This window comes from Ruegeria meonggei (assembly GCF_900172215.1).
In the GTDB taxonomy this organism is placed as follows: Bacteria; Pseudomonadota; Alphaproteobacteria; order Rhodobacterales; family Rhodobacteraceae; genus Ruegeria; species Ruegeria meonggei.
In genome coordinates, this window is sequence record NZ_FWFP01000011.1 from 1 (window position 1) to 57411 (window position 57411).

Sequence of the window (57411 nt, forward strand, 5' to 3'; positions counted from 1 at the left end):
ACCACTGCCAGACAGTTGTTTGTGAAGTAAACAACGAGAGAGCGCTTGCCCAAACCGACGACCAAGAATATGAAAACCAGACCCGCAGACTCTCGTTATGAATGAGGGAGCCTCGGGGCGCAGGTCAGTTGCAATGATCCTGAGACTCGACCACTTTCACAAACGCCAACACTGGCGCTGTCATCACGTACACCGATGTCGATCTAGCCGGCGGATATTTCAGCCAATTTGTTAAATTCACCGGAAATAATACCGATGACGGCGTAAGTGGCTAAGTTGGCCTGAATGTCCAGTTTCAATCAAACCAATCCAACAACCGCAATAGTGCGTTTGTGTAGTTTCGTAGATGAACCAGGTGAATTGCTATTCAGATACATGAGCAAGCTTTCCATCCCAGTCTTCTGTCAAAATTTTGGGTTCCGGCGGATCAGCTATGTAAGACGGAGTCATAATTTGTGTCCCATTTTCATTGAACACGTCTACAATGTTCTCCCGAAGATCCGACAATATCTTTGGCAAGCTTGATCCACGAGAAGTGTAGGCATTGATTTCATAGTTGATAGCGTAGTCTGCCAACTGGGTCCAAAGCACAAATGGCTCCGGACTTTTTCTCAGCCCTTGAGTTCGATGTGCCGCCTCTATGAGCATCGCTTTGATTTTCCGTGGAGGCTCCTCGTACCCAATTCCTACGGTTGTATGAACCAACAGTCCGCGGCCATCCACTTTTCGGGAATAATTCACAACTTCGGAATTGAGCAGTTGAGCATTTGGAATGCTGATCATCTCGTTCTTGATCGATTTGATGAGCGTTTCCATCAGTTTGATCTCAGTTACGTCGCCAATCTTGTCACCGACCTGAATTCGATCACCTACATTGGTACTGCGCCTGTAGATGACAAACAGACCGGCCATCATATTCGAGACGACCGTGTTCGACCCCAACGATACCATGATACCGGCAAGTATAGTCAGGCCCTGAAAAGCACGAGAGTCAGATGCGGGAATATAAGGGTAGGCAAACACCAGCGCGATAACAATCAGCAAAGCCCTGCACAGCATTTTTGTTGGTGCAATCCAATGATCTTCAAAGTCTTTCAGTTGGAAAGCGCCGCTCTCGACGTTGTCGAAAAAAAGATCGAGGCCTCGAATTCCTAACCGTGTCACAGCTGCGATGATTGCGAGCATGATCAAGTTGGGGATATATCCAACAATTGCCAAAACGACAGATACGAGCGGCTCGCTGACGTATTTCAAAAGGATTTGGGCAATGCCTTGTGTTTCTGCAAAGGAGAGCAGCACCAATGAGAGGTAATAGTAGAAAAAGAACAAAAACAGGACCCACATCAATATGTGGATTGTATAGACGATAATCGAGGCGATTGCCCTGCTTCTTAAGATCGACTTCGTGGCCTCCTCTACGCCTTCAGCTCTCTTTTCCAAATTCCGTCTTATGTAGTTTAAAAGTTTTCGCCGCTTCGCAAAAAACGCGTATGAAGCGAGGGCGAAGACTGCCGTCCAAGCAAATGCAGCCATCGCACTATCTACTCTGCCCTCATTGGACCGAGCATCTCGGTATTGAAGGATTGCAGTCTCAATCGCTTCTGCCTGTAGCCCAGCAAGAACTTCAATAGCCATTTGTTCGTGCTCAGCATCAGCTTGGGTGGTTATCGTAACCATCTGCCCGTCAACGCGTATCATTTTCCCAAATTCGGCGTCCGAAATCTCAAGCTGAACTGAAACTTTCGTGGATGAATCGGCGACCTGAGCAATACGTTCCTCAATCTTTCTCGCTCGTTCGGTTGCGGGCAACGCACTCGAGCCGCGAACCAAGAATAACTCTTCGCCATCCACAATCACCGGCGCAATATACTCGGGATCATCTCTCTCTTCAGTCGGTGTTAGAATTTCTTCTGTCTGAGCAAACGCGACACCGCAGACGAACAGAAGTGGCAGTAACCAAAGTGTAAGAGCCCTCATGATTTTGCTCCTTCTACGGGGATTATGTGCACATCGCGTTGCGGGAACGGTATGGATATACCTTCCGTGTCAAACCGCTCTTTTGCGTGACCAGTAAGGTCCCAATAGACGGTCCACTAGTCATCTGACTTGGACCAAGGGCGGCAGAAGATGTTGACGGAGTTGTCTCCCAACTCACCCACGAAAATTTCTGGTTGTGGTGTCTTCAGACAAAGCTGGTGACGCGCAACCAAGTCCTTGAGGACCTCAATTGATTGGGCAGCGTTGTCCGAATAGGCGATACCAAAGACCAGATCGACCCGACGTTCTTCGGATGCACTTACATTAGTAATCACATCCCCCCAAATCTTACTATTTGGAACTATAATAATCTGATTGTCGAAAGTTCTGATCTTGGTCGAAACCACCGACATCTCATCCACAAACCCAGATGAGCCGCCTACTTGAATATAGTCGCCAGTGTCGAATGGCTTGAGAACCATGATCATCAGACCGCTTGCGAGGTTTCCCAGCGTTTCCTGCAATGCAAAACCTAGGATGAACGACAAACCGCCGAGCACGGCAAAAAGCGGTGTAACGTTAACTCCGAACAAAGCTAAAACGACGAGTATGCCAAGGACGAAAACAGCCCAGTACACGGCGGTGGCAATGAAGCGTTTCAGCATTCTGGAGATAGTTGGAATTTTATTCAGACCCTTTTCGGTGACCCGGCGCACCATTCGAGCAATGAACATCATGGCCCAAACTGCCAACAAAACACCCAGACCGGCCATCAGCAGACCGACGCCCCCATCCCACGAGAACAACCACGCCCAAGCGTTCTGAAAAAGTGTTTGAAGATCGGTCGTTTTTAGGGCTCCCGTTTTCAACGCGAGAATATAGTCAGTATGCGGCTCCAGATCTTCCGCCTTTGCGCCTTTCAGGGTCCATGCTTCGAGCACCAGGCGATACTTGTCGAGAATGTCTGATCCAGAGTCGTTCAAGGAGGACAACTGAGACCGCAAGCTGTCTTCCCGAGTTCCGCTCGCCGAACGAAGTTGCAAGTTTACTTGCGCGACTTCTTCGAGCCGAGAGCGCACATAGTTCTGCCAAGTACCAGCAACCTGGGAAAGTTCATCCGCAGTTAAGGGAACAAGTAGGATCTCGAGATCGTCGGCCGCAATCATCTCATCAGCGACTGCATTGATGAGATCGTCATTCTCGACTTCCAAAGCCTCTTGGTCGGCCTCAGTCTCTTGCGCGCCGGCAGGAAAAGCACTCGCTAGTGCCGTGAACCAAATGAATGACCAAATCGTCAACGTTCTCAGTGCTCGTCTCATCTGTCTGTCCCCTAATTCTTTAACGGTCGAAAAGAGCACACACAGACGCAACAAATCCAGACTTATGTTTATGTTTGAATATTTCCCTGTGACGAACCCCACGGATTTTTGGGTCGCAGTCGATATAGAGAACCTCTCAAATTGGCGGAACCACAGATCTGCGAACGAAACTGAAATTTCCGCAGAGGGGTCATAAGCTTGCCGTGCACGTAGAATTGAGAGCCTTTTCCATTAGACCCATTAAACCAAGATAACGACCTCCTGGCGACACCACTCACTTGCGTCTCCAGGAGGCAACCAGACAAGTCTGGCGAATGCGCGAGCAACAGAGGTAATACAAATTCGCCACGCATTCGATTACTTGAATCTAAAACACAACAAATCAAGTAATTTTACGCGCGCCAAAAGTTTGCTCTCGCGTGCTTGAGAATTTCTTGTTTATTCCAGCTTACACGTCCGCTCCAGAAAACGTGGCGGCGCTGTGCAAATGGCAGGTTACGAACTTGGACTATAGCGAACAGAATTTGCGCTCATGCCAACTTGGTTGACTAACCGCGGCCAAGTGCTCATTCTACATAGTCTGGCTAGTCCCATCGTCAGGCTAGTACCCCGCGTTGCCCATCATCCCAGATAAAGGTGACGCGGGGAACTTTGATCCATCTTTCGATCAGTACCGTAGCACCAACACCCCAAAACTACCGCCCGCGTTATTCACTTGGTTTCCCTCCGAATGATGCGGGTTCTTTTGGGGGGGATGGACGAACTACTTCTGATTAAGGACTGGGTGATGTCTGGCTGGCTTAAACTTCGGCCAACTGTTCGGGTGCGCCACGGAAATGTCGGCACTGGGCTCTAAGCGGACTTTCCAGAAAATACTCCAAGTACCGGACCAATCACCTTGGTCGCCAAGGGGATCAACACAAACCCCCAGGCTAGGCCAAACACACCGTCCATCGTCGCTTTGGCAATCCACTCAACAGCGCCTACATACTGCGCCGACACCATGTGCCCAACAACGTAAGCCCAGTCATGAATATGGTGCCCCAGCCAGCCAAAGCCCAAAACCTCGAGCCCGTGAATGATGATCGAACCACCGACCCACAGCATCGCCGCAGTGCCTACGATAGACAGTACTTTCATCACCACCGGCATCGCTTTGACCAAACCCCTACCCGCTCCGCGGCCAATCGGTGTTGGCGCGTTTTTCGCCAGGAAAAGCCCGACATCGTCCATTTTGACGATCAACGCGACCGAGCCATAGACCGCCAGCGTTACGCCAAGGCCAACAACCGCAAGCGTCGCGGCCTGCATCCAGATGTTCGGTGCCTCAATCGCGGCAAGTGCAATGGTCATGATCTCAGCCGACAGGATGAAATCGGTCTTGATCGCGCCCTTGACCTTCTGCTCCTCAAGATGACCCGGATCTGGATTTTTCATATCTTCGTCAATGACGTGGCTGCCATGCGGAAACAGGACATGAAAGATCTTTTCAGCGCCCTCGAAACATAAATAGGACCCGCCCAACATCAACAGTGGCGTGATCAGCCAGGGCGCAAAATTGGCAAGCAACAAAGCCACCGGAAGCAACAAAACGATCTTGTTGAAAACAGATCCGCGTGCAATTCGCCAGATGATCGGCAATTCGCGCGCTGGTGCGAAACCCTGAACGTATTTCGGCGTCACCGCAGCATCGTCGATTATGACACCAGCGGTCTTGGCCCCGGCCTTACCCGCCGCAGCCACGACGTCATCCACCGAAGACGCCGCAACTTTTGCGATCCCTGCTACATCATCCAACAGGGCCAACAGACCGCTCATGCTGCTTCCTTTCTTATCATCTGCCGCTTCCGGACCCTACCTGATCGGGCGGCTAGCGCAAGCGTTAGCGCAACCGGCGCAGGTTTGCGCTAACACGTTAAAAATATGTCACTTTTGCTCTTTTGAGAACGCCAAATGACCGTTATATGGCCCAGAAAGCAAGCGCATCTGGAGGCTTCATATGACCATCAAGGTCGGTATCAATGGTTTTGGCCGTATTGGCCGCTGCACCCTGTCGCACATCGCCGCTTCGGGCCGGAACGACATTGAAGTGATCAAGGTCAACGCAACAGGCCCGCTGGAAACAACCGCGCATCTGCTGAAATACGACAGTGTCCACGGACGCTTTCCCCGTGACGTCGCCATCACCCAAAACTCGATGGACCTGGGCCGTGGCCCGATGGAGATGTTCTCGACCTATAACATGAACGAACTGGACTGGGATGGCTGCGACGTCGTACTTGAATGCACCGGCAAGTTCAACGATGGCCTGAAAGCCAACACCCATCTGGAACGCGGCGCCCAAAAGGTTCTGCTGTCGGCCCCCGGCACAAATGTGGACAAAACCATCGTCTATGGCGTCAACCACAACAGCCTGACCGTTCAGGACAAGATGATTTCGAACGGCTCGTGCACCACGAACTGCCTTGCGCCGCTTGCCAAGGTTTTGGACGAAGGCATCGGGATTGAGCACGGCATTATGACCACGATCCACGCCTATACCGGCGATCAGCCGACGCTGGACCGCCGTCATGGCGACCTTTACCGCGCGCGGGCCGCATCCATGTCGATGATCCCGACCTCGACCGGCGCGGCCAAGGCGTTGGGTGAGGTTCTGCCCAACCTCAAAGGTCGTTTGGACGGGTCTGCCATCCGCGTGCCAACACCGAACGTATCAGCCGTTGACCTGACTTTCCGCGCTGGGCGCGATGTCACGGTCGACGAAGTGAACGCTGTCGTTCGCGAAGCCGCGCAAGGACCGATGCAGCGTGTTCTGGGCTATGAGCCCGCACCGCTGGTGTCGACCGACTTCAACCACACCGAAGAAAGCTCGATCTTTGCGCCAGACCAGACGCGCGTGGTGAACAATCGCATGGTGCGTGTGTTGGCTTGGTACGACAATGAATGGGCCTTTTCTGTACGCATGGCTGACGTTGCAGTTGCGATGGGCCGGCTTAACTAAGACCACTTTGAATTCTTGAACCTTTTTGCCCGCTCAGGTTATCTGGGCGGGCATTGTCGTTCGGGGCCACTATGACCAATCAAATCGCAATTTGGCTAGGCCTGCTGATTCTAGGCGGGTGTGTGGTCGACTATGCCCTGTTTGGACCCGAGCATTTTGTGTTTTTGGGCAAAAAGCTTTATGCCTTTCTGGACTGGCTCGCTTTCTGGCGCTGACAGAGGTTTTGCTTGACTTTCGTGTCAACTTAGCTTTGTTAGCGCTAACTTAATATTGGCCGACATTCGGACGGAGCAGAACATGACACTCAAGCTGGCAATAAACGGATTTGGACGGATCGGACGCGGTGTTCTGCGTGCGGTAATGGAATCGGGCCGCACGGATGTCGAGATTGTTGCGATCAACGATCTGGCCAAGCCGGAGATAAACGCGCATCTGTTTGAGTTCGACAGCGTGCATGGACGCTACACAAAACCCGTAACCCTGACGGATGCCGGTCTGGACGTCGGCGCCGGCCCTATCCGCCTGACCAGTGAGCGTGAGCCGGAAAAGCTGGATTGGTCCGATGTAGATGTTGTTCTGGAATGCACCGGTGTTTTCCGGACCCGCGAAGCCGCCTCTCGCCACTTTGAGAACGGTGCGACCAAGGTTCTAATTTCGGCTCCCGCGCGTGGTGATGGCGGCGTTAAGACTATTGTCTTTGGCGTCAATGATGACGAACTGACTGCCGAGGACAGGATCGTGTCCAACGCATCCTGCACCACCAACTGCTTGTCTCCGGTCGCAGCCGCGCTGGATGCGGGTCTTGGTATCGTGCACGGAAACATGACCACCGTTCACGCCTATACTGCCAGCCAGCCGGTTCACGATACAGCCGGCAAAGACCCTTACCTGTCGCGCGCCGCAGCGTTGTCGATGATCCCCACCACCACCGGCGCGGCATCCGCTGTCGGCTTGGTTCTGCCGCAGCTGGCGGGAAAACTGACCGGCCAGGCAATCCGCGTTCCAACGCCCAACGTCTCGGTTGTGGATCTGGTTGCCGAAGTCTCGCGCCCAACCACGGAAGAGGAAGTAAACGCGCTGTTCACTGAAGCAGCCGCTAAGATTCCGGGTGTTCTGGCTGCTGAAGACCGACCGCTGATCTCAGTGGATTTCAACCATGATGCGCACAGTTCGACCGTTTCTCTGCCAGAAACCAAAGTCACCGACGGCACGCTGGTCCGCGTGCTGGCCTGGTATGACAACGAATGGGGTTTCTCGAATCGGATGCTGGACACAGCGGCGGCGATGGGTGCCCTAACCTAACCTTTCACGCAAAGCGGCATTGACGCGAGGCGTGACGAAATTCGACACGTCCCCGTCAAGCCGAGCGATCTCTTTGACCAGTTTCGACGCGATCGCCTGATGCCTTGCTTCGGCCATCAGGAACACGGTTTCGATGGAATCGTCGAGAACCCGGTTCATGCCGACCATCTGGAATTCGTACTCGAAATCTGCCACCGCCCTTAGTCCGCGGACGATGATCTGTGCGCCGACGTCGCTGGCACAATCGATCAGAAGATTTTCAAACGGATGCGCGACAATTTCAGTGGCAGTCTGTGCGGATAAAAACGCACATTCTGCCTCGATCATTGCCACGCGTTCTTCCAGCGAAAACAATGGTCCCTTGTCGCGGTTGATCGCAACGCCAATGACCAACTTGTCAACCAAAGCAGACGCGCGGCGAATAATGTCGATATGACCCAAAGTGATTGGATCGAATGTTCCGGGATATAATCCAACCCTCATAGGGGCCTCCTGCGCAACAATATTTCCGCGCTAGCAAACATAACTTCACCAAAGGTGCAAGAGGGTACGGGGCAGTCAGGACCTAATGCCCCATGATCATGCCTTCCAATGCGTCTTTTTCCATCGCCAGCTCGGACAGCTGTGCTTTGACGACATCGCCCAGGGTCACAATACCTATCAGTTTGCCGTCTTCCAGAACGGGCATGTGCCGAAAACGGCCTTCGGTCATGCGTGACAAAACATCCTGTACTGAGTCCTGTTGTGATGCTGTCTCCAGCTCACTTGTCATGTAGGTACTGACCGGCTCGGTCAGGCAACCGCTACCGCTAGAGCCCAGTTCCCGCACGATGTCACGTTCTGAAAGGATACCCGCCGCCGTCTCACCACCATCCTCAGACACGACCACCGTCCCGATGCGCTTTGCCGCCAGAATTTTAGCGGCCTCGGAAACGGTAAGCGACGGGCTGACGGTTTCAACCGCCCCGGAGCCTTTGGATTTCAGAATGGCCTGAACAAGCATACGCGGAACCTCCGAAATAACTTCCTGTTTTCCAAAGCGTTGCCGGAATGCCTGAACCTGTCAAGGTGAAGCTTCGGCTTCAAGTCGCTCAACCTCTTCGCGAATACCCTGGCTTAGTGCCTGCGCAAAGCGATTCAGCCTCTCGTTACGTTGGTCGCCTTCGTGACGGACCAGATGAAAACTCCGGGTCAGACTGACCTGATCTGTCAGAATTTTCTGCAGACCGGGGTGGAACGGCAGCGTGAAATCATGAGCCACACAGATCCCAGATCCCAACGCAACCTGCCGCAATTGCACCGAAACCGAGTTTGAGGCCAGAGCGACACGGTCAATGCCAATGTCCACCAAATAGTCCAGCTCGCGGTCAAATATCATGTCAGGGATATAGCCAATCATCCGGTGCCCTCTGAGATCCTCCAGAGATTGGACCGGTAAGTGATCCGCCAGATATGCCTGCGTTGCGACCAAATGCAGCTTATAGTCGCATATCCTCTGAACCAGAAGTTTCCCGGCGGTCGGCGCGCTGACCGTTACGGCCATGTCAGCTTCGCGGCGGGACAGGTTGATGATGCGCGGCAGAGCGAGAATCTGGATGTCCAGATCCGGGTTGGCATCACAAATCTTGGCGCAGACCTGCGGCAACAGGTAATTTGCGCTTCCGTCCGGGGCCCCTATTCTGATCTGGCCACTCAGCGTTTTGGACGAACCAGCAAGCGCTCCCGCCGCCGCGCGCATGGCCTCTTCGGCCTGCAACCCATGTGCCATCAGCCTCTCACCCGCAGAAGTCAGAACATACCCTTGCTGCGATTTTGTGAACAGCGGCGCGTCCAGAGACACTTCCAGCCGCGCAATCCGCCGACCAACTGTGGCCGGATCGATCTTTAACAGCCGTCCGGCGGCGGAAAGGCTTTCCTCGCGTGCGACGGCCAGGAAGACGCGCATATCGTCCCAATTTGGAGCCATTGGCCAACCTTTGCATTTTTGCAAAACACCTTTGAAACATTGCCTCTGTTCAACCTATTTCTGCAAGCCTATTCTGCGCAAAATCATCCGAGGAGATTGCAATGTCCGAACTGTCCCATTTCATCAACGGTGAAAGCGTTGCCGGTACGTCTGGCCGTTTTGACGATGTGTTCAACCCGGCCACGGGCGAAGTGCAATACAAATGCCCGATGGCGAGCGTCGCAGAAACTAATGCAGCCATTGAAAGTGCCGCAGCCGCGCAGCTTGTATGGGGTGCAACCAATCCACAAAAACGCGGGCGAGTGATGATGGCCATGGTTGGCCTGATGAACCGCGACATGGATAAGCTGGCCGAGGCGCTCAGCCGCGAGCACGGCAAAACCATTCCCGATGCCAAAGGCGATTTGCAGCGCGGGCTGGAGGTCATTGAGTACTGCATCGGCGCACCTCAGATGCTGAAGGGCGAGTATACCGACAGCGCGGGTCCGGGCATCGACATGTATTCGATGCGTCAGCCTTTGGGGGTCGTCGCCTCGATCATGCCGTTCAACTTCCCGGCGATGATGCCATTGTGGCATGTCGGCCCTGCGTTGGCGTGTGGAAACGCGGTGGTTCTGAAGCCGTCTGAACGTGACCCTTCGGTGCCACTGATGTTGGCCGAACTGTTTGTTGAGGCAGGCTTGCCCAAAGGTGTCTTCCAGGTTGTTAATGGCGACAAAGAAGCTGTGGACACGCTTTTGGACAGCGACACCATTCAAGGTGTCAGCTTTGTCGGGTCGACGCCGATCGCGCAATACATCTATTCGCGCGCAACGGCGAATGGCAAACGTGCACAGTGCTTTGGCGGGGCTAAGAACCACATGATCGTCATGCCCGACGCGGACCTGGATCAGGCTGCTGACGCTTTGGTTGGTGCCGGGTTTGGCGCGGCTGGCGAACGGTGCATGGCCATTTCGGTTGCTGTTCCGGTCGGTGACGAAACGGCAGACGCGCTGATCGAAAAGCTGATCCCCCGGGTCGAAAAGTTGAAAGTCGGTCCCTATACGGCGGGCGACGATGTGGATATGGGCCCTGTCGTGACCGGTGCTGCGAAAGAACGTATTCTGGGGCTGATCAACTCGGGCGTGGAACAAGGCGCGAAGCTGGTGGTCGATAACCGTGACTTCAACCTGCAAGGGTACGAGGACGGCTTTTTCGTCGGGCCGCATCTGTTTGACCACGTCACACCTGACATGGATATCTACAAGCAGGAAATCTTTGGCCCGGTTCTGTCGACATTACGTGCTGGATCGTACGAAGAAGCGTTGAAACTGGCGATGGACCATGAATACGGCAACGGCACGGCGATCTTCACCCGCGACGGTGACACAGCGCGCGACTTTGCCAGCCGGGTGAATATCGGGATGGTTGGCATCAACGTACCGATCCCGGTTCCGCTGGCATACCACACCTTTGGCGGCTGGAAGAAATCCATGTTCGGGGACCTGAACCAGCACGGTGCCGACAGCTTTAAGTTCTATACTCGAACCAAAACCGTTACCGCGCGCTGGCCGTCCGGTATCAAAGAAGGCGGCGAGTTTAACTTTAAGGCAATGGACTGATCTGCTTGACTGACATGTAAATACCCAACCCGGCCTGCATCAGGCCGGGTTGTTTTCGGCGGTACGTTGCCAGAACCCAACAATTTTTGCGGCCTCACGATAAATTCAGAGGGCAAACTCTGGAAAAACGGATCCGTCGGCAATAATTTACCATCAAATCGTTGTTCGAGCATTTCCTGAACCGGAGGCAAAATTGTCAAACTCCCGTATGACCCGTCGCTCTGCGTTGCTGGGGGCCGCGTCCCTTCTGGCGACGCCCGCAGTGGTACGCGCGCAAAGCGCCGATGCTTTCCCAGAAAATGAAGAGGCCATCAGCACGCAACTGCCGGTACGCCGCAATGTTTCGTCGTTCTCACAGCAAAACTGGCAGGATCACTTTGATGAGCTGGGTGTTGGCTGCCTGTTAGCAGATATCACAAGCCGCGCGGTGCATTACTGGGGGGCGGACGGAACCTATAAGCTGTACCCAAGCTCGGTTCCGATGAGCGAAGAGCTGACCAAGCGCGGCTATACCAAGGTTGTGCGCAAAACCGAGAACCCAAGCTGGACACCGACATCGTCGATGCGGGAACGTGACCCGTCCCTGCCCGTCCGTATGGATGGCGGCGCGCCAGGAAATCCACTTGGCACCCGCGCTATGTATTTGGGTTGGCCGGCCTATCTGGTGCATGGAACCCACGACACGCGCAAGATTGGGCGTCAAAGCTCCTCCGGGTGCATAGGCCTGTACAACCAACATGTTGAGGAACTGTATCCTCTGGTTCAAGTCGGAACCCAGGTCAGACTGGTCTGACTAAAAAAGCCCCGGTCTTCAGAACCGGGGCTTTTTACTGCAAGTGGTAGTTGTTATTCCGGCAAGATCACCGCGTCGACCACGTGGATCACGCCATTGCTGGCTTCGATGTCAGCCTGAACCACTTTGGCGCCATTGACCTTCACACCGTTTTTCGCGTTCACGCTCAAACGATCACCCTGGACGGTCAGAACCTTTGCGCGCTTGCCCGCGATATCGCCAGACATCACTTTGGCCGGAACCACGTGATAGGTTAGAATCTCGACCAGTTGGTCTTTGTTCTCAGGCAGCAACAAAGTTTCGACCGTGCCTTCGGGCAAAGCAGCAAAAGCCTCATCCGTGGGGGCAAAAACTGTGAACGGTCCATCGCTTTTCAGCGTATCGACCAGACCTGCCGCCTGAACCGCTGCGACCAGCGTGTTGAAAGATCCGGCCGAAACGGCGGTATCCACGATATCAGCGGCCTGAGCCTTTACGGGCAGAGCAAGTGCAAGTGCGGCGGCAGCGCCCATGAATGTACGGCGAAACATGGCTGTTTTCTCCTCTCCAGCTTGTTATGGAAAGGGTTACGGGCGCTTCGCTGCGCCGGATCACTTTAGGATCATTTTTCCTTGATCTGCACCCAGATGCTTTGGGCGCGACCCTCCTTTAAAAAGGGTAATGCCTCAACCGCATCAGGGCGATCCTGCTGCAGAAAATACCCCGGCCAAAGCATTGAATACGCAGACGATTGCAGCAAAGCATGCAGCAAATACTGCTCACCCCAACCCGGGCAGTCATAGAAAAATCGCTTGGGGTATTCATAAGGCAGAAAAACATCGTGCACATGGATCACTACACCGGGCTTCAACGTCGGAATGATGCGGCAAAACAGATGCGCCACGTCATTGCTCATACGAACAACGTGACTTGAGTCGATGAAAAGAATGTCTCCGGCCTCAAGCTGTTCGAACAACGCCGGATCAACTTCTTCCAGCCGTTTCTGTTCGAACCGGTCGACCACATGGGCGATATCGGCGCGCGGATACGGGTCAATCGCGGTGATCTGCGTATCAAGCCCGCCGTCGGTGATCGCCTGACGGGTCACACGGGTAGAGTTTCCGCACCCGACTTCAATCACACGCTTGGGCGCAAACCGACGGATCATCAGATACAGCGCTTCCGCATCCGGGCTGTCATAATAGCCGTTGCCGATACGATATCCGGTCTGGTTGCGCGCAGGGTCTTTCAACGCGTCCAGCGCATCAGCATGATCCTTGAACTCGGCAACAAGTTGGCTGATATCGAACCCCTCCATCCCCGGCGACAGGGCGTAGGCCGGGCGGGTTAGCCCCCCTGCCCGCTCAAAGGCCTCAAGCCGCGTGCGCTCATCCTTCTCGGTCACTTTGTCGATCAGTTTCACACCAAATCGATCAAAAATGGCATTGAGCCGTAGGAATTTTCTGGGTTTCACACGCAGGCTCCGGATGGGACATAACTGATCTGCTCCATAACGCTGCGGGTGGGGGCTCTGCAAGCGCTGCGCGGTCAAACACTTGGCAAAACGCAAAAATCCGTATTCACTGTTTAGAATAGTTAAGCGAGGGCCGCCATGCAGCAGGAATACACGCTGGGCATCGAAGAAGAGTATCTGCTGGTCGATCGCGACAGCCTTGAGCTCGCCGAAGCACCCGCCGCCCTGATGGAGGCCTGCCAGGCCGATTTCCAAGGCCAGGTCAGCCCCGAATTCCTGCAATGTCAGATCGAAGTTGGCACCCGCCCCCACACAACGATCAAATCCGCACGTGAGGACCTAAAGCGCCTGCGTTCTTGCGTGGCGGAACGCGCCGCCGACTACAACCTGGCCCCGATTGCCGTGTCCTGTCACCCGTTTGCCGATTGGAAGAAACAGCACCACACCCGCAAAGACCGATATGACGCTTTGCAGCACGCATTGGGTGGTGTCGCGCGGCGGATGTTGATCTGCGGCATGCATGTGCATGTCGGGGTCGAGGACCCAGCTTTGCGCGCCGATCTGATGCCACAGCTGTCGTATTTCCTACCTCATCTTCTGGCGTTGTCCACATCGTCTCCGTTTTGGAATGGAGAGGATACGGGGCTGTCCTCGTATCGCCTGACTGTCTTTGACAACCTGCCCCGTACCGGCCTGCCGCCGGTTTTGGCCAGTTGGTCCGAATACGAGCGAACCACCGGCATTCTGGTCGAACTGGGCGTAATCGAGGACACCACCAAAATCTGGTGGGACCTGCGACCGTCCCACCGGTTCCCGACCCTGGAAACCCGGATCATGGACGTGCAGCCTCGGCTTGAACATACCTTGTCGCTGGCTGCATTGCTGCAAGCCCTGACGCGAATGCTGTGCCGGCTGAAGGATCGGAACCTGCGGTGGCGAAACTATGATCAGTTCCTCATCGGTGAAAACCGCTGGCGTGCGCAAAGGTACGGAGTGGGAGAAGGTTTGATTGATTTCGGTGATCGTTCGATCAAACCCATGCCCGAGTTGATGGGTGAATTGATGGGGATGCTGGCGGAAGACGCCGAGATTCTTGGAACCATGACCGAACTGGCGCGCCTGCAACAAATCGCACAGAACGGAACCTCTTCCACCAGACAGCGCCGTGTTTACGCCGAAGCTTCGGCCCGCGGCGAAGATCCGGGCAAGGCAGTCGTCAGGCATCTAATCGAAGAATACCACTTCGACCTCTGAAGCCCGGCGCCAAAGATTGCTGCCCGTGCAAAACTTCTGTAAGGATTCAGAAATAAACACTCGTTCAATTCATTTGGTAGCGTGGGAGGCAAGCCTTGGATTTCGCATTGACAGAAGAGCAGACCGCGATCTTCGACATGGCGTATGAGTTCGGGCAGGAAAACATCGCCCCCTACGCCCAGAAATGGGAGGCGGACGGAACCATCCCCAAAGACCTGTGGCCGCGCGTTGGTGAGTTAGGTTTCGGCAGCCTGTACGTACCCGAAGACAGTGGTGGTTCGGGCCTGACCCGATTGGACGCGACCCTGGTGTTTGAAGCTCTTTCAATGGCTTGCCCCTCGGTCGCAGCGTTCTTGTCCATCCACAACATGTGCGCAAAAATGCTGGACAGCTTTGCCAGTGACGACCTGAGATCCCGCATTATGCCTGATGTGCTGAGCCTGCAGACCGTGCTGAGCTATTGTCTGACTGAACCCGGATCTGGTTCTGACGCGGCCGCTTTGAAAACCCGAGCTGACCGCACGAATGAAGGCTTTACGCTGAACGGCACCAAAGCGTTCATATCAGGTGGTGGTTACTCTGATGCTTATGTCTGCATGGTGCGCACCGGTCAGGAGGGGCCCAAGGGGATATCGACGGTCTATGTCGAGGATGGTGCGCCCGGTCTTAGCTTTGGAGCGCTGGAACAAAAGATGGGCTGGAAAAGCCAACCCACTGCGCAGGTCCAGTTTGACGATTGTAAAATCCCGGCGGAAAACCTTGTTGGTGTCGAAGGCGACGGTTTCAAATACGCGATGATGGGCCTGGATGGGGGACGGTTGAACATAGCCTCCTGCTCGCTTGGGGCTGCACAAACTGGGCTGAACATGACGCTGCAATACATGTCCGAGCGTAAGGCTTTTGGCCAATCCATCGACCAGTTTCAGGCCTTGCAGTTCCGACTTGCCGACATGGAGATCGAATTACAGGCCGCCCGTACCTTTCTGCGTCAGGCCGCCTGGAAGCTGGATCAGGGAGCCCCGGACGCAACCAAGTTTTGCGCTATGGCCAAGAAGTTCGTGACCGAGACCGGTTCGAAAGTTGTTGACCAATGCCTGCAATTACACGGCGGCTATGGCTATCTGGCGGATTACGGGATCGAAAAGCTGGTCCGCGACTTGCGTGTTCATCAGATCCTGGAAGGCACAAATGAAATCATGCGGGTCATCGTGTCTCGACAAATGCTTGCTCAACGCTGAGGATAAAATGGCAGATATCGACATTCGCATCTCGGGGCGCGCCGGACGCATTACGCTGACACGGCCCAATGCGCTTAACGCGCTGACCTATGACATGTGCATGGCCATCGATACTGCCCTTCGCAATTGGCGCGAGGATGACGCAGTTGATCTGGTGATCGTCGACGCCTTGGGTGAGAAGGCCTTTTGCGCCGGCGGCGATATTGCCGACCTTTATGCGGCAGGCCTGAAACAGGACTATCAATTCGGACGTACCTTCTGGCAGGATGAATACCGGCTGAACGCCATGATTTTTGAGTATCCCAAACCCGTCGTCAGTTTTCTGCAAGGTTTCACAATGGGCGGAGGGGTTGGCATCGGCTGTCATGGAAGCCATCGCATTGTTGGTGAAAGCTCAAAAATTGCCCTTCCGGAATGTTCCATCGGTTTGGTGCCTGATGTCGGCAGCACGCTGATGCTGGCGCTGGCACCGGGGCGTCTGGGCGAATACCTAGGCACGACCGGCCACCGAATGGGCCCCGGCGACGCCCTTACTGCCGGATTTGCTGATCATTACATCCCATTGGAACAATGGCCGGGCCTGATTCAGATGCTTGAGGCCTCAGGCAATGCCAGCCTGTTGGCGCAGCACGCTGCGGAACCACCCACCAGCACGCTGAAAGACCAGCAACAGCGGATCGATGCCTTGTTTGGCGGTGAGGGGTTGGGTGACATCCTGAATACGTTGCGCCGCTCGGACGACGATATCGCTGCTGCGGCGCTGACCCTCATGACGCGCAACGCACCGATCTCTATGGCTTGTACGGTGGAAATGCTGCATCGTCTGCGCAGCCCGACGCTTACGCTGCGAAAAGCGCTGGAACTTGAATACCGCTTCACCTTTCGCGCAATGGAGCATGGTGATTTTATCGAAGGCATCCGCGCACAGATCATCGACAAGGATCGCAACCCGCGTTGGCAGTTTGCCGATCTGAACGTGCCGGCGGTGACCGTCTCAAAGATGCTGCAGCCGCTTGGCAAAGACACGCTGACATTCGAGGAGAACTGAGCAATGAAAATCGGGTTTATCGGTTTGGGCAACATGGGTAATCCGATGGCTGCCAACCTTGCCAAGGCGGGCCATACGGTAACGGGTTTTGACATGGCCGACGTCACGGTTTCTGGCGTCAGCATGGCCACTTCAGGACCCGAGGCCGCAGCGGGTGCCGATATCGTCATAACGATGTTGCCGAATGGTCATATCCTGCGTGCAGTCGCGGATGAGATCCTTCCGGCGATGCAATCAGGTGCCGTTTGGATCGATTGTTCAACTGTTGATGTCGACAGTGCCCGCGCCGTCGCTGATCAGGCCAAAGATGCAGGCGTCTTGGCCGTAGACGCCCCCGTATCCGGTGGCATCGGAGGAGCAGCGGCCGGAACACTGACCTTCATGGCGGGTGGTAGTGACGCAGGTTTTTCCAAAGCATCCCCCCTGTTCGACATAATGGGCCAGAAGGCCGTTCATTGTGGCGAATCCAGCGCGGGTCAAGCTGCCAAGATTTGCAATAACATGATCTTGGGCGTGACTATGATCGCAACCTGCGAGGCATTCGCCCTGGCAGACAAGCTTGGGCTGGACCGGCAAAAGATGTTCGACGTGGTCAGCACATCCTCAGGATATAGCTGGACGATGAACGCGTACTGCCCCGCCCCCGGTGTTGGGCCGCAAAGCCCGTCTGACAATGATTACCAGCCCGGTTTCGCAGCCGAGCTGATGCTGAAGGATTTGCGTCTCAGCCAGCAGGCCGCCGAAAGCTCTGACGCGGATACGCCGATGGGACAGGCCGCAACTAAATTGTATGAGCAATTCGTCGAAACCGAAGGCGGATTGGGTAAGGATTTCTCGGCCATGTTGCCACGCTTTGAAAAACGCGGTCGCGGATGACCCCATCGGCGGGGAGTTGCCCACAGGGTTGACCACCAGACAACAAGCGACCATCTGTCTAAAGATCCACCGTAGAGGTCAAAGGAATTAGGATGTCGCGCAAATTGCCTGTCACTTTAGCGGTTTTCGCTTTTGTATTGACTCCGACCCTTGCTTCGGCGGGCAATGGTAGTGGCAAAGCTGGACACTGCCCGCCGGGTCTTGCCAAAAAGGCAGTTCCATGCGTGCCACCGGGTCAGGCAAAAAACTACTACAAGAAAGGCGATTACATCGCCCGCGACTATCGCTGGATCAATGATCCCAACCGATATGGGTTGCGCCGGGACGGGTACTATATTCGCGCTGGAGATTACGTTTACCGCGTCGACCCAGACACGCAAAAAGTGCTGAACCTCATCGGAGCAGTGGCCGACATTCTGTATTGATCCTTACTTAAAGGATTCCGCATCTAACGATCCCCGCTAAAAATAATCACAATCAGTGGGTTAGATCCCAGCTGCTGAAGAACTGCTGCGCCTTCACGCTCTTTTTTCTTTTTGGAAACAAACGAAAGCAGCGCCTGATCATGTCAGGGCCCTGAGGGAACCAGCCGATCTGAACGTAGGGTTCGCACAATTCAATTTGACGTCCTCATTCCGCCGGCTGGCAAGAGGTTGCAGCTTTAGCTTTGCGCTTCCTTTTTGCCGCCGCATCTGCGCCGTAGGTTCATGTTACGACTGGCCCATTTCCGAACTCACATACGCTACAGGTTGCGACGGAAGTTACTCCGCCGCAACTTGTTCCGGGTTCAACATCTGATTCAGATAATGACCGGTATGGCTGCACTCGACAGCGGCTACGTCTTCAGGCGTTCCGATGGCCACGATTTCACCACCACCATCGCCCCCTTCAGGACCGATATCGATGATGTGGTCAGCGGTTTTAACAACGTCCAAATTGTGCTCGATCACCACAACCGTATTGCCCTGATCGACCAATTCATGAAGCACTTCCAACAACTTGCGCACGTCTTCAAAGTGCAGGCCAGTTGTCGGTTCATCCAGAATATACAGCGTTCGCCCGGTCGAGCGTTTGGATAATTCCTTTGACAGCTTCACCCGCTGCGCTTCCCCGCCTGAAAGCGTGGTCGCTTGCTGCCCAACCCTGATATAGCCCAGACCTACGCGTGCCAGCGCATCCATCTTGTCGCGGATCGACGGCACGGCTTTAAAGAAGTCCTGCGCGTCTTCTACGGTCATATCAAGGACATCCGCGATGGACTTGCCCTTGAATTTGATCTCAAGCGTCTCGCGGTTATAGCGCGCACCCTTGCAGGTCTCGCAGGTGACGTAGACGTCAGGCAGAAAGTGCATCTCAATCTTGATGACGCCGTCGCCTTGACAGGCCTCGCACCGGCCGCCCTTGACGTTAAAGCTGAACCGCCCGGGCTTGTATCCCCGCGCCTTGGCCTCGGGCAGCCCGGCAAACCAATCGCGGATCGGAGTGAAGGCCCCGGTGTAAGTTGCTGGATTCGAACGCGGAGTCCGGCCGATCGGTCGTTGATCAATGTCAATGACCTTGTCCAGGTGCTCTAACCCTTTGATCGTCTCACAGGGCGCAGGTGTCTGGCGCGCGCCGTTCAGGCGCATCGAAGCGGTTTTGAACAGAGTCTCGATCGTCAATGTGGATTTCCCGCCACCCGACACGCCGGTCACGCAGACAAATTTGCCCAGCGGGAATTCGGCAGTGACGTTTCTCAGGTTGTTTCCTGTGGCTTTGACAACAGTAACCTTCTTCTTGTTGCCTTTGCGCCTTTCAACCGGGACCGAGATTTCACGCGTGCCCGACAGATACTGACCTGTCATCGACGCAGCATCCGCAGCGATCTGGTCGGGCGTGCCCTTGCTGACCACCTGCCCGCCATGAACCCCGGCACCGGGGCCAATATCGAACACGTAATCGGCCTCTCGAATGGCTTCTTCGTCATGCTCAACAACAATAACCGTATTGCCCTGATCCCGCAGGTTTTTGAGGGTTCCCAACAAGCGGTCATTGTCGCGCTGGTGCAACCCGATTGAGGGTTCATCCAGCACATACAAAACACCCGTCAGGCCCGAACCGATCTGACTGGCCAATCTGATCCGCTGGCTCTCGCCACCGGACAGGGTGCCACTCGAGCGGGACAGCGTAAGATATTCCAAACCAACGTTATTCAGGAACCCAAGTCGTTCGCGGATTTCCTTGAGGATGGCGCGCGCGATCTCATTATTCTGGACACTCAAGTGATTGGGGACATCCCCGATCCAGGCCAAAGCCTCTCGGATCGACATTTTGACCACCTGACCCACATGCAGCTTGGCAATCTTAACGGCCAGCGCCTCTGGTCGCAGGCGATAGCCGTGGCATGCGCCGCAAGAGCGGTTGTTCTGATACCGCTCGAACTCTTCCCGAATCCAAGCGCTGTCGGTCTCGCGATAGCGGCGTTCCATGTTCGGAATCACGCCTTCGAAACTGCGGGTGACCTGATAAACGCGCCCGCCTTCGTCGTAACGGAATTGGATTTCCTCATCGCCGGATCCGCGCAGAAACACCTGCTGAACCTTCGCGGGCAGGTCTTTCCATGGTGTGTTCTTGTCAAACTCGTAATGCCGCGCAATAGCCTCGATGGTTTGGAGGAAATACGGTGACTTACCCTTGCGCCAGGGGGCCAGCGCCCCGTCATACAGTTTGAGTGTCTGGTCCGGCACCACCAGCCGTTCGTCAAAAAACAGCTCAACACCCAGACCGTCACAATCGGGACAAGCCCCAAATGGAGCGTTGAAAGAAAACAAACGCGGTTCGATCTCGGGGATCGTGAAGCCACTGACCGGGCAGGCAAAGTTCTCACTGAACGTGATGCGCTCGGGGTCGCCTTCGCGCGGCGCGGTTTCCAGAATGGCAATGCCGTCGGCCAGATCCAATGCGGTCCGCAGACTGTCGGCCAGCCGCGTCCCCATCCCTTCGCGCACCACCAAACGGTCGACCACCACGTCGATGTCATGCCGGAACTTCTTGTCCAACGTGGGCGGTTCGTCGAGCTCATAGAACTCACCATCCACTTTTACGCGCTGAAAACCCTGCTTTCGCAGTTCCAGGAACTCTTTTTTGTATTCTCCCTTGCGGTCGCGCACGATAGGGGCCAGCAAATAGCCACGCGTCCCCTCCTCCATTGTCATGATGCGGTCGACCATATCCTGCACCTGCTGGGCCTCGATGGGCTGGCCGGTGGCCGGGCTATAGGGCGTGCCTGCGCGAGCAAACAACAGGCGCAGATAGTCGTAGATCTCGGTGACCGTGCCCACTGTTGAGCGCGGGTTTTTCGAGGTGGTTTTCTGTTCAATCGAAATTGCCGGGGACAGACCGCTGATATGGTCCACATCCGGCTTTTCCATCATGTCCAGAAACTGCCGCGCATAGGCAGACAGGCTTTCGACATAGCGCCGCTGCCCTTCCGCATAGATCGTGTCGAACGCCAGCGAAGACTTACCCGAGCCCGACAATCCGGTGATCACCACCAGCTGATCGCGCGGAATATCCACATCGATGTTTTTGAGGTTATGTTCGCGCGCGCCGCGCACCTCGATATTCTTCAGCTCAGCCATTTTTGGCCCCCAACACACATGAAACCTAGAAATAGGCGAGCGGCGCTGAGTCTCCAATAGAAAAGTTAGAACAAAGTGAGAACTGGCGGCGAAAAACCGATCACTCCTGACAGCTTATGCCAAAGCGCACGCAATCTGACGGCATATCCGAGGAAACAGTGAATTCAGGAATAAATGGCGCGGTTGACGGGGCTCGAACCCGCGACCCCCGGCGTGACAGGCCGGTACTCTAACCAGCTGAGCTACAACCGCGCATCTATTTCGTTGTCCATTTACCCGGACCCAGGCTGACAGCGATGGCGCGGTTGACGGGGCTCGAACCCGCGACCCCCGGCGTGACAGGCCGGTACTCTAACCATCTGAGCTACAACCGCCCGCTGCCCGTTCATTGCTGAACGTTGGGGTGTATTATGGGTACGCCCCGACATCGTCAAGCGGCGTTTTCAAGTTTTTCGCCGGAACGGGAAAAATTGTTGGCTAAGGATCGAAAATCGGCAGAATGGTCCGACTGGCGAAATCAACCGGGTTCGCCATCCTTTCTAACAGGATGCGACCGTGATAAATGACGCGAGGTTTTGCCACCTGCAGAGTCACATTAAGACCGCTGTCGCTGACTAAAGTGTACATATGGACCAATAAACCACCGTCAAAAGAACACTGATTGGATGATCCGTTGAACCAATGCAACAATACCTGCAACAGCCAAGAGTAAGACACATTTGCGCCTTGAAATCCCCGCCTTAGATTTCGACTATATTGGCAGTCAGAAACGCGACGATTTTTGCGTTTAGAACTTCAAAAACGAAACGCATCCGAACCCGGTACAATGCTGCCAGGCATCAGGACGCGAAAGACACGGAAACGGTAGTAAATTATGGCAATCGCAGTAAGTAACTCTCCTGGTAACAACCCCACAGGAAATCCATTTGTCGACAGTCTGATCTGGGGATCTTCCTGGTCTGGCGGCACCATCACCTATTCTTTTGACCCTGGTTACTATGGCGACAGCGCTTTCTCATTAGCGATGAAATCTGCAGTTCGTGCAGCCTTCGACATTATTGAAACCATTATTCCGCTGAATTTTTCCGAACAGGGGTTTCTGACTGGCGGGGGGGCCTTTATCAATGACGTCGACATCACCTACGCTCTGGTTTCACAAAACTATCTTGGCGGTCCGGGCAGTGTAGGATTCCACCAAGTTCCGGGTGATTCATCACTTGCTAGCGATGGAAACCAAGCCATTTTCGGCCTGTTTGGATATGATTCAATAATCTACAATCCTGAGGGCCTCCAAAAAGGCGGCGCTGGTTTTTCGGTTATCTTGCATGAAATTTTACACGGTTTGGGTCTTGCACATCCACATGACACTGGCGGTGGGTCATCCATTTTTCCAGGCGTCTTCTCATCGACCGGTGATTACGGGTACCAGGGCCAAAACCAGGGCATTTTTACAATCATGTCGTATAACGAGGGATACGCTCAGGCAATTCCGGTTACTACGTATACCTACGGCGATGTTGCGACACCGATGGCGCTCGATATTGCGGCATTGCAAGCGATCTACGGAACGGCATCCAACGCAACCGGGAACAACGTGTACAGCCTGCCCGGATACAACGGCGCGGGGACACATTGGTCTTCGATCTGGGACACCGGTGGAAATGACACGATTTACGCTGGCGGGGTTCAACGAAACACGGTCATTAACCTAAATGATGCGGATCTTTCAGGCTCGGATGCTGGTGGCTCGCCGATCTATGCCGCAGGTATTCAAGGCGGGTTTACGATCGCCAATTCGGTTGTAATCGAAAACGCAGTCGGTGGTACAATGTCGGACACAATTATCGGCAATGAAGTCGGGAACTGGCTGGATGGTCGCTCTGGAAACGACATTATCTATAGCGGGTCCGGAAATGACCAGATCATTGGAGGAGACGGCAACGATACACTTTCCGGCGACAACGGCTCGGACATTGTGTCTGGTGGAAACGGAGTAGACAACATCATTGCCTACGCGGGCGACGGAAACGACAACATCAATGGTGGTGGAGGTTATGACTGGCTACGCTTTACCGGGAACACGTCCATAAATCTGGATCTGTCCAACAAAGGTCAGCAAAACACCGGCTACGGGTTTGATACCATCCGGAGCATCGAACATGTTTCAGGAAGCGATGCAAATGACCAGATTACTGGATCAAAAGTTGCCAACATTCTGAATGGAAGAAAAGGAAGCGACACACTTGATGGGCAAGAGGGCGACGATACCCTCAACGGCGGCAGACACAGTGACATATTGATCGGCGGCAGAGGTCGGGACACTATTAACGGTGGCAACGGCGCGGACATTATTGAAGGTGGCAAAGGCCTGGATTTCATGAACGGCGGTAATGGCCCTGACACTTTCGTCTTCACAACGATGCGTGACAGCACGAATTCAACGATCTATTCCGATGTAATTGGCGATTTCCGCTCTGGTGAGGATAAAATCGACCTGAGCGCGATTGACGCCAGTGAAATTTTGCCAGGTGATGACGCATTTATCTTCAGGGGTCAGGGACCGATCACAACATCTCAGGAAGGTGAGATTTCCTATCTGAAAATCGATGCCGCGGGGACTGCGAACGACAGAACCTATGTCTTTATTGACTCGGACGCCGACAAAGCCCGCGAAATGGTGATCGAATTGACGGGGCTGCACGACCTGACGGCCAACGATTTCATCCTCTGATGTCCTAGCAACTGCAGAGCGAGGGTCTTTTGCGCCCTCAATGCCAGACGGGTATTAATACCTGCAAAGGGCAAGCAACAAAAACACTGTTTTGCTTGCCCTTTTGCTTTTTCCCAAATTTCACCTATCCTGATCAGGCACCCTTGCGAACTTTTGAGACTCGCTATAATAGGCTTGCGCACGGGTGATTAGCTCAGTGGTAGAGCGCTTCGTTCACATCGAAGATGTCAGGAGTTCAAATCTCTTATCACCCACCATCCTCCCCTCAGTAAATCTTTGCAAGACGCGGCATATCCGGCGAAACCGGTGGAGGATTCGCTGAATTCAAAATTCCTTTGCTAATAAAAAAGGGCGAGGTCACAGACCCCGCCCCAATCGTTTGTCCCGAAACATTAATGCGCGGTTGCTGAAGCACCACTTCCGTCCGAAGTCACTTTGGCCGCCGCCGCAGCGGCTTCTTCTGCGGCTTCGTCCCATTCAACAGGCTCTGGATCCCGCACCAGCGCCTGCTTCAACACTTCGGACACGTGGGAAACGGGAATGATTTCAAGCCCTTCTTTCACGTTGTCCGGGATCTCGGCGAGGTCCTTTTCGTTCTCTTCCGGGATCAGCACTGTTTTGATCCCACCGCGCAAGGCCGCCAGCAATTTCTCTTTCAAACCGCCGATCGGCATCGCGTTTCCACGCAGGGAAACCTCTCCGGTCATTGCTATGTCCTTGCGCACCGGAATACCGGTCAGCACCGACACGATCGAGGTGACCATTGCCAAACCGGCGGAAGGTCCGTCCTTGGGCGTTGCCCCATCCGGCACGTGGACGTGGATATCCAGCTTGTCGAACTTCGGCGGCTTCACCCCGATCTTAGGCGAAATCGAACGGACATAAGACGAGGCCGCATCGATGGATTCCTTCATCACATCGCCCAGCTTGCCGGTGGTCTTCATCCGGCCCTTTCCGGGCAGCTTTAGCGCCTCAATGTGCAACAGATCGCCACCGACGGACGTCCAGGCCAGACCAGTGACAACACCAACCTGATCATCCTGTTCAGCCAGACCATAACGGAACTTCGGCACGCCCAGGAAATCATCCAAGTTTTCAGGTGTCACGGTGACTGCATCCGCCTCCTTCTTGATGATCTTAGTCAGCGATTTCCGCGCGACCTTGGCGATCTCACGTTCCAGGTTCCGCACACCCGCCTCACGGGTATAGGTGCGGATGATCGATTGCAGTGCCTCATCGGTCAGTTCAAACTCTTTGTCCTTCAGGCCGTGGTTTTTGACCTGTTTGTCGATCAGGTGCTGCTTGGCGATTTCGCTTTTTTCGTCTTCGGTGTAACCGGCCAGCGGAATGATCTCCATCCGGTCCAGCAAAGGACCGGGCATGTTATAGCTGTTGGACGTGGTCAGGAACATCACGTTGGACAGGTCATATTCGACCTCCAAGTAGTGATCCATAAATGTGCTGTTCTGTTCCGGGTCCAACACTTCAAGCATGGCCGAGGCCGGATCGCCGCGGAAATCCTGCCCCATCTTGTCGATCTCATCGAGCAGGATAAGCGGGTTCGTGGTTTTCGCCTTTTTCAGCGCCTGAATGATCTTGCCGGGCATCGAGCCGATGTAAGTCCGGCGGTGACCGCGAATTTCGGATTCGTCACGCACGCCGCCAAGGCTAATGCGAATGAACTCGCGCCCCGTGGCTTTGGCAACCGACTTCCCAAGCGAGGTCTTACCAACACCCGGAGGGCCAACAAGGCACAGGATCGGCCCCTTCAACTTTTTCGAGCGCTGCTGAACGGCCAGGTATTCGACGATCCGTTCCTTGACCTTCTCAAGGCCGTAATGGTCATCGTCCAGAATGGTCTGCGCGCGGCCCAAGTCTTTTTTGACTCGGGATTTGGTGCCCCAGGGCAGAGACAGAATCCAGTCCAGATAATTGCGTACAACCGTCGCTTCGGCAGACATCGGGCTCATGTTACGCAGCTTTTTCAGCTCGCCCTCGGCCTTCTCCAGCGCTTCTTTCGACAGTTTGGTTTCGGCAATCTTGGCTTCCAGTTCAGCAACTTCGTTGCCGCCGTCCTCGCCGTCGCCAAGTTCCTTCTGAATGGCCTTCATCTGCTCATTCAGATAATATTCGCGCTGCGTCTTCTCCATTTGGGATTTGACGCGGGTCTTGATCTTTTTTTCGACTTGCAGAACAGACATTTCGCCCTGCATCAAACCATAGACCTTTTCCAGCCGCTCGCTGACGCTGAGGGTTTCCAGAAGATCCTGTTTTTGTTCGACCTCTATGCCCAAATGGCCCGACACAAGGTCAGCCAGCTTGGCGGGTTCGGCGGTTTCACCGACGGCAGAAAGCGCTTCTTCGGGGATGTTCTTGCGCACTTTGGCGTAGCGCTCGAACTCATCAGAAACGGTACGCAGCAGCGCTTCGGTTGTGGTGACGTCGCCCGGAATTTCGGTCAGATATTCTGCGCGCGCCTCAAAAAAATCTTCGTTTTCCAGAAATTCTGTGATCTGTACTCGCGCCTGGCCTTCGACCAGCACTTTGACTGTACCGTCCGGCAGCTTCAGCAGCTGCAGTACGTTGGCCAATACACCCGAGCGATAAATACCGTCCTGAACCGGGTCGTCATCGCCTGGGTCAATCTGGCTGGACAGCAAAATCTGTTTGTCGTCCTGCATCACCTCTTCCAGTGCGCGGACGGATTTTTCCCGACCCACAAACAGCGGCACGATCATATGCGGGAAAACCACGATATCGCGCAGCGGCAGTACGGGGTACGAAGAATTCAGGGGCTCTTGCATGCTCAATCCTTATCATTGGCAAGACGGCTCTGGTCCCTCATCGAGGCAACGCCCGGCCATCTCCTGTCTTGGACAATAAAGGTGGGGCAGACACCGCCCCTTTTCAACCTCATCATCATTTGTCTGAATTAGAATGACCTGTGGTTTTTCGGACTGCAAGGCGTCGCAACAACATATCCACCGATTTTAACATAGCAGGCCGATTGTCGGAGCTTAAATCGGCTCAATATCCCCTTGCGCGCGTTGCGCATGGAATTCTGACTGCCAGCTTTGGAACGTACCTGTCGCGATAGCATCCCGCATGCCCTGCATGATTTCCTGAAAATAGTGCAGGTTATGCCAGGTCAGCAACATGCCCGAGATCATCTCATTGGCTCGAAACACATGGTGCAGATAGGCCCGCGAGTATTTGGTGCAGGCCGGGCAGGAACAGGACTCGTCCAACGGGCGCGGATCATCGGCGTGGCGCGCGTTTTTGATGTTCACAACTCCGTTGCGGGTAAACACCTGCCCCGTGCGGCCCGAGCGGGATGGAAGAACGCAGTCCATCATGTCGATCCCGCGCGCGACTGCACCGACGATATCATCCGGCTTGCCCACGCCCATCAGGTATCTTGGTTTGTCGACCGGAAGAAAATCGGGCGCGTAATCTAGGCAACCAAACATTGCCTCCTGCCCCTCTCCTACGGCCAGACCGCCAACGGCGTATCCTTCAAAACCGATCTGCGTAAGCGCCTGGGCACTTTCTTCACGCAGATCCTGTTCCAGCCCGCCTTGCATGATGCCAAACAGGGCATAGCCAGGACGATCACCGAAAGCCTGGCGCGACCGGTCGGCCCATCGCATCGACAGGCGCATGGACTCGGCGATACGGTCACGGTCTGCGGGCAGCGCCGGGCACTCGTCGAAACACATCACGATGTCCGACCCCAACAAGCGCTGGATCTCCATCGACCGTTCCGGGGTCAATTCATGCTTGGACCCGTCGATATGCGATTTAAACGTTACGCCCTTTTCGGTGAGCTTACGCAGACCCGCCAATGACATGACCTGAAATCCACCCGAGTCGGTCAGGATAGGGCGATCCCAGTTCATAAACTTGTGCAGACCACCCAACCGATCAATCCGCTCGGCCGTTGGGCGCAGCATCAGGTGATATGTGTTGCCCAACAGGATATCCGCCCCGGTGGCGCGCACGCTTTCCGGCATCATCGCCTTGACTGTCGCGGCCGTTCCGACGGGCATGAAGGCAGGCGTGCGAACTTCGCCGCGCGGTGTGTTGATTACACCGGTTCTGGCCTTGCCGTCGGTGGCTTTTAGGTCAAAGGAAAATCGGTTGGTCATGAAGGGCCTCGGGGTCGCTGAACCGGGCAGCATTTGCCTGATCTGTCCGATCTTTGCAACCCGTCAGGGCAGTGAGGCGACGCGCTCGGTAAACAGGGACACGACCCCTGCCCCGTCCACATCCCGGCACACCCGGACAGGCGGGCGAGAGGTAACCGGCCGGGTTGCGCCGATCTCGGGCCCTTCGACAATCACCTGCAGACCAGTCTCGACGGTTTCGAACATAGGTTCGTGGGTACAGGCGATCACAGCCGTTGAATCGTGCAAGCCGCAGCCATCCAGGCCACCGACCTCTTTGTAAAACTTTAGATAAAACCGAGAGATATCACGCAGGAACCCACCCATATCCAGAGAGCGAGCGGCCAGAGCCTCAAAGTCTGCGGTTTCATAAAGCGTTTTCAACGTTACGTCCAAACCTACCAGCACGGTATCCGGCGGGGCGGCAAAAACCGCGTCCGCAGCGCTGGCATCGTGATAGATGTTGGCCTCGGCGTGTTCGGTGATGTTTCCGGGACAATAAACGGCCCCGCCCATAATTACCAAACGTTGGATGTTGCCGGCAAAGCTTGGGTCCAGCCGTATCGCTTCGGCAATATTGGTCAATGGACCGACGGCGCACACAACCAGCTCACCTTTATGTTGGCGTGCCATTTCGACCAAAAACTCAGCTGCGGACAACCGATGGTTGGCCCCGATCTGAGGAATCTCGGTGATATCCCCAAACCCTTCGGGCCCGTGCACATGCTCGGATGGTGCATGGCTGGTTTCGCCCAAGGCAAACGCAGCCCCCTCGGCCACTGGTGCCTCCAACCCCAGCTTATCAAGCAAAAACCGGGCGTTACGGCTGGATTGATGCACATGCGTGTTACCGAATACGGTTGTCAGGCCGATCAGGTCGATCTCAGGTGCAGCGGCGGCATAGGCAATCGCCATGGCGTCGTCGATTCCGGGGTCTGTGTCGATAATCAGTTTCATCCCTGCCCGATAGCGCAATCGCAACGGGATGCAAAGCGGTCACATTTTGAAATTTCCACCTCGCCCACACAGGTTCTAAGATTTGCTTCCGCGTCCAATCTCTTCATACCTGAGTTGAAATTTGGCGACTCAACCCCCAAATGTATACTATAGTACACAATAATGAGGACAGTTATGACCGAAGACCAGATTATTGGATTGTTGACGTCGAACATCATTTACGTACTTGCGGCCGTTTTGATCGTTGTCGTTATTCTCAAGGGCATCAAAATCGTCCCGCAATCCGAAAAATACGTGGTCGAACGGTTCGGGCGCCTGCATTCGGTGCTTGGCCCCGGGATCAACTTTATCGTTCCGTTTCTGGATGTTGCACGTCACAAGATATCCATTCTTGAACGTCAGTTGCCAAACGCGACGCAGGACGCGATCACCAAGGACAACGTGCTGGTGCAAATCGATACATCGGTGTTCTACCGCATCCTCGAACCGGAAAAGACCGTGTACCGTATCCGTGACGTAGACGGCGCGATTGCAACAACCGTTGCCGGGATCGTGCGGGCGGAAATCGGTAAAATGGACCTGGATGAGGTTCAGTCCAACCGGTCTCAACTGATTGATCGTATTCAGGAAAGCGTTGAGACTGCCGTTGATGACTGGGGTATCGAAGTAACCCGGGCCGAGATTCTGGACGTTAACCTGGATCAAGCAACCCGCGACGCGATGCTGCAGCAGCTGAACGCCGAACGTGCCCGGCGCGCGCAGGTGACCGAGGCGGAAGGCCTGAAACGCTCGGTCGAGCTGCAGGCCGATGCCGAGCTGTATGCCGCCGAACAAACCGCCAAAGCCCGCCGAATTCAGGCCGAGGCTGAAGCCTATGCCACAAGTGTGGTCGCCAAGGCCATTCAGGAAAATGGTATTGAGGCCGCCCAGTATCAGGTGGCGTTGAAACAGGTCGAGGCTCTGAATGCTTTGGGCAATGGCACCGGTTCGCAGACCATCGTGGTTCCTGCCAATGCGCTTGAGGCATTCGGTGACGCCTTTAAGATGCTGAAAGGAGGCAGATAATGGCCGATCCCTTCTGGCTGACCTGGTGGCTATGGCTGGCTGCCGCTCTGGCGCTGGGTATTCTTGAGATCGTGTTGCCCGGCTTTATTTTCCTTGGCTTCGCCATCGGTGCTGCGGTGACAGGGTTGTTGCTGCTGATTCCGGGCCTCGCCCCGTCCCTGCCAATCCTGTTGCTGATCTTTGCGGCATTGTCCCTGATCTCGTGGCTGATCCTGCGGCGCATGTTCTCGCTACCCCATGACCAGGTGAAGACTTTCAACCACGACATTAACGAATAAACGCGGCTGGCGCCCGCAAAGGGTGCCACTGCACCTCTGGACGCTGCCGCAGGCATTCCCTATATAAACGGTCAGAAAACAGCCTCGAGGCACGCATGACGCATCCCAGTGAACAGTTTGAAGGCACTCCGCTGATCGCGCCTTCAACGATTGAACATCCCCTTTACGAGGCTGTGGTCGACGCCTGCCGAACGGTCTATGACCCGGAGATTCCTGTAAATATCTACGATCTGGGTCTGATCTACACCATCGACATTACTGGCGAAAACGCGGTGAAAGTAATCATGACACTGACAGCGCCCGGATGCCCCGTTGCAGGTGAAATGCCCGGCTGGATTGTTGAGGCGATTGAACCCGTTGCAGGCGTCAAAGAAGTTGATGTCGAGCTGACATGGGAGCCGCCCTGGGGCATGGAAATGATGTCAGACGAGGCACGGCTAGAGCTTGGGTTTATGTGAACCTGACAGACTAGGCTTTTGTCATAAAAGCTTTGTCTCTCCGTTACACAACCATAGAAAAAGCGTCACACAGTTTCGGAATAGTGCCGGTATCGGCCCTGGTTACATACCCAGCCCGGACCGGAAACATATGTGCCGCCCCCCAAAACCGGCCAGAGATTTGGACCGCTCTTGCCCGAGAGCGGTCTTTTTAATCGCAAAGGCTGCAACGCAGTTACTTGACGCCGCAGGTAGATTTGATCTCAGCAGCACGTTCATCCAACGCCTTCACGTAATCCCCTGACAACATGGACAATCTCTTGTCTTCTGTGCCGGTTACCAACCCCAGCAAGGCACCGGCTGGCAAGATGGAGATGACACTTTCCACCTGCTGGTCCTGAGCATGTTTCTTTTCTGCGGCAATTGCCCTCAGGTCACCTTCGGCGGTTGCACAATTGACGGGATGCCTGTCCGGTTCGGTGTCTGCCAAAACAGAACCCGAGGAGATTGAAAACACACCAAGAGATGCTGCCAACACCATGGTTTTAAAAGTATCTTTTCCGGTCGCCATTTTATTCATCCTGTTTTGAAACTGCCTGAACCTAAGGTGCCTTAGGCTATGGGCAGCTTGTTTCAAAAAGCAAGCTGTCTTAAGTCCCAAAATCACATCCTCGATCTACCTGACCAGAAAAGTTAGGTAAGCAGGGCTGCTGCACCTTGAGCCCGCTGCCTCTGGGCACTAAGTTATAGGCAACACTCGACGACGGAGATCTCCATGTTCGGTATTCCCGGCAAACAGGCTGTTACCATGACTGCGAAGGCTGCAGGGCAGATCGCCCGCCTAATGGATCAGGGCGGTCATGCGGGTTTGCGCATTGGCGTCAAGAAGGGCGGCTGTGCCGGTATGGAATATACGATGGAGTATGTTGACCAGCCCGACGCAAATGACGAAGTCGTCGAACAGGACGGCGCGCGGATCATGATCGCGCCTATGGCCCAGATGTTCCTATTCGGAACCGAGATCGACTATGAAGTGTCGCTGTTGGAATCCGGGTTCAAGTTCCGCAACCCAAATGTCGTCGATGCCTGTGGTTGTGGTGAGTCAATCAAATTTGACGAAGGTTTGACACCTCAAGCCTAAGATGCCGCCTGCAGGTGGACGTAAGTCTCATTGAATCGCTGTGTCAGATGCTCACCGGCGCGGATCGTTTCGCCTGAATCCGGTGGCGCCACGTTTGTGTCATATGACGGGTTAAAAAACAGCGGAACCGACAGTCTTTCATGCGCGTCGCCGACCACACGGTGCAGCGTGGCTTTGACCTGCCCCGCTGTCCAGAACTCAAGCATCTCGCCGAAATTGATTACAAAGGTTCCGGGTGCGGCCTCGACCCGTTCCCAACTCTGATCCGGCATAAAGACCTCAAGCCCTGCGGTCCCGTCTGTGGCCAGCAAGGTCAGGCAGCCGTAATCCGTGTGTGCGCCAATCCCGAAATCCCGATCCCCTGCCCATGATGGGCGCTGAGGATAGTAGTTGCCGCGCAACAGGGCCATCGGGGTATCAAATCCGCTGTCAAAGCTGTTCGCATCCCGCCCAAGTGCTGCGGCGATCACCCGCAGAACACGCATCGCGACGGCGCAGGCGTCGGAATAATAGGCCTGTATCGTCGATCTGAATTCAGGTGGATTGTCCGGCCACAGGTTCGGCGCATAAACACTGAGGTCCGCGTCATGATAGCGGTTTCCAGCAGGCACCTCATAACCGCAGTCAAACACCTCTTTTAAATCTGGGTTCGCCTCGGGATCGACCTGTTCGGATTGCGAGGCGCCCCACCCCCGGTTTGACCCAGTGGCGGCCATATCAACCTGGTTCTTTTCTGTTTCGGGCAAATGAAAAAACGCGCGATAAGCGCCAATCACCTGACGTATCCGATCGCTGTCTAGCCCAGTGTTAGACACGGTCAAAAAGCCCACGTCCTGAACCGCGCTTTGCAGTTTGGCCAGCTCAGCGGGATCACGCTGGTCCAGTTTTTTCAGGTCAAGATTTTGGATCATTCTGACGATACCTCTTTCGGCGGAACCTGCCGTTTTGTTGCACGCTCTGCAACCAGAATTGTCAGACTGTGTTGGCGGTGTTATCCGGGTCTGGGAACATTTAATTAATTCAGGGAGAACGCGACATGCGGCGCAAGCTGGCGGCAGGCAATTGGAAGATGAATGGAACCGCTATAGCATTGGCTGAGCTGGAAGCGTTAGCCCGCGCATTCCCGTCCCCATCGGTCGACGTTCTGATCTGCCCGCCCGCAACTTTGCTGCACAGCGCAGCGAAAGCGTTGGGTGGCACGGATATCGCGGTGGGTGGTCAAGATTGTCATGCCGCGACCTCGGGCGCACATACCGGCGACATCAGTGCGGATATGCTGGCTGATGCGGGAGCGACCTCGGTGATTTTGGGCCATTCGGAGCGGCGCGAGGATCATGGTGAGCAAAACGACGACATCCGCGCCAAGGCCCGTGCGGCAATGGATGCCGGCCTTAAGACAGTCATTTGTGTGGGCGAAAGCCTGGAACAGCGCGACGCGGCCAATACGTTGGATATAATCGGCGGGCAGCTGTCCGGCTCAATTCCTGATCAGTCTACCGGAGAGAACCTGGTTGTCGCGTATGAACCTATTTGGGCCATTGGCACTGGCAAGGTTCCTACGCTGAACGAAATCGGTGAGGTTCACGATTTCATCCGCGCCCGCCTTGAGCGCCGTTTTGGCGAAGGCGTCGGCCGTTCGGTTCGGTTGCTGTATGGTGGTTCGGTCAAGCCAACCAACGCCTCAGACATTTTTGCCGTATCCAATGTTGATGGTGCCCTGGTAGGCGGTGCCAGCCTGAAAGCGCAAGATTTCTCGGGTATCATCGACGCTTTATCCAAAGTTTGATTTCAACAGCTCCCTCGCCACACATTGTGCCTGGAGAATTCTGCCAGTGAGGCGCCGCAACACGCATAAAGGAACAGACAAAAAGCCCATGAATGCGCCCACGGGTGCGTTCATTCCAACCTCGGGAGGAACTCGTGAAAAGCCAACAACGCCAGCCCAGCAAAAATTCGGTTCTTCAACAAATTCGGGACATGGAAATTCCTGTCAAAAGTGTCATCGATGTTGGAATTCACTTTCAGACAAGAGAACTGATGGCGGCTTTTCCCACCCAAAAACACTATTTGTTCGAGCCTGTTGCCGATCACTACGACAAGATCGAACAAAACTATCGCGACGCCGGAATTGACTATGATTTGAACAAAGTTGCGGTTTCAAATCAGGATGGATTTGCTGATCTTGCGGTTTCCTCAATCCGTGGCACAGACGAAGTCACGCACTCAAGCCTCACTGGGGCTGACAGTCGTGGTCAGGAAATTCGCCGGGTTCCCACGCTGAAACTTGATACGTTTGTGGCTGAACATAAGCCAGCTGCGCCATATCTGATTAAGATCGACGTCGACGGAGCCGAAGAAATGGTCCTGCAAGGCGCGCCGAAGGCGCTTGAGGATTGCTCGATCCTGATCATTGAGGCAGCCGTTTCTGCCGTTTCCACACGTATCGAGATGGCCGTTGCCGCCGGGTTTGTTCTGCTGGACATTGTGGACATATGTTACAATCAGGGATGCTTGTGGCAAGTTGATCTGGTGTTTATCAATCCCAATCTCGGCACCGAAGATTGGAGGCGCGCCACACAAATTGTTGAGCCGGACAATTGGTGCAGCCTTCGTTTGGTACGACACTCCCGCGACGGTTTCTGGAAAAGGAAACGGTATCAACTCAGAAAAAAGCTGCGTGGTTAAGGCAAACGGATGGTGAGGTTCAAAGCCCGTTTGCCCAATTGCGCCCCGCAAAATGTGACACAAGCCCGATCAGGCTAGTTTCATTGTCACCAGCCCTGTCACAATCAAGACCGCCGCAATTATACGTCCGGGGTTGACGGTTTCGCCCAGCAACATCACACCGACAAGAAACGCGCCCACGGCACCGATACCGGTCCAGATAACATAGGCCGTACCCAGCGGCAAAGTCCGCATCGCCAGCGCCAAAAGGCCAAAAGAACCGATCATCGACACGCCCATGATCGCAGTCGGCCAAAGCCGCGTGAACCCCGCCGATTGCTTCATGGCGACCGCCCAAACGATTTCCAAAAGGCCAGCGAATAACAGAAAAATCCAGGGCATAAGAACACCTCGTACCTTTCGGGTCGTCCCGAATGATCATCCGTATTGGAGAGGTCGTCCTCAAGGTTTAGGTAATAAGTCTGTGACGCGCTTCAATACCTCAGACACAAAAAAACCGGGCGCCGCAGACGCCCGGTTTGTGTTTCTGTGAGGCACGGCTAGTTGGTTATGATTTCCGGCCCCATGAACGTATTTGGCAAGAAAGTCGATATCCAGGGGATGTAGGTCACCATGATCAGGAAAACGAACAACACCGCCAGGAAGGGAAGCGCAGCCTTGACAACACCCATCATCGGCATGCCTGCCACGCCCGAGGTTACAAACAGGTTCAACCCGACCGGAGGCGTGATCATCCCGATTTCCATGTTCACCACCATGATGATGCCAAGATGAATGGGGTCGATGCCCAGTTCAATCGCGATCGGAAAGACCAAAGGAGCCACAATCACCAGCAGGCCCGAGGGTTCCATGAACTGACCACCGATCAGCAGAATTACGTTCACCACGATCAGGAATGTCACTGGCCCAAGACCCGCCGACAACATCGCGCTGGCGATGTGCTGGGGTACCTGCTCATCCGTAAGCACGTGTTTGAGGATCAGCGCGTTGGCGATCACAAACAGCAGTGTAACTGTCAGTTTACCAGCCTCAAACAGGGTGTGCTTGGTGTCAGGGTGAATGAACGCCGTCAGCAGCGCATAGGGTTTTTTCAGCAATGACGTGTTGCGCGTATCCCCTTCGGTGCTGAGCGGGCCCATATCCTTATAGACAAAGCTGGCAATGAAGAACGCGTAAACAGCCGCCACGGCAGCAGCCTCGGTCGGCGTAAAGATACCGCCATAGATACCGCCCAGAATGATGACGATCAGGAACAGACCCCATCCGGCTTCACGGGCCGAGACAAAGATCTCTCCCCAACCTTTCCATTCGCCCTTGGGAAGGTTCTTGACTTTGGCCATGACGTAGATGGTCACCATCAGCATCAAACCAGCCAACAAGCCCGGAATGACGCCCGCCAGGAACATGCGACCGACGGAAACTTCCACAGCCGCGGCATAGACGACCATCACGATCGAGGGCGGGATCAGAATACCCAGCGTACCGGCGTTACAGATCACACCAGCGGCGAATTCCTTGGAATAGCCAACTTGCCGCATCCCTGCGATCACAATGGACCCGATGGCAACCACAGTGGCCGGAGAAGACCCAGACAGCGCGGCAAACAACATGCAGGCGAACACTCCCGCAATCGCCAGACCGCCGGGTAAGTGCCCGACACAGGCAATCGAGAACCGGATGATCCGACGCGCCACGCCGCCGGTTGTCATGAAAGACGAGGCCAGAATAAAGAACGGGATAGCCAGCAGGGTAAAGTGGCCCTCAAACGCTTCGAACAAGGTTCCCGCGACAGAGGCCAGTGAGCTGTCAGAATAGATCAGCAGGAACAGGGTTGAACTGAGCCCCAGAGCCACCGCAATCGGTACACCAATCAGCAGCAGGCCAATGACCATCGAGAAGAGAAGTACAACATCCATCAGTCACTTGCTCCTTGCTGAGCGCGGACTTCTTCTATCTCGTCCTCGACTTCGTGGCTGGCGACCAGACGGTCGGTTTCACCGCGCCAGATTTGTAAAGCGACTTGCGAAAACCGGATCACCAGCAACACCATGGACACGGGCAACACCAGGTATGGCACCACCTTGGGCAGCTTTTCATACCCTTCGCCATAATTGATCAGCCCTTCCAGAAATCGCAGCGGGGCAACCATGGGAATGTCGTCGACCTCATAAAAGCTCTGGCTACGTGCGGCAGTATCAAAACCGGTCGGGAACCAGCGACCCGAAGTGGGTGGCAGATCCGCGAACACAGCCCAATAATCATACGAGCCCTTCAACAGCAGCAGCGAAAACACCAAACAGCACGCCACCGAAATCAGCGCCAGAACACGGCGCGGCGCGGGGGCCAGCATGTTTAGGATGGCATCCACACCCAGATGCGCGTGTTTCTTGACCGCATAAGACGCGCCCAGCAGAACCAGCCAGCCGAACATGAACACTGTCAGCTCAAGCGCCCACAGAATGTTTGAGTTGAAAAAGAACCGCGCGATCACGTTGGCAAAAGTCACGGCCGTCATCAGGCCCAACAGCACCGCGATCAGGGTTTCCTCGATATGGTCGACCAGCCCGCTTTGGCCGGGTTTCGCACCAGACATCTCTCTGTCCCCGCATTTTTTTGTGATGAGAGTGATAGCGGGCGGGCCTCAGATGGCCCGCCCGGCCAGCGCGTCGATAACTCCCCAGCCCCCGGACGCGCGGCCTGTATTCCGGGATTAGAACCCGGCGTTGATCGCCTGAGCGGCGTCAATCTTGTCCTGGCCCACATCGTCTGCAAACTGATCCCAGACAGGCTTCATCGTATCGACCCAGGCCTGACGCTGTTCGGGGTTCAGCTGGCGGATGATGCCGCCCGCGTCCGTGATCGAGACCTTGGCCGCTTCGTTCACTGCAAAGGCTTCTTTGTTGCGCTGCTCAGTCACCTCAGACAGGATTGTCAGGAACTGGTCGCGCACTTCTGGATCCAGGCTGTCCAGCCAGTCGACATTGGTCACAACCAGATAGTCGATAATGCCGTGGTTGGTCTCGGTGATGCCGTCCTGCACCTCAAAGAACTTCTTGCCGTAGATATTCGACCAGGTGTTCTCCTGCCCGTCCACAACACCCTGTTGCAATGCGCCATAAACTTCCGAGAACGCCATTTTCTGAGGGCTACCACCGATGGCTTCCATCTGGGCGACCAGAACGTCCGAAGATTGCACACGGAATTTCAGGCCATCCGCATCCGCGGGTGTTTCGAGTGGCTTGTTGGCCGACATCTGTTTCATGCCATTGTGCCAGAACGCCAGACCTTGCAGGCCACGGCGCTGCATGCTGTCTTTCATGGCCTGACCATCGGCCGAGGCCTGGAACGCATCCACGGCTTCAATGTTCTTGAACATGAACGGCAGGTCGAACAGGCGGAACTGCTTGGTGAACTTTTCGAACTTGGACAAGGACGGCGCGGCCAGTTGCACGTCTCCTTGCAACATCGCCTCAAGCACTTTGTCATCGTTATAGAGGGTCGAGTTCGGGTAAACCTCCATACACATCACGCCCTGCATCTCGTCATTGACGCGTTGCTCCAGCAGCGATGCAGCGATGCCCTTGGGGTGTTTGTCAGTGTTGGTTACGTGCGCGAACTTGACGACGATCTCGCCATCGTCGCAGGCGGCCATTCCGGCGGTTGCTGTCACGGTCAGTGCAACTGCGGTTGCAGCCGTTGTCAGGAATTTCATCAGTCTTTTCCTCCCAGACTTCCTTCATCTTCCAATCGGCACCCAACGGGCACCGCTGGGGCGAAGTGAACCGAATCAATGCTTGCTGCTCAACTTTTTGTTGGCCTTCACGTCGAATTGTATTTTTGATATATTTTTCAATTACATATCGACAACTTGTTGCGCAACGCATGACGGACACAGTTGCCCTGTGCGGATTTTCGCACAGGCTTTGGGTTGGTTGTGCGGATTTTCGCACAGTTCTCGAATCGCTTCAGGCGAATCGCTCGGGCATCCGACCAGCGAGCTGCCTGACCCAATGCCCTGAAACGCGTGAGAATACGGTAAAAGTGACCGGAGGCTATTTGGCTATCTCCGATAATCCTCGGCTCTAATCTGATAGCGGGCCAACTTGTCGTAGAACGTTTTCCGCGGCAGTTTCAACGCTTTGGCAGCGTCCGCGGCCTTGCCGTTATGCCGTCCCAAAGCCGCAATCAACAGTGATCGCTCGACCCGTGCCATCTGCTCTACCAAACCAAGGTCCGTGGCCTGAGCCACCTCTTCTGGCATCCCCAGTACAAACCGCATTGCCGCCGACATCAACGAACGCGCATTGCCGGGCCAACTGTCGGCCATCAGCGAGGCCAGATGTTCGGACGAGATTTCAGGTTCCGCGATACCCGCCTGCTCTGCCGCCTGCGCAACATAGTGGCGAAAGATCACCGGAATGTCCTCGGGCCGTTCCGCAAGCGACGGGATGCGCACGCGCATGACATCCAGCCGATAAAACAGATCAGCGTGAAATTGTCCCTTTGACGACAGGGCAGCCAGATCAGCGGTTGTCCCGGCCAGAATGCGTGCGCCCACGCCCTGCTCGACCATTTCAAGCGCCGCGTATTGCGTGGCCTCCGGCATTGCTGAGATTTCATCCAGAAACAAAGAACCTCCAGCCGCGTCTTCGCAAACACCAACCAGATCATCGGCGGTCATTCCAGAGGATGGTCTTTTGACAAATGGCCCCTGCCCTTGTGGCGACATCAGGTGGATAACCTCCGCCACCTTCGAGATGCCACTGCCGGCGGGTCCTGTGACCAGAACCTCGGCCCCGGTGGGCGCGACGGATCGAACACGTTCGCGCAGTGCCTCAGCTTGCGCGGACAACCCAAACAGCATGCGCGCAGCCGGGTCTCCACGCTCAAGCTCGTGTTTCAAGGCCCGGTGTTCCAGAACCTGTGCCCGGGACGCAAATGCTCTTTCAAGAACGTTCAGCAGATCGGCGGCGGCACAGGGCTTTTCCAGAAAGTCGAACGCACCCTGCCCCATGGCCTGCACCGCCATCGGGATATCACCTTCGCCGGTCAAAAGGATGACGGGCAGATCAGGGTCCATATCATGGGCATAGTTCAGCAGATGAAATCCATCCCGGCCCGGCATACGAATATCCGACACGATCACACCGGGGAAATCCGCGCGGATTTGATCTTTGGCCGCCACAAAGGATCCCGCTGTAACCGGATCGTAATCTGCCAATTCCAGCGTCTGCGCGAGCGCCTCACGCACGGCGGCGTCGTCATCGACCAATAGAACCTTGCGCGTCATGCGATCTCGTCTTCCCGGTAATATTCAAGCTCAACAGTAAACATAGCACCCGTTGCCGCGTTCGTTCCGCGAATGTTACCGCCAAAGCTTTGCACCAGACCATATGAGATCGACAGGCCCAGCCCCATCCCTTCGGACGACCCAACTGCTTTGGTCGTATAGAAAGGTTCAAACAGCTTTTCTGTGTTCTCAATACCCGGCCCGATATCCCGCACAGTCACGGCCAGTTTCTGTCCATTGTTAATCCTAATTCGGATCAGCCGGTCTTCCTGTTGGCTCATCGCGTCTGCTGCGTTGTTGATCAGGTTCACAAAGACCTGCACCAGCCGCACCTCTCCGCCCCAGGCAAACACGAGGGCGTCTGGCGGTTGCCATTCCATCGTAACGCCTTCGGCCCGCAAGCGCGCATCGGTCAACTCTATAGCCGTCTCGATCACCTGAACCAGATCGACCTTGCCCATCGGTTCGCTTTCATTGCGCGCAAAGGCGCGCAGGTTCTTGATGATCCGCGCCATCCGGGTGGCCATGTCGGATATGCGCGTCAGGTTGTCAGCAGCTTTTCCCTCGCGGCCGCGGGCAAGAAACGCCGTGCCATTGTCCGCGAACTGCTGGATCGCCATCAACGGCTGGTTCAGTTCGTGGCTGATCCCTGCAGACATTTGGCCAAGCGCGTTAAGTTTGCCAGCCTGGATCAGTTCTTCTTGCGCGTGTTTCAGCGCGGCCTCTGCTTCGAGCCGTTCGTGGACCTCTCGCCGCAAGGCTGCGTTGGCCACCGTCAGGTCGTGGGTTCTGCGGGCGACGCGGCTTTCCAAGACCAAATTGGCCTCGGCCAAAGTGCGCCTGCGTTCTGTCGCCAGAAACAAAAAGGCCCCAAAGGCCAGACAAAGCGCGGCCACCGTTGCGGCCTGCAATCCGGCCAGACGGCGCGCGGGGGCCACGTCGACCAGCACCTCGGCCGTCATGTCGATTACCGGCAAATCAAGCATCAGGTGCAAGGCCCGGCGCGGCAGATAACGGCCCCAGTTCAGGTTCCACAGCTCATGCCGACCCACCTGGACAGAAGCGAAGTCAATCGCCTCCGCCTTTGGCGGCGTCAACCCCTTTTGCCCGTCCGCACGGTGCCAGAACAGCAGGTCCGACCGGTTAGAGATAAAGACCACACCCTCTGCATCGATAAAGAACACTGCCTCGGTACTGCCGCGCCAGGTCTGTTCAACATCCTGCACGTCAGCCGTGACCATCAACGCACCGCCAACCTGCCCCAAAGGACCAAACGCCGGGGCCGCGTAGGAATAGGTCCGATTGCCGGTGATTGGCTGAACCCCGTGTGCGCTGCCCATTGCGCCCTGCATGGCGCGCTGAAACGCGGGGTGTTCGGCCATGCTGGGGCGCAGCACCGGATGCGCTGCGACCAGAACCCGGCCGTTTCGGTCCAGATAGATCATGTTATCTGCCGCCGTCTTGTCGGCCACGTCCAGCAGTAGTGCTTGCGCTGTACGTTTCTGTTCTGGCGTGTCTAACGTGCGCAAAGCGGGATGGTTTGCCATCAACACCGCCAGTTCTTGATACACTTGCATCTGCGTGCTCAGTCGGTCCGCAGCCAATTCAAGATCCGCCTCGGCCTTATCGCTAAGCTGCGACAGCGCCTGCCGATAGCCATACGACCACACTCCGGCTGACAAAAGCCCGACAGCGACCAAAAATCCCAAAATGACCCAAAGCCTATGCATGACATAGGGTCTTGCATTCAGCGCGCGCCATGGCAAGTCTGCGCCGTATGAAGACGGTCATCCAATCCCCGGTCGATCCGGGTTTCATGCAAAACCCTTATCCTTTCTATGACACAGCCCGCGCAGAAGGCGACCTTGTCTATTGGGAGGATTACAAAAAAACCGCCGCGGTATCGCATCGCGCTGTCCAAGCCTTGTTGAAAGACCGCCGCTTTGGCCGCGAGGTTCCGAACGAACTGCACCGCCCGGGCCCCGACCATTTGTCTCCATGGCTAAAGGTTGAGGCACATTCCCTGCTGGAGGCGGAGTCCCCCCGACACACAAGACTGCGGGCGCTTGTGATGCGGGCCTTCACCTCTCGGGCCATTGCGGCGCTTGAACCGTCGATCCACGATCTTAGCCATGCGCTGATTGACGACTTCCCCGATACACCTTTCGACTTGTTGGATGCGTTTTGCACACAAATTCCGGTAATCACGATCTGCCGCCTTCTGGGCGTACCTGCAGAGATGTCGCCCAACCTGCTGCGGTGGTCCCACGCTATGGTGGCGATGTATCAAGCCAGCCGCACCCGCGAAACCGAAGACGCGGCGGCCATGGCTGCGCAGGACTTTACCGCCTTTCTTGGCGACTATATCGAACAGCGCCGCACCGATCCGCAGGACGACCTGATCACCCGCCTGATCGCCGCTGAGGAAGATGGCGAAAAGCTCTCACGCGATGAGTTGGTTGCCACCTGCGTCCTGCTGCTGAATGCCGGGCACGAGGCGACGGTGCATTCGCTTGGAAACGGGGTAAAGACAGTTCTGCAACTTGGTCTTGGGGCACAGATATTTGCCCCTGACCAAATTGACGGAACTGTCGAAGAAATCTTGCGCTATGATCCACCACTGCACATGTTCACGCGCTATGCCTATGAAGATGTTGAGATATTCGACCACAGCTTCAAACGCGGCGATGAGGTCGCGCTGTTGCTGGGCGCGGCGAACCGCGACGCGGCAGTCTGGAAGGATCCACACAGGTTTGACCCGACGCGCCACATTGTGACCAACACCAGTTTCGGCGGCGGACTGCATTTCTGCGTTGGTGCGCCGCTGGCCCGGCTGGAAATGCGCATCGCGCTGATAGCGCTGTTTCGGCGCTGGCCGACTCTGCACCTCAGCGAGGCGCCTGAATATTCAAACACCTATCACTTCCATGGGTTGACGCGCCTGATGGTTCAGGTTTGATCGACCTCAGCCGTCGATTAGCGCGTTCAGCGGCAGCATGGTGGTGGATTTGATTTCCTCCATCGACAACAGCGCGGTCACGTTATGCACCCGCACTTCTGAGATCAGGGTCTGGTAGAACACATCATAGGCGCGAGCGTTTTTAACGCGGACCTTAAGGATGTAGTCGATATCGCCCGCCAACCGATGCGCCTCTTGCACTTCTGGGCGATCGCGCAGCGCTTTCAGGAATTTGCGCTGCCAGTCGGCCTCGTGTTCCGAAGTGCGGATCAGCACAAAGAACGTGGCCTCGAACCCTAGCGCCTCGGCATCCAGCAGAACGGTCTGCTGACCAATGACGCCTGCGCCTTTAAGCTTGCGAATTCGGTTCCAGACAGGGGTCTTCGAGCTGCCAACACGGGCTGCAATTTCGTCCAGCGATTGACTGGCGTCACGCTGAAGCTCAGCCAGAATTTTCCGATCCGTGTCATCAATCCGCACCGACATTCCAATTTTCCCTTCGTTTCGAAACTTGTGTCCTTCTGGGTGGTTGTGGGGGAACGTATGTCCTTATTTGCCCGCCCATATGGCGCATTACCGGGAATATTTCCTATATTGAGGGTCAAGTCAAACCAACCCGAGACTCACCATGCACGTAACGCATTCATATGATCACGCTGGCCATGTCGACTTTGTCGGCGCCGGACCAGGCGATCCAGAACTGCTGACACTCAAGGCGCTGAATGCGTTTGAGCGGGCCGACGTGGTGCTGCATGATCGTCTGATCAGCGCTGAGGTTCTGGCGCTGGCAGGCAAAACGGCCGTGCTGGTGGATGTGGGAAAAGCCGGGTTCGGCCCCTCCTGGAAACAGGAAGACATCGATGCCCTGCTGGTGGATTACGCGCTGAAAGGTCAGCGCGTTGTGCGCCTCAAATCCGGTGACCCGACAGTGTTTGGCCGACTGGACGAAGAAATTGAGGCCGTCGAGGCTGCTGGCATCCCGTGGCGCATTGTTCCCGGCATTACTGCGGCTTCGGCTGCCGTTGCTGGCATAGGCCAAAGCCTGACCCGGCGCGGACGCAACTCCTCGGTCCGGTTTCTGACAGGGCATGACATGAAGGGCTTTGCCGATCATGACTGGGCTGCGCTGGCACGAGATGGCTCGGTGGCGGCCATCTATATGGGCAAAAAGTCCGCCCGCTTTGTTCAGGGCCGTCTGATCATGCACGGCGCCGACCGCGCCACGCCGGTTACTTTGGTTGAAAACGCTTCGCGCCCTGATCAGCGCATATTGGCAACGACCCTGGACCAGTTGCCCAGTGATTTGAACGCCGCCGAATTGGACGGCCCCACTTTGACCTTTTATGGCCTTGCCCCGCGACAAGCGGCCCAGGCCGTGACCGAATTTAAAAAGGAGCACGCCTGATGGCCCGCGCTTTTACCCCCAAAATTGTCACTGCCAACGATCTTCTGGAAGGCGATGTGATCTATCTGACCGAGGACGACCGTTGGTCGCGGGATTTGTCCGAGGCCGAGCTGATCACCGACGAAGCCCACGCGCAGGTGCGCCTGCTGGATGCCGAGCGTCAGGTCAGCAAGATCGTCGGTGCCTATCTGGCCGACGCAGTCGCCGGTCACAAAGGCCCTGAGCCCACTCATTTCCGGGAAGATTTCCGCCGCACTGGTCCGTCCAACTATGCCCACGGCAAACAGGAATCCTCCCCGCAGCCCCGGACCTGAATTCAGGCTCCCTTCTCCCCTTCTATGGCCCCAGGTTCGGGGCTGCAAATAAGGACAGCTAGATATGTATCGCTACTCCGAGTTCGACACAGCATTCTTGGCGGAACGCAACGCGCAGTTCCGCGCCCAGGTCGAGCGCCGCATTGACGGGTCGCTGACCGAGGATGAATTCAAACCCCTGCGCCTGATGAACGGCCTGTATCTGCAGTTGCATGCCTATATGCTGCGGGTCGCTATCCCCTATGGCACGCTGAACAGCGCGCAGATGCGTCAGCTGGCCCTGCTGGCTGAAAAGTGGGACAAAGGCTATGGCCATTTCACCACCCGCCAGAACATCCAGTACAACTGGCCGAAACTGAACGACGTGCCGGATATGCTGGACGCGCTGGCCGAGGTTGGCATGCACGCCATCCAGACCAGCGGCAACACCATCCGCAACGTGACCGCGGACCATTTCGCCGGCGCCGCCGCAGATGAGGTCGCCGATCCGCGCCCCTACGCGGAACTGCTGCGCCAGTGGTCGACCGACCACCCGGAATTCCAGTTCATGCCGCGCAAGTTCAAGATCGCCATCACCGGATCTGAGAATGACCGCGCGGTGATCAAGGCCCATGATATCGGCCTGCAACTGGTCGAGCGTGACGGAGTTTTGGGTGCCCGCGTTATCGTCGGCGGTGGCTTGGGCCGCACGCCCATGATCGGCAAGGAACTGTCGGACTTCGTCGCCTTTGACGACCTGCTGGCTTATCTCGAAGCCACCGTTTCCGTCTGGAACCAGATTGGCCGCCGGGATAACAAGTATAAGGCGCGCATCAAGATCACCGTGCATGAGCACGGCATCGACGCCATCCGCGCCAAGGTGAACGAGCGTTTCCTGCAGGTCCGCCCGCAGTTCAAAGGCGCCGACATGAACCTCTTGGACGAGATCAAGGGCCACTTTGCGGCACCTGCCTTCCGCAAAGCATCCGTTGCGTCGTTTGAATCGGCCTACACCAACGATCCGGTTTTCCGGTCCTGGGTGGATACCAACATCGCACCGCACAAGAACGCGGACCACGCGATTGTCACGATTTCGATCAAGAAACACGGGGCGACGCCGGGTGATGCGACCGACGAACAGATGCGCGTAATGGCCGATCTGGCCGAAACCTTCGCCTATGACGAGCTGCGCATCAGCCATGAGCAGAACGTGATCCTGCCGCATGTCCACAAGTCGGACTTGCCAGCAATCCACGCGAAACTCAAAGAACACGAGTTGGCGACCGCCAACATCGGCCTGATCAGCGACATCATCGCCTGCCCCGGCATGGATTACTGTGCGTTGGCGACGGCGCGGTCGATCCCGGTTGCGCAGGAAATCGCCACCCGGTTCGAAGACCTGAAGCTGGAGCACGACATTGGCCACCTGAAGATCAAGATCTCGGGCTGCATCAACGCCTGTGGTCACCACCATGTCGGCCATATCGGCATCCTGGGTCTGGATCGCGCGGGCGTCGAAAACTACCAGATCACGCTGGGCGGTGACAGCACCGAGACGGCCGCCATCGGCGACCGCACCGGTCCGGGCTTTGCCTATGATGAGATCGTACCGGCAGTTGAACGCATCGTGGACACCTATCTGAACCAAAGGGAAAGCGCCGAAGAGACCTTTCTGGCCACTTATCGCCGGGTCGGCATGGCGCCGTTCAAGGCAGCGCTCTACCCCGAGGCGCAGGCAAATGCCGCTTGACCTAATCCAGACGGACCTGGGCCATGACAGGCGCGAACTGACTGAAAAGGTCGACGCGCTGAACGCCCGGTTCCGCCACCACAGCGCACATGACGTAATGCATGGTGCAATCGAAGAAATCGAAGAGCTGGCGCTTGTGTCCAGCTTTGGCGCAGAGTCGGTGGTGTTGCTGCATATGGCAGCGGTGGTCGACAAGATGACCCCGGTGTTGTTCATCGACACCCAAATGCTGTTCACTGAAACGCTGGAGTACCAGCAGGAAGTCAGCGAACGGCTGGGATTGCGAAACGTCAAAATCATCCGTGCGGATGAAGAGGACGTACAGCGCGACGACCCCTATGGTGCATTGCGCATGCGGGACATGGATGCGTGCTGCAACCTGCGCAAGACCTTTCCGCTGCAACAGGCCCTGTCGGGCTATTGCGGTTGGATCACCGGGCGCAAGCGGTTTCAGGCCGGAACCCGTACGGCCTTGGAGTTTTTTGAGGTCGAGGACGGCACCGGCCGGATCAAGGTAAACCCGCTGGCCCATTGGGCGCCCGAAGATGTGCGTACCTATATGGACGAAAACAACCTGCCCCGTCACCCGCTGGTGGCCAAAGGATACCCTTCAATCGGCTGTGCGCCCTGCACCTCGCCGGTCAAAAAGGGCGAAGACCCCCGCGCCGGACGCTGGCGCGACCAGAACAAGGAAGAATGCGGCATCCATTTTGTCGATGGCAAGATGGTGCGCGCCGGAGAGAAAACATGAATGTAATCGTTACCGATGAGGGGTTCGCCCCTGATGACTGGACCGATGGCTATGTCACCCTGGAAGACGCGGCCAATGATGTAGTCGCGCTGGACGTGGCATCGGACACCGACCCCGATGAACTGATTGGTCGCCTGGGATGTGCCAAGATGGTGCGTGTGGACTTTCCTTCCTCAGCCGATGGGCGTGGGTTCACCATCGCCCGCGTGCTGCGCCTGAAAGGCTACACCGGACGCCTGCGCGCCAAGGGCCACGTTCTGGCCGATCAATACGCTATGGCCCGTCGCAGCGGCTTTGACGAGGTTGAGATCGACCACACCCTTGCCACCCGTCAACCCGAGGACCAGTGGCTGGCGCGCGCCAATTGGAAAGACAACAACTATCAGGCCCGTCTGCGCGGCTAAGCCCGCCACTGCCAGCCTGAAAAAGGACGTTGGGGGCAACTGCCCCCTTTTCCTGACTTGGATCAAAGATTAAACGGAGATGTCGGTTTACCCCACCGACAGTGATAACGATGACAGAGATGAAGCCCGTGACCGAAGCAACCGCCGTAAAGGCCCCCGTTCTGCCGGACGCCCAGACTGTGACTGACGTCAAGCACTGGACCGACAGCCTGTTCTCCTTCAAGGTGTCGCGCCCTGTGTCACTGCGGTTCCGTTCGGGTGAGTTCGTGATGATCGGCCTGTTGGGCGACAACGGCAAGCCACTGCTGCGTGCCTATTCCATCGCGTCACCGTCGTGGGACGAAGAGCTGGAGTTCTATTCGATCAAGGTGCAGGACGGTCCGCTGACCTCAAAACTGCAACACATCAAGCCCGGCGATCAGATCATCTTGCGACCCAAGCCTGTTGGCACGCTGGTGCATGACGCTCTGCTGCCCGGCAAGCGTCTGTGGTTCTTCGCCACCGGCACCGGCTTTGCGCCTTTCGCCTCGTTGCTGCGCGAGCCGCAAACTTATGAAGACTACGACGAGATCATCATCACCCATACCTGTCGTGAAGTGGCCGAGCTGGAATATGGCCGCCAGTTGATCGAAAGCATCCGCCAGGACGAAATGCTGGCCGAACTGATGGGCGAAGGTTTTGCCGACAAGATCCGCTATTACCCGACCACCACTCGGGAAGAGAGCCCCAAGATGGGCCGCATCACCAATTTGCTGAAAGATGGCACTGTCTTCGCGGATCTCGGCATCGAAGATGGTATCAAGCCGGAATTCGACCGTGCGATGGTGTGCGGATCGCTGGCCTTTAACCTGGATATCAAGGCAATCCTTGAAGAGTTCGGCCTGCGCGAAGGTGCCAACTCTGAGCCCAAGGAATTCGTGATCGAAAAGGCCTTTGTAGGCTAATCCCTGCGTGCGGGCTACTGGAATGCCAGTGGCCCGCCGATAAACCTGCTGCAAAACCTGTGATTTCAGCCCTTTCTGCACGGATGGCGCTTGAAACAAGGCGCGGGGCGGTCTAAATTCCGGGCTCGAAAATCTGCAATCATCAAAGGAATGAACCCATAGCTCGCAGACCTCACAACGCGCCGCCGCAAAGAGACACCGGCCCGCGCGTCAATGATAAGATCCGTGCCCCCGAAATTCGCCTGATTGGCGCCGAAGGTGAAAACGTCGGGGTGGTTCATCCCGCCAAAGCCATGCAGATGGCCGTAGATGCCGGACTTGATCTGGTCGAGATCTCGCCCAATGCGAACCCGCCGGTCTGCAAGATCATGGACTTTGGTAAGTTCAAATACGAAACCCAGAAACGCGAAGCCGAAGCCCGTAAAAAGCAGAAAATCATCGAGGTAAAAGAGGTCAAATTCCGGCCCAACACCGACACGCATGATTACGACGTGAAAATGCGCAACGTGTTCAAGTTCCTGGAAAACGGCGACAAGGTGAAAATCACCCTGCGGTTCCGGGGCCGTGAAATGGCACACCAGAACCTGGGTCGCGAATTGCTGGAACGTGTGGCTGAGGATATCAAGGAATTGGGCAAGGTAGAAAACATGCCCAAGATGGAAGGCCGTCAGATGATCATGATGATCGGGCCGCTGCCACAGAAATAAAAGCGTCATCGACGCAATGTTTCAAAGCCTCCTCTTTCCGAGGGGGCTTTTTATTATGTCTCGCGGCCTTTCATCCAAAGGCGCGCGTCGTTGACGTCGAAGCCCAACGAGATCAGATCAACGACCAGCAGCACAGTCAGAAATGTCAGATGGCCTGATGTCGCCACTTCTGCATCCGCAAGTGTCAGGGCCACAATGACGACCAGCGGGCTCCACACCAGAAGATGCGGCAACGCCATCGCCTTGCTCATTCCTCGTGCGGCCAACATGATCGGGATGTTTAGCGCCATACCGGTGATGGAAAGCGCAGCGATCAGCCCTCCGTTTGGTTGGTCCAGAAAGGCAAGTGGGGCGAGATTTACGGGAACCAGAACAATGCCAATCCAAATTTGCACCCAAACAGGAAGGCCCCGAAAACTTGCCCAGATATCCTTGATCATTCCACACCGCCGTTTAGATTACTTACGCAGCATACTCTATTGATCCCAAACAAAAAGTCAGATCACATCTTCGTCAAATGACAGATGTTATCGCCTTGCTAAGCCTGGTGATCAACTCGTCGATCTGCGCATCTTCTATTATGAAAGGCGGTGCCAGAAGGATATGATCGCCCAGACGCCCATCGCGTGTCCCGGACATTGGGTAACAGATCAGCCCCTCAGCCATCGCTGCCTTTTTGATCTTTCCCGCCACGCCCCGGCTGGGATCAAAAGGCGTCTTGGTCTCTCGGTCTGCAACCAGTTCGATGCCGCGAAACAGTCCTTTGCCCCGGATGTCTCCAACATTAGGGTGCTGTCCAAAGGCATCCTCAAGCGCAGATTGAAGCTTTTGCCCCATCACACCCGCCCGTTCTGGCAAGTCACGTTCGGTCAGTTCCCGGACCACAGCCAACGCCGCCGCCGTTGCGACGGGATGTCCAATATAAGTGTGACCGTGCTGGAAGAACCCCGACCCATCCCGGATCGCTTCAAATATTTGATCTGTGCAAAGCATGGCGCCGATCGGTTGATACCCGGCCCCCAACCCCTTGGCGATACATAGAATATCAGGTGCGATACCGTCATGATCGCAGGCAAACAACCGCCCGGTCCGCCCCATCCCGCACATCACCTCATCCAGGATCAGCAGCACACCGTACTGATCGCAAATCTCTCGGATGCGTGTAAAATACCCTTCGACCGCCGGAACCGCACCCAGAGTTGCGCCCACAACCGGTTCGGCCATGAAGGCCATGACACTGTCCGGGCCCAGCCGAAGAATTTCGGCCTCTAATTCATTGGCGACGCGCTGGCCGTAGTCGAAACTGCTCTCACCTTTTGTTTTCTCGGCGTATTCATAACACGGCGCGATATGCGTCATCTCAATCAGCATCGGAGCAAATTGCGCCCGCCGCCACGCATTGCCACCCGCTGACAATGCACCCAACGTATTGCCGTGGTAGCTCTGTCGGCGCGCAATCACATGCCGCCGCTCAGGTTGCCCGATCTCTAGATAGTATTGTCGCGCCAGTTTGATTGCCGCCTCGGTCGCCTCGGACCCGCCGGACACGAAGTAAACCCGGTCCAGATCACCCGGTGCATGCGCGACCAGTAAATCAGCCAATGCCTCGGCCGGTTCCGATGTCATGAACCCGGTATGGGCAAACGCGATCTGCTCCACCTGTCTCTGCACCGCGCGGATCACCGCAGGGTTCGAATGCCCCAGACAGGAAACGGCCGCATCTCCGCAATCCAGGTATCGACGCCCATCAGCGTCGATCAAATAGCATCCATCCCCGCCCGCAGCGACAGGCAGATCAGACTTGGTATGGCGTGGAAAAACGTGACTCATTTCAGTGCCCCTTCCAACGTGGCGATCAGCGCCGAGACCGACGCGGCGTTATCTTTCCAGACGTTTCCGTCGCGGTCGGTCAGGCTGTTTTCGAACCCGACTCGAACGTCTGCTCCGTGGTGCGCGGCGTATACAAGACACGCGTGTTCCTGTGATCCGAAAGCGCAAACCATCCAATCTGACGCGTCCGCCGGAAATTGGTCAAGGTCCTTCGGCGACGATTCCTGCCCCGTGACGTACCGCCCCAATACCAACAGGCAATCCGACTGTTCCTTGGCCACAATTCCTGCCTCATGCCAGTGCGCCAGCTGCGCGGCGTCATCTGCATCATACAGGATATGCTGAACGCGTGTCCCCTGTTCAGAGCACAGGCCGTAAACACGGGACGCAAGCGCTGGCTCCCGCGCAATTTCCCGGACCGAGATCGAGACCCATTCCGGTCGCACATCGCGCAAACAATTGTACTGGGTTTCCACGTCGAACACACCTGCCGCCTCGGTGGTGATTTGAATGTCCAAGTGAGGAACCTTTTGGCGCAGTTCAGCCATCGTCTCAAGGTACTGGCCCGCATCCAATGTATGTCGCCCCTGCGCGTCCCGGATATGCAGATGAAGACCGTTTGCGCCTGCGTCAAAACAGCGATGGCCCGTGTCCACAATCTGATCCATCGACATGGGCAGCATCACGTGATCCGACGCCCCGCGCCGCGCACCGTTTGGCGCCACGAGTATATAGGGAAAACAGCGAGATCGTGTATCGGTCATCAGGGCACCTCAGGACTGCATTTTTATCTAAGAGGTCAGGTTTTGTTTTACACTTGCCTTTTCCAGAACATTTGTTCTTTTACCAGAATGGAGCATACACCAACCCACCTGACAAACCGCCTGCGCGAGGACATCGGGCAAATGCCTCCGGCGCTGCAAGCCGCCGCAAAGTACGTCGTCGACCACCCCGGGGACTTTGGGCTGAACCCAATCCGTGTCACGGCGGCCAATATCGGCGTCAGTTCAAATGTCCTTGTTCGTCTGGCGCAGCGCATGGGTTTTGACAGTTTTGAAGCCTTCCGAGGCCCCTTCCGCGCGGCACTGGTCACAGATCGCGAAGGTGACTTGGGTCAGGACTGGCTGACCGCGCTGCATTCCAAAGATGACTTCGGAAAAACACAGGCCAGGTTCGCCCAGAACGAACAGAACATCGTCGCCCGGTCCCTGCGACTGATGAATCCCGACAAGACCCGACAAGCAATACAGCACATAACTACAGCCCATCGATGCTATGTTACGGCAACGCGGGCCAGCTACGCGCTAGCGTACTATTTTTCCTACACCGGGCGGATGGCGCATCCGGGCATTCAACTGATCCCACGGCACTTGGGGTCCGCAACGGATGATCTTCTGGATGCAAGCCCACAGGATTGCCTGATTGCCATAACGGTTCACCCCTATTCCGCGGACACGATTCAATCCATGCGTTTTGCCAAGAAAATGGGGCTTCGAATCATTCTGGTTTCCGACAGCGATGTGATCGCACCCGGGATAGACCCGGACGTAGCCTTCACCGTCAGTACCAGAACCTTGCACCCGTTTTCTTGCTTCACCGGAGCGATGGCTATTCTGGAATGTCTACTGGGCCATCTTTTCGAGGCCGGTGGGACCGCGGCCAGTCAACGCGTCGAGGCTTACCAAAAAGCGCGCGAAGACACCGGGGCCTATTGGCAGCCGTCAAAACCTCCAAGGCTGCGGCGCACCTAAAAAGCCCCGGCGTTTTACCGGGGCTTTGAGGTTTTGGTTTTGACTCTGTTACAGACAGGCGGCGACGGCGCGTTTGGTCATTACAGCCACCAAATGCGCGCGGTAGTCCTTGCTACCATGCAGATCGCCGATCATGTTCATCGGATTGATGCTCAGCCCCATCAGCGCATCGGCGCGGAATTCCTTGCTCAGCGCCTGTTCGGCCTCGGACCAGCGGAACACGCCGTCCTCACTTGCACCGGTAACTGCAACCCGGACGCCATCAGCAAAGCGCGCCACATAGACCCCTACCAGAGCAAAGCGCGAAGCCGGCTGCAGGAACTTCTGATAACTCGCCGCCTGCGGCACCGGGAACCGGACCGACGTGATGATCTCACCCTCCTCCAGCGCGGTGGAAAACATGCCCTCAAAGAAATCATCGGCCGCGATCTGACGCGTATTGGTCACGATTGTAGCTCCTGATCCCAGCACACCTGCCGGGTAACAGGCCGCCGGGTCATTGTTGGCAACCGAGCCGCCGATTGTGCCGCGATTGCGCACTGCCGGGTCACCGATCTGACCCGCAAGCGCCGCCAGCGCCGGATAAGACCCCGCCGCCTCGCGTGCGACCACCGCATGAGGGGTTGCACCGCCGATGGCGACCGAGCCGTCATCCTCAACACAGACCCCCTGCATCTCGGCAATGCCACTCAACGACACCAGGGCCGACGGCGACGCAAGCCGCTGTTTCAACGTCGGGATCAGGGTTTGCCCGCCCCCCAACGCCTGCGCATCCTCATCTCCCAGCGCTGCAACCGCATCAGCAATGGTAGAGGGCTTCTCAAACTCGAAATTATACATTTCGTCTTTCCTTTCCGAAGAACGCAGATCCGCCCTTCATCTGGCTATAAATATCCCGGGGGTCTGGGGGCAGAGCCCCCAGCCTGCCCCAATCTCACCCCTTCATGGCCGCCCAGACGCGCGACGGGCTGACGGGCATGTCGATGTGATCCACCGCCTTGCCGCCCGAATTCAACGCATCAATCACAGCATTGACCACCGCCGGTGGCGAGCCGATCGCACCCGCCTCACCACAGCCTTTCACGCCCAATGGGTTATGGGTACAAGGCGTCTGGCTGGAATGGTCCACACCGTAGAACGGCACATCATCGGCTCGCGGCATCGCATAATCCATGAAGGATGCGCTCAGCAGCTGACCGTTTTCGTCATAGGCGCAGTTTTCAAGCAACGCCTGACCGATGCCTTGGCCGATGCCGCCATGGACCTGACCATCTACAATCATCGGATTGACGATGTTGCCAAAATCATCAGCGGCGGTGAAGGCCTCGATGCTGACCTGACCGGTCTCGGGGTCGACCTCGACCTCGCAGGCATAGGCGCCGGATGGGAAGGTAAAGTTGGCCGGGTCGTAAAACGCGGTCTCCTCCAGCCCCGGCTCGACCTCAAGCGGATAGTTATGCGGCACATAAGCCGTCAGGGTCACATCGCCCCAGGCCACCGATTTATCGGTGCCTGCGACGCTGAACTGACCGTCCTTCAGCTCAATATCGGCCTCGGAGGCCTCCAGCAGGTGGGCCGCGATCTTCTTGGCCTTGTCGATCACCTTTTCGGTCGCTTTGACCATGGCCGAGCCACAAACAGCCAGAGACCGCGAGCCATAGGTGCCCATCCCAAAGGGGATCTTCGAGGTGTCGCCATGCACGATCTCGATCATCGACTCGTCGATGCCGATCATCTCGGCCACAACTTGCGGAAAGGCCGTCTCATGGCCTTGCCCGTGGCTGTGCGCACCAACCATGACGCTGATTGATCCGGTGGCATTCACCCGCACAGTCGCCGCATCATACAGACCCGCCCGAGCCCCCAGCATGCCTACGATGTTCGAGGGCGCGATGCCGCAGGCCTCGATATAGCAGTTGATGCCCAGGCCCCGCATCTTGCCATTGGCCTCACTTGACGCGCGGCGCGCGGCAAAGCCCGCCAGATCGGCGGCGGCCTCAAGCTTGTCCATCGTGCCGTTGTAATCCCCGGTGTCATAGGTCAGCGCCACCGGCGTGTCATAGGGGAACTGGGTGATAAAGTTCTGCCGGCGCAGCGCAATTGGATCGGCCCCCAGCTCGCGCGCGGCTTTGTCGATCACCCGCTCCAGCTGATAGGTCGCCTCGGGCCGGCCCGCACCGCGGTAGGCATCCACCGGTACCGTATTGGTGAACATCGCCTTGACGTTCACCTGAATGACCGGCGTGGTGTAGTTGCCCGCAGCCAGAGTGCCATGCAGCCAGGTCGGAACCGAGCTGGCAAAGGTCGACAGATAAGCCCCCATATTGGCGTAGGTATTGGTGCGCAGGCCGATAAAGTTGTTCTCGGCATCCAGCGCCAGTTCAATATTGGTCACATGATCGCGCCCATGGGCATCCGACATGAACGCCTCGGACCGGCTGGCCGACCACTTGACGGGCCGGTTGCAGGCCTTGGCCGCAAAGGTACAAAACGCCTCTTCGGCATAGTGGAAGATCTTGGTGCCAAAGCCGCCGCCCACATCGGGGGCCACCACACGCACCTTATGTTCGGGCAGGCCCAACACAAAGGCGCACATCAGCAACCGGATCACATGCGGGTTCTGTGAGGTGGTATACAGCGTATAATCCTCGGTCCCGCGGCTGTATTCGGCAACGGCCACGCGCGGCTCCATCGGGTTGGCAACCAGACGGTTGTTCACCAGATCCAGAGAGGTCACATGCGCCGCATTGGCAAAAACCTCATCCACCTTGGCGTTGTCGGTTTCCCCCAATTGCCAGTCATAGCAAATGTTGTTCTTGAGATCATCATGCACCAGCGTGGTGCCATCCTTCGCCGCAGCCTTCATATCCAGAACGGCGGGCAGTTCTTCGATGTCCAGATCGATCGCCTCGGCCGCGTCGCGGGCCTGGGCCAGCGTATCCGCAACAACCGCCGCAATCGGGTCGCCCACATGGCGGACCTTGCCCTGCGCCAGAATGGGATGCGCCGGTTCCTGCATCGGCGCGCCGTGCTTGTCCGTCACCTCCCAGCCGCAGGGAATACCGCCCACGCCTTCAAAATCCTTGCCGGTGAACACTCGGACCACCCCCGGCATGCTTTCGGCAGCTGAAGTGTCAAGATTGCTGATCCGGCCATGCGCGATATCTGAGCGCAGGAAATACACATGGGCCTGACCATGTACGTTGATGTCGTCGGTGTAATTGCCTGCTCCGGTCAGAAAGCGCACGTCCTCGCGCCGCTTGGAACTGGCCCCGATGCCACTGTCTTTGGGCATTGCTTGTTCTCCTCCCATAATGGATGCATCCGCATCCTATGTCATCCCACGGGCGTCTCCTCTGGCGCCCGCAGTGGCATTATTCCGCAGCGATGCTGCTGACGTCCTGACCGGATGCGGCCAGGATCGCCTTGACGATGTTGTGATAGCCAGTGCAGCGGCACAGATTGCCTTCCAGATACTTGCGCACCTCGGCTTCCGTCGGGCGCGGGTTCTCTTTCAACAGCGCCGCCGCGCTCATCACCATGCCCGGCGTGCAGAAACCGCATTGCAGGCCGTGATGATCCTGAAACGCCTGCTGGATCGTGTTCAACGACCCATCTGTAGCCGCCTGACCTTCGATCGTACCGACTTCAGCTCCGTCCGCCTCAACCGCGAGCATATTGCAGGATTTCACCGCCCCTCCGTTCACGTGGACCACGCATGCCCCGCATTGCGCAGTGTCACACCCAACATGCGTTCCAGTCAGCGACAAGTGATCACGCAAAAAGCCGGACAGCAACGTCCGGCCCTCAACATCACCACTCACGGACTTTCCGTTCACAGTCATTGAGACCTGTGTCATTGGTTCCTCCCATATAGTGTTTTTTGCTTGCCCCGAGTTAAACACGGGAATTTTTGTTTGAGAACAAAAATTTTCGTCGATTATTTCAATTTGTTACGCGCCCGACCCCTTCCGATTATGGCGCTGAAACACTGTGACAAAGTTCCGTTATGTCACCTTTTTTCGGGACGCTCGCGGCTGCGGTCGCGTCGGGATTTCCTTGAGCAACCCTCCGACGCCCATTCCGGCAATGTCGGCCCCCGTCGTTTCAATCCCACAGGCCACGCGCGACAACACCCAGTCGGCTCCGTTCAGCGCTGGAGACCTTGCACATCCCGGCAAGCCAATCACCGGACGATCACCAAGCGCGCCCAGAAACAACAGGTTGCCCGGATCAACCGGCATTCCGAACCGGTCCACCTGCCCACCGGCAGCCCGCACAGCCTGCGGTGCCACGTCCAGCACGTCTGATGTTGCCGAGGCGGTTAGGATCATCACTACCTCGCCCTCTGTCTGGGTCACTGCGGTCGACAACGCGCTGGTCTGATGTGGAACAATGCGCACATCGCACAAGTCCATC

54 protein-coding genes and 3 tRNA genes (1 of these 57 only partly in view) are annotated in these 57411 nt (G+C 56.2%); 27 read left to right on the forward strand and 30 right to left on the reverse strand.

From position 1 onward, the window contains the following. Positions 1-363: 363 nt before the first annotated feature. The 3 genes from RUM8411_RS16835 to RUM8411_RS16845 all read right to left on the reverse strand — a co-directional run bounded on the left by RUM8411_RS16835 (position 364) and on the right by RUM8411_RS16845 (position 5114). Complete coding sequence (locus RUM8411_RS16835; protein ID WP_085823888.1) at positions 364-1977, reverse strand: mechanosensitive ion channel family protein; 1614 nt, start codon at positions 1975-1977, stop codon at positions 364-366. A gap of 116 nt (positions 1978-2093) precedes the next feature. Beyond that, entirely contained in the window at positions 2094-3296 is a 1203-nt protein-coding gene (locus tag RUM8411_RS16840) for a mechanosensitive ion channel family protein (RefSeq protein ID WP_234995278.1), read from the reverse strand. An 852-nt stretch (positions 3297-4148) separates the two neighbouring features. After that, a complete protein-coding gene (locus tag RUM8411_RS16845) occupies positions 4149-5114 on the reverse strand; it encodes a DUF808 domain-containing protein (protein WP_085823889.1) in 966 nt (321 codons plus the stop codon). A 181-nt stretch (positions 5115-5295) separates the two neighbouring features. Here RUM8411_RS16845 and gap (RUM8411_RS16850) point away from each other — a divergent pair, with 181 nt between their 5' ends. The 3 genes from gap (RUM8411_RS16850) (at position 5296) to gap (RUM8411_RS16855) (ending at position 7599) form a co-directional block, all read left to right on the forward strand. After that, positions 5296-6297, forward strand: coding sequence for a type I glyceraldehyde-3-phosphate dehydrogenase (gene gap / locus RUM8411_RS16850; protein ID WP_085823890.1), 1002 nt, complete (start codon positions 5296-5298; stop codon positions 6295-6297). Between the two features lie 71 nt (positions 6298-6368). Beyond that, the gene (locus RUM8411_RS22870) at positions 6369-6512 is read left to right on the forward strand and encodes a hypothetical protein (RefSeq protein WP_200818598.1); all 144 of its coding nucleotides are present in this window, start codon (positions 6369-6371) and stop codon (positions 6510-6512) included. 82 nt (positions 6513-6594) lie between these two features. Further along, positions 6595-7599, forward strand: coding sequence for a type I glyceraldehyde-3-phosphate dehydrogenase (gene gap / locus RUM8411_RS16855; RefSeq protein ID WP_085823891.1), 1005 nt, complete (start codon positions 6595-6597; stop codon positions 7597-7599). On the opposite strand, the gene coaD is transcribed toward gap (RUM8411_RS16855), so the two are convergent. The 3 genes from coaD to RUM8411_RS16870 form a co-directional block, all read right to left on the reverse strand. Beyond that, the gene (coaD, locus tag RUM8411_RS16860; RefSeq protein ID WP_085823892.1) at positions 7591-8082 is read right to left on the reverse strand and encodes a pantetheine-phosphate adenylyltransferase; all 492 of its coding nucleotides are present in this window, start codon (positions 8080-8082) and stop codon (positions 7591-7593) included. The genes gap (RUM8411_RS16855) and coaD overlap by 9 nt on opposite strands. An 82-nt stretch (positions 8083-8164) precedes the next feature. Continuing rightward, positions 8165-8602 (reverse strand): CBS domain-containing protein, encoded by a 438-nt coding sequence (locus tag RUM8411_RS16865; RefSeq protein ID WP_085823893.1) that lies wholly within the window; start codon positions 8600-8602, stop codon positions 8165-8167. A 60-nt stretch (positions 8603-8662) separates the two neighbouring features. Next, positions 8663-9565, reverse strand: coding sequence for a LysR family transcriptional regulator (locus RUM8411_RS16870; RefSeq protein ID WP_085823894.1), 903 nt, complete (start codon positions 9563-9565; stop codon positions 8663-8665). Between the two features lie 101 nt (positions 9566-9666). Here RUM8411_RS16870 and RUM8411_RS16875 point away from each other — a divergent pair, with 101 nt between their 5' ends. After that, a complete protein-coding gene (locus RUM8411_RS16875; RefSeq protein WP_085823895.1) occupies positions 9667-11166 on the forward strand; it encodes a CoA-acylating methylmalonate-semialdehyde dehydrogenase in 1500 nt (499 codons plus the stop codon). A gap of 208 nt (positions 11167-11374) precedes the next feature. After that, positions 11375-11959 carry a L,D-transpeptidase gene (locus tag RUM8411_RS16880; RefSeq protein WP_200818605.1) on the forward strand — a complete coding sequence of 195 codons (585 nt, stop codon included), beginning with the start codon at positions 11375-11377 and terminating at the stop codon, positions 11957-11959. 53 nt (positions 11960-12012) lie between these two features. Here the strand turns inward: RUM8411_RS16880 and RUM8411_RS16885 are convergent, their stop codons facing one another. Together RUM8411_RS16885 and RUM8411_RS16890 are read right to left on the reverse strand one after the other, a co-directional pair. After that, on the reverse strand, positions 12013-12489 hold the full coding sequence (locus tag RUM8411_RS16885) for a fasciclin domain-containing protein (protein ID WP_085823897.1): 477 nt from the start codon (positions 12487-12489) through the stop codon (positions 12013-12015). A gap of 71 nt (positions 12490-12560) precedes the next feature. Then, positions 12561-13412 carry a class I SAM-dependent methyltransferase gene (locus RUM8411_RS16890; protein ID WP_085823898.1) on the reverse strand — a complete coding sequence of 284 codons (852 nt, stop codon included), beginning with the start codon at positions 13410-13412 and terminating at the stop codon, positions 12561-12563. A gap of 138 nt (positions 13413-13550) precedes the next feature. Here RUM8411_RS16890 and RUM8411_RS16895 point away from each other — a divergent pair, with 138 nt between their 5' ends. The 5 genes from RUM8411_RS16895 (at position 13551) to RUM8411_RS16915 (ending at position 18253) form a co-directional block, all read left to right on the forward strand. After that, a complete protein-coding gene (locus RUM8411_RS16895) occupies positions 13551-14666 on the forward strand; it encodes a carboxylate-amine ligase (RefSeq protein ID WP_085823899.1) in 1116 nt (371 codons plus the stop codon). 95 nt (positions 14667-14761) lie between these two features. Beyond that, positions 14762-15904: an acyl-CoA dehydrogenase family protein gene (locus RUM8411_RS16900; RefSeq protein ID WP_085823900.1), complete on the forward strand. Its 1143-nt coding sequence runs from the start codon at positions 14762-14764 to the stop codon at positions 15902-15904. A gap of 7 nt (positions 15905-15911) precedes the next feature. Continuing rightward, positions 15912-16952: an enoyl-CoA hydratase/isomerase family protein gene (locus RUM8411_RS16905; RefSeq protein WP_085823901.1), complete on the forward strand. Its 1041-nt coding sequence runs from the start codon at positions 15912-15914 to the stop codon at positions 16950-16952. A 3-nt stretch (positions 16953-16955) separates the two neighbouring features. Beyond that, the gene (gene mmsB, locus RUM8411_RS16910) at positions 16956-17828 is read left to right on the forward strand and encodes a 3-hydroxyisobutyrate dehydrogenase (protein ID WP_085823902.1); all 873 of its coding nucleotides are present in this window, start codon (positions 16956-16958) and stop codon (positions 17826-17828) included. Between the two features lie 92 nt (positions 17829-17920). Then, complete coding sequence (locus RUM8411_RS16915; RefSeq protein WP_085823903.1) at positions 17921-18253, forward strand: hypothetical protein; 333 nt, start codon at positions 17921-17923, stop codon at positions 18251-18253. 336 nt (positions 18254-18589) lie between these two features. On the opposite strand, the gene uvrA is transcribed toward RUM8411_RS16915, so the two are convergent. The 3 genes from uvrA to RUM8411_RS16930 form a co-directional block, all read right to left on the reverse strand. Further along, the gene (gene uvrA / locus RUM8411_RS16920) at positions 18590-21448 is read right to left on the reverse strand and encodes an excinuclease ABC subunit UvrA (protein WP_085823904.1); all 2859 of its coding nucleotides are present in this window, start codon (positions 21446-21448) and stop codon (positions 18590-18592) included. Positions 21449-21623: 175 nt separating this feature from the next. Continuing rightward, positions 21624-21700: transfer RNA gene (locus tag RUM8411_RS16925), tRNA-Asp, on the reverse strand. A 45-nt stretch (positions 21701-21745) separates the two neighbouring features. Beyond that, positions 21746-21822, reverse strand: a tRNA-Asp gene (locus RUM8411_RS16930). Positions 21823-22322: 500 nt separating this feature from the next. On the opposite strand from RUM8411_RS16930, the gene RUM8411_RS16935 reads away from it, so the two are divergent. Both RUM8411_RS16935 and RUM8411_RS16940 read left to right on the forward strand, forming a co-directional pair. Beyond that, positions 22323-24179, forward strand: coding sequence for a M10 family metallopeptidase C-terminal domain-containing protein (locus RUM8411_RS16935; RefSeq protein WP_085823905.1), 1857 nt, complete (start codon positions 22323-22325; stop codon positions 24177-24179). Positions 24180-24361: 182 nt separating this feature from the next. Further along, positions 24362-24436: transfer RNA gene (locus RUM8411_RS16940), tRNA-Val, on the forward strand. Between the two features lie 135 nt (positions 24437-24571). Here the strand turns inward: RUM8411_RS16940 and lon are convergent. The 3 genes from lon to RUM8411_RS16955 all read right to left on the reverse strand — a co-directional run bounded on the left by lon (position 24572) and on the right by RUM8411_RS16955 (position 29302). Further along, the gene (gene lon / locus RUM8411_RS16945; RefSeq protein WP_085823906.1) at positions 24572-26983 is read right to left on the reverse strand and encodes an endopeptidase La; all 2412 of its coding nucleotides are present in this window, start codon (positions 26981-26983) and stop codon (positions 24572-24574) included. Positions 26984-27196: 213 nt separating this feature from the next. Then, positions 27197-28327, reverse strand: coding sequence for a tRNA guanosine(34) transglycosylase Tgt (tgt, locus tag RUM8411_RS16950; RefSeq protein WP_085823907.1), 1131 nt, complete (start codon positions 28325-28327; stop codon positions 27197-27199). A gap of 63 nt (positions 28328-28390) precedes the next feature. Next, the gene (locus RUM8411_RS16955; RefSeq protein ID WP_085823908.1) at positions 28391-29302 is read right to left on the reverse strand and encodes a nucleoside hydrolase; all 912 of its coding nucleotides are present in this window, start codon (positions 29300-29302) and stop codon (positions 28391-28393) included. Between the two features lie 174 nt (positions 29303-29476). On the opposite strand from RUM8411_RS16955, the gene RUM8411_RS16960 reads away from it, so the two are divergent. The 3 genes from RUM8411_RS16960 (at position 29477) to RUM8411_RS16970 (ending at position 31103) form a co-directional block, all read left to right on the forward strand. Further along, positions 29477-30367 (forward strand): SPFH domain-containing protein, encoded by an 891-nt coding sequence (locus tag RUM8411_RS16960; RefSeq protein WP_085823909.1) that lies wholly within the window; start codon positions 29477-29479, stop codon positions 30365-30367. Further along, positions 30367-30645, forward strand: coding sequence for an NfeD family protein (locus RUM8411_RS16965; protein ID WP_085823910.1), 279 nt, complete (start codon positions 30367-30369; stop codon positions 30643-30645). The genes RUM8411_RS16960 and RUM8411_RS16965 overlap by 1 nt, the downstream gene beginning before the upstream one ends. Positions 30646-30740: 95 nt before the next feature. Further along, on the forward strand, positions 30741-31103 hold the full coding sequence (locus RUM8411_RS16970; protein ID WP_085823911.1) for an SUF system Fe-S cluster assembly protein: 363 nt from the start codon (positions 30741-30743) through the stop codon (positions 31101-31103). Between the two features lie 214 nt (positions 31104-31317). Here the strand turns inward: RUM8411_RS16970 and RUM8411_RS23085 are convergent, their stop codons facing one another. Next, positions 31318-31743 (reverse strand): hypothetical protein, encoded by a 426-nt coding sequence (locus RUM8411_RS23085; RefSeq protein WP_234995279.1) that lies wholly within the window; start codon positions 31741-31743, stop codon positions 31318-31320. Between the two features lie 114 nt (positions 31744-31857). On the opposite strand from RUM8411_RS23085, the gene RUM8411_RS16980 reads away from it, so the two are divergent. Continuing rightward, positions 31858-32223: a HesB/IscA family protein gene (locus RUM8411_RS16980; RefSeq protein ID WP_085823912.1), complete on the forward strand. Its 366-nt coding sequence runs from the start codon at positions 31858-31860 to the stop codon at positions 32221-32223. Here RUM8411_RS16980 and RUM8411_RS16985 read toward each other — a convergent pair. Beyond that, positions 32220-33134, reverse strand: coding sequence for an isopenicillin N synthase family dioxygenase (locus RUM8411_RS16985; RefSeq protein ID WP_085823913.1), 915 nt, complete (start codon positions 33132-33134; stop codon positions 32220-32222). The genes RUM8411_RS16980 and RUM8411_RS16985 overlap by 4 nt on opposite strands. Positions 33135-33259: 125 nt before the next feature. Between RUM8411_RS16985 and tpiA the strand changes: the two genes are divergently transcribed. Together tpiA and RUM8411_RS16995 are read left to right on the forward strand one after the other, a co-directional pair. Further along, positions 33260-34009 carry a triose-phosphate isomerase gene (tpiA, locus tag RUM8411_RS16990; RefSeq protein WP_085823914.1) on the forward strand — a complete coding sequence of 250 codons (750 nt, stop codon included), beginning with the start codon at positions 33260-33262 and terminating at the stop codon, positions 34007-34009. 191 nt (positions 34010-34200) lie between these two features. Continuing rightward, positions 34201-34908, forward strand: coding sequence for an FkbM family methyltransferase (locus RUM8411_RS16995; RefSeq protein ID WP_268808364.1), 708 nt, complete (start codon positions 34201-34203; stop codon positions 34906-34908). A gap of 69 nt (positions 34909-34977) precedes the next feature. Here RUM8411_RS16995 and RUM8411_RS17000 read toward each other — a convergent pair whose 3' ends face one another. The 6 genes from RUM8411_RS17000 to RUM8411_RS17025 form a co-directional block, all read right to left on the reverse strand. Beyond that, positions 34978-35289 carry a DMT family transporter gene (locus RUM8411_RS17000; RefSeq protein WP_085823916.1) on the reverse strand — a complete coding sequence of 104 codons (312 nt, stop codon included), beginning with the start codon at positions 35287-35289 and terminating at the stop codon, positions 34978-34980. Between the two features lie 158 nt (positions 35290-35447). Continuing rightward, positions 35448-36824 (reverse strand): TRAP transporter large permease, encoded by a 1377-nt coding sequence (locus RUM8411_RS17005; RefSeq protein WP_085823917.1) that lies wholly within the window; start codon positions 36822-36824, stop codon positions 35448-35450. After that, positions 36824-37501 carry a TRAP transporter small permease gene (locus tag RUM8411_RS17010; RefSeq protein WP_085823918.1) on the reverse strand — a complete coding sequence of 226 codons (678 nt, stop codon included), beginning with the start codon at positions 37499-37501 and terminating at the stop codon, positions 36824-36826. Before RUM8411_RS17010 ends, RUM8411_RS17005 begins: the two co-directional genes overlap by 1 nt. Positions 37502-37618: 117 nt before the next feature. Then, entirely contained in the window at positions 37619-38620 is a 1002-nt protein-coding gene (locus tag RUM8411_RS17015; RefSeq protein WP_085823919.1) for a DctP family TRAP transporter solute-binding subunit, read from the reverse strand. Positions 38621-38968: 348 nt separating this feature from the next. After that, positions 38969-40198 carry a sigma-54-dependent transcriptional regulator gene (locus RUM8411_RS17020; protein WP_085823920.1) on the reverse strand — a complete coding sequence of 410 codons (1230 nt, stop codon included), beginning with the start codon at positions 40196-40198 and terminating at the stop codon, positions 38969-38971. After that, on the reverse strand, positions 40195-41928 hold the full coding sequence (locus RUM8411_RS17025; RefSeq protein ID WP_085823921.1) for a sensor histidine kinase: 1734 nt from the start codon (positions 41926-41928) through the stop codon (positions 40195-40197). The genes RUM8411_RS17020 and RUM8411_RS17025 overlap by 4 nt, the downstream gene beginning before the upstream one ends. A gap of 47 nt (positions 41929-41975) precedes the next feature. Between RUM8411_RS17025 and RUM8411_RS17030 the strand changes: the two genes are divergently transcribed. Further along, on the forward strand, positions 41976-43157 hold the full coding sequence (locus tag RUM8411_RS17030; RefSeq protein WP_085824037.1) for a cytochrome P450: 1182 nt from the start codon (positions 41976-41978) through the stop codon (positions 43155-43157). A 6-nt stretch (positions 43158-43163) separates the two neighbouring features. On the opposite strand, the gene RUM8411_RS17035 is transcribed toward RUM8411_RS17030, so the two are convergent. Beyond that, positions 43164-43643: an Lrp/AsnC family transcriptional regulator gene (locus RUM8411_RS17035; RefSeq protein WP_085823922.1), complete on the reverse strand. Its 480-nt coding sequence runs from the start codon at positions 43641-43643 to the stop codon at positions 43164-43166. Between the two features lie 142 nt (positions 43644-43785). Here RUM8411_RS17035 and cobA point away from each other — a divergent pair, with 142 nt between their 5' ends. The 7 genes from cobA to infC all read left to right on the forward strand — a co-directional run bounded on the left by cobA (position 43786) and on the right by infC (position 49411). Beyond that, on the forward strand, positions 43786-44562 hold the full coding sequence (cobA, locus tag RUM8411_RS17040; RefSeq protein ID WP_085823923.1) for a uroporphyrinogen-III C-methyltransferase: 777 nt from the start codon (positions 43786-43788) through the stop codon (positions 44560-44562). Next, complete coding sequence (locus RUM8411_RS17045; RefSeq protein ID WP_085823924.1) at positions 44562-44876, forward strand: DUF2849 domain-containing protein; 315 nt, start codon at positions 44562-44564, stop codon at positions 44874-44876. Before cobA ends, RUM8411_RS17045 begins: the two co-directional genes overlap by 1 nt. Before the next feature lie 64 nt (positions 44877-44940). Continuing rightward, positions 44941-46605 carry a nitrite/sulfite reductase gene (locus RUM8411_RS17050; protein ID WP_085823925.1) on the forward strand — a complete coding sequence of 555 codons (1665 nt, stop codon included), beginning with the start codon at positions 44941-44943 and terminating at the stop codon, positions 46603-46605. After that, on the forward strand, positions 46595-47356 hold the full coding sequence (locus tag RUM8411_RS17055) for a phosphoadenylyl-sulfate reductase (protein ID WP_085823926.1): 762 nt from the start codon (positions 46595-46597) through the stop codon (positions 47354-47356). The genes RUM8411_RS17050 and RUM8411_RS17055 overlap by 11 nt, the downstream gene beginning before the upstream one ends. Next, positions 47353-47760 carry a DUF934 domain-containing protein gene (locus RUM8411_RS17060; RefSeq protein WP_085823927.1) on the forward strand — a complete coding sequence of 136 codons (408 nt, stop codon included), beginning with the start codon at positions 47353-47355 and terminating at the stop codon, positions 47758-47760. The genes RUM8411_RS17055 and RUM8411_RS17060 overlap by 4 nt, the downstream gene beginning before the upstream one ends. Before the next feature lie 110 nt (positions 47761-47870). Further along, complete coding sequence (locus tag RUM8411_RS17065; RefSeq protein WP_085823928.1) at positions 47871-48704, forward strand: ferredoxin--NADP reductase; 834 nt, start codon at positions 47871-47873, stop codon at positions 48702-48704. A gap of 245 nt (positions 48705-48949) precedes the next feature. Continuing rightward, on the forward strand, positions 48950-49411 hold the full coding sequence (gene infC / locus RUM8411_RS17070) for a translation initiation factor IF-3 (protein WP_234995283.1): 462 nt from the start codon (positions 48950-48952) through the stop codon (positions 49409-49411). Positions 49412-49464: 53 nt separating this feature from the next. Here infC and RUM8411_RS17075 read toward each other — a convergent pair whose 3' ends face one another. From RUM8411_RS17075 to RUM8411_RS17085, 3 genes are all read right to left on the reverse strand, one after another. Continuing rightward, positions 49465-49851 (reverse strand): hypothetical protein, encoded by a 387-nt coding sequence (locus RUM8411_RS17075; RefSeq protein ID WP_085823930.1) that lies wholly within the window; start codon positions 49849-49851, stop codon positions 49465-49467. 73 nt (positions 49852-49924) lie between these two features. Continuing rightward, the gene (locus RUM8411_RS17080; RefSeq protein WP_085823931.1) at positions 49925-51241 is read right to left on the reverse strand and encodes an aspartate aminotransferase family protein; all 1317 of its coding nucleotides are present in this window, start codon (positions 51239-51241) and stop codon (positions 49925-49927) included. After that, on the reverse strand, positions 51238-52005 hold the full coding sequence (locus RUM8411_RS17085; protein WP_085823932.1) for a beta-keto acid cleavage family enzyme: 768 nt from the start codon (positions 52003-52005) through the stop codon (positions 51238-51240). The genes RUM8411_RS17080 and RUM8411_RS17085 overlap by 4 nt, the downstream gene beginning before the upstream one ends. Positions 52006-52092: 87 nt before the next feature. On the opposite strand from RUM8411_RS17085, the gene RUM8411_RS17090 reads away from it, so the two are divergent. Continuing rightward, positions 52093-52992, forward strand: a complete 900-nt coding sequence (locus RUM8411_RS17090; RefSeq protein ID WP_085823933.1) for a MurR/RpiR family transcriptional regulator — start codon at positions 52093-52095, stop codon at positions 52990-52992. Positions 52993-53040: 48 nt separating this feature from the next. Here RUM8411_RS17090 and RUM8411_RS17095 read toward each other — a convergent pair whose 3' ends face one another. The 4 genes from RUM8411_RS17095 to RUM8411_RS17110 all read right to left on the reverse strand — a co-directional run. Continuing rightward, on the reverse strand, positions 53041-53832 hold the full coding sequence (locus tag RUM8411_RS17095; RefSeq protein WP_085823934.1) for an FAD binding domain-containing protein: 792 nt from the start codon (positions 53830-53832) through the stop codon (positions 53041-53043). Positions 53833-53926: 94 nt separating this feature from the next. Continuing rightward, positions 53927-56287, reverse strand: coding sequence for a xanthine dehydrogenase family protein molybdopterin-binding subunit (locus tag RUM8411_RS17100; RefSeq protein WP_085823935.1), 2361 nt, complete (start codon positions 56285-56287; stop codon positions 53927-53929). A gap of 79 nt (positions 56288-56366) precedes the next feature. Next, on the reverse strand, positions 56367-56852 hold the full coding sequence (locus tag RUM8411_RS17105; RefSeq protein WP_085823936.1) for a (2Fe-2S)-binding protein: 486 nt from the start codon (positions 56850-56852) through the stop codon (positions 56367-56369). 147 nt (positions 56853-56999) lie between these two features. Beyond that, positions 57000-57411: the 3' portion of a molybdopterin-binding protein gene (locus RUM8411_RS17110; protein ID WP_085823937.1), read on the reverse strand. Its footprint extends 596 nt past the window's final position; 412 of the gene's 1008 nt are visible here — the last part of the coding sequence; its start codon lies off the right edge, out of view; its stop codon occupies positions 57000-57002.

Coding starts and splice junctions, on each gene's coding strand:
- RUM8411_RS16835 (WP_085823888.1), bottom strand. CDS start 1,977: ATGAGGGCTCTTACACTTTGGTTACTGCCACTTCTGTTCGTCTGCGGT.
- RUM8411_RS16840 (WP_234995278.1), bottom strand. CDS start 3,296: ATGAGACGAGCACTGAGAACGTTGACGATTTGGTCATTCATTTGGTTC.
- RUM8411_RS16845 (WP_085823889.1), bottom strand. CDS start 5,114: ATGAGCGGTCTGTTGGCCCTGTTGGATGATGTAGCAGGGATCGCAAAA.
- gap (WP_085823890.1), top strand. CDS start 5,296: ATGACCATCAAGGTCGGTATCAATGGTTTTGGCCGTATTGGCCGCTGC.
- RUM8411_RS22870 (WP_200818598.1), top strand. CDS start 6,369: ATGACCAATCAAATCGCAATTTGGCTAGGCCTGCTGATTCTAGGCGGG.
- gap (WP_085823891.1), top strand. CDS start 6,595: ATGACACTCAAGCTGGCAATAAACGGATTTGGACGGATCGGACGCGGT.
- coaD (WP_085823892.1), bottom strand. CDS start 8,082: ATGAGGGTTGGATTATATCCCGGAACATTCGATCCAATCACTTTGGGT.
- RUM8411_RS16865 (WP_085823893.1), bottom strand. CDS start 8,602: ATGCTTGTTCAGGCCATTCTGAAATCCAAAGGCTCCGGGGCGGTTGAA.
- RUM8411_RS16870 (WP_085823894.1), bottom strand. CDS start 9,565: ATGGCTCCAAATTGGGACGATATGCGCGTCTTCCTGGCCGTCGCACGC.
- RUM8411_RS16875 (WP_085823895.1), top strand. CDS start 9,667: ATGTCCGAACTGTCCCATTTCATCAACGGTGAAAGCGTTGCCGGTACG.
- RUM8411_RS16880 (WP_200818605.1), top strand. CDS start 11,375: ATGACCCGTCGCTCTGCGTTGCTGGGGGCCGCGTCCCTTCTGGCGACG.
- RUM8411_RS16885 (WP_085823897.1), bottom strand. CDS start 12,489: ATGTTTCGCCGTACATTCATGGGCGCTGCCGCCGCACTTGCACTTGCT.
- RUM8411_RS16895 (WP_085823899.1), top strand. CDS start 13,551: ATGCAGCAGGAATACACGCTGGGCATCGAAGAAGAGTATCTGCTGGTC.
- RUM8411_RS16905 (WP_085823901.1), top strand. CDS start 15,912: ATGGCAGATATCGACATTCGCATCTCGGGGCGCGCCGGACGCATTACG.
- mmsB (WP_085823902.1), top strand. CDS start 16,956: ATGAAAATCGGGTTTATCGGTTTGGGCAACATGGGTAATCCGATGGCT.
- RUM8411_RS16915 (WP_085823903.1), top strand. CDS start 17,921: ATGTCGCGCAAATTGCCTGTCACTTTAGCGGTTTTCGCTTTTGTATTG.
- uvrA (WP_085823904.1), bottom strand. CDS start 21,448: ATGGCTGAGCTGAAGAATATCGAGGTGCGCGGCGCGCGCGAACATAAC.
- RUM8411_RS16935 (WP_085823905.1), top strand. CDS start 22,323: ATGGCAATCGCAGTAAGTAACTCTCCTGGTAACAACCCCACAGGAAAT.
- lon (WP_085823906.1), bottom strand. CDS start 26,983: ATGCAAGAGCCCCTGAATTCTTCGTACCCCGTACTGCCGCTGCGCGAT.
- tgt (WP_085823907.1), bottom strand. CDS start 28,327: ATGACCAACCGATTTTCCTTTGACCTAAAAGCCACCGACGGCAAGGCC.
- RUM8411_RS16955 (WP_085823908.1), bottom strand. CDS start 29,302: ATGAAACTGATTATCGACACAGACCCCGGAATCGACGACGCCATGGCG.
- RUM8411_RS16960 (WP_085823909.1), top strand. CDS start 29,477: ATGACCGAAGACCAGATTATTGGATTGTTGACGTCGAACATCATTTAC.
- RUM8411_RS16965 (WP_085823910.1), top strand. CDS start 30,367: ATGGCCGATCCCTTCTGGCTGACCTGGTGGCTATGGCTGGCTGCCGCT.
- RUM8411_RS16970 (WP_085823911.1), top strand. CDS start 30,741: ATGACGCATCCCAGTGAACAGTTTGAAGGCACTCCGCTGATCGCGCCT.
- RUM8411_RS16980 (WP_085823912.1), top strand. CDS start 31,858: ATGTTCGGTATTCCCGGCAAACAGGCTGTTACCATGACTGCGAAGGCT.
- RUM8411_RS16985 (WP_085823913.1), bottom strand. CDS start 33,134: ATGATCCAAAATCTTGACCTGAAAAAACTGGACCAGCGTGATCCCGCT.
- tpiA (WP_085823914.1), top strand. CDS start 33,260: ATGCGGCGCAAGCTGGCGGCAGGCAATTGGAAGATGAATGGAACCGCT.
- RUM8411_RS16995 (WP_268808364.1), top strand. CDS start 34,201: ATGGAAATTCCTGTCAAAAGTGTCATCGATGTTGGAATTCACTTTCAG.
- RUM8411_RS17000 (WP_085823916.1), bottom strand. CDS start 35,289: ATGCCCTGGATTTTTCTGTTATTCGCTGGCCTTTTGGAAATCGTTTGG.
- RUM8411_RS17005 (WP_085823917.1), bottom strand. CDS start 36,824: ATGGATGTTGTACTTCTCTTCTCGATGGTCATTGGCCTGCTGCTGATT.
- RUM8411_RS17010 (WP_085823918.1), bottom strand. CDS start 37,501: ATGTCTGGTGCGAAACCCGGCCAAAGCGGGCTGGTCGACCATATCGAG.
- RUM8411_RS17015 (WP_085823919.1), bottom strand. CDS start 38,620: ATGAAATTCCTGACAACGGCTGCAACCGCAGTTGCACTGACCGTGACA.
- RUM8411_RS17020 (WP_085823920.1), bottom strand. CDS start 40,198: ATGACGCGCAAGGTTCTATTGGTCGATGACGACGCCGCCGTGCGTGAG.
- RUM8411_RS17025 (WP_085823921.1), bottom strand. CDS start 41,928: ATGCATAGGCTTTGGGTCATTTTGGGATTTTTGGTCGCTGTCGGGCTT.
- RUM8411_RS17030 (WP_085824037.1), top strand. CDS start 41,976: ATGAAGACGGTCATCCAATCCCCGGTCGATCCGGGTTTCATGCAAAAC.
- RUM8411_RS17035 (WP_085823922.1), bottom strand. CDS start 43,643: ATGTCGGTGCGGATTGATGACACGGATCGGAAAATTCTGGCTGAGCTT.
- cobA (WP_085823923.1), top strand. CDS start 43,786: ATGCACGTAACGCATTCATATGATCACGCTGGCCATGTCGACTTTGTC.
- RUM8411_RS17045 (WP_085823924.1), top strand. CDS start 44,562: ATGGCCCGCGCTTTTACCCCCAAAATTGTCACTGCCAACGATCTTCTG.
- RUM8411_RS17050 (WP_085823925.1), top strand. CDS start 44,941: ATGTATCGCTACTCCGAGTTCGACACAGCATTCTTGGCGGAACGCAAC.
- RUM8411_RS17055 (WP_085823926.1), top strand. CDS start 46,595: ATGCCGCTTGACCTAATCCAGACGGACCTGGGCCATGACAGGCGCGAA.
- RUM8411_RS17060 (WP_085823927.1), top strand. CDS start 47,353: ATGAATGTAATCGTTACCGATGAGGGGTTCGCCCCTGATGACTGGACC.
- RUM8411_RS17065 (WP_085823928.1), top strand. CDS start 47,871: ATGACAGAGATGAAGCCCGTGACCGAAGCAACCGCCGTAAAGGCCCCC.
- RUM8411_RS17075 (WP_085823930.1), bottom strand. CDS start 49,851: ATGATCAAGGATATCTGGGCAAGTTTTCGGGGCCTTCCTGTTTGGGTG.
- RUM8411_RS17080 (WP_085823931.1), bottom strand. CDS start 51,241: ATGAGTCACGTTTTTCCACGCCATACCAAGTCTGATCTGCCTGTCGCT.
- RUM8411_RS17085 (WP_085823932.1), bottom strand. CDS start 52,005: ATGACCGATACACGATCTCGCTGTTTTCCCTATATACTCGTGGCGCCA.
- RUM8411_RS17090 (WP_085823933.1), top strand. CDS start 52,093: ATGGAGCATACACCAACCCACCTGACAAACCGCCTGCGCGAGGACATC.
- RUM8411_RS17095 (WP_085823934.1), bottom strand. CDS start 53,832: ATGTATAATTTCGAGTTTGAGAAGCCCTCTACCATTGCTGATGCGGTT.
- RUM8411_RS17100 (WP_085823935.1), bottom strand. CDS start 56,287: ATGCCCAAAGACAGTGGCATCGGGGCCAGTTCCAAGCGGCGCGAGGAC.
- RUM8411_RS17105 (WP_085823936.1), bottom strand. CDS start 56,852: ATGACACAGGTCTCAATGACTGTGAACGGAAAGTCCGTGAGTGGTGAT.